Raw genomic sequence first — 55,680 nt, forward strand, 5'->3', positions numbered from 1 at the left:
TCGACCGCAGCCTCCCCGCAGCCGCTGAAATCGGTGAAGCTGGATTTGAAAAGTCTCTACCGAAACTCGCCGGTATCCTGCGTCGGCATATTGCTCATCGGCATCGCCAATGGCGCGTACGGCACGCTCGGAGCGGTGTTCGGCGCCCGCGCGGGCATGAGCGGTGGAACAATCGCGGTCATGCTGAGCCTCACCATCTTTGCCGGGGCCATAATGCAGTTCCCCGCAGGCCGGTTCTCGGATGCCATCGACAGGCGCTACGTGCTTGCCGCCCTGTCCTCCATAGCCGCGCTCGCCGCCGTTCTGCTGGTGGTGTTGCAGCCAGAGGCCACGCCCCTGGTCATCGCCCTCGTCGTGCTCTACGGCGCCGCGGCCAATGCGCTCTATCCAATCGCGGTTGCCCATGCCAATGACTTTGCCACCGCCGACGATTTCGTCAAAGTGTCGGGTGGACTGCTGCTTCTCTTCGGTATCGGCACGATTATAGGCCCGACCGTTGGCGGACCTGTGATGACGGCGCTCGGACCTCACGCACTATTTGCAGTGACCGCACTGGCCCATATCGCGCTGACGGCATACGCTCTGCGGCGCACCAGGATCCGGGCGGCCATACCGGCGGGTCACCGCGGCAATGTACCAAGCATTCCCGTGGCAGGATCGCCCGTCAGCACGCCGGAAAGCCTGAGGCTTGATCCCCGGGCGGCGCCGCTTCGCGGCCAACCCGGCGAAAACGAAACGCCAGACAGCACCACGTAAAGGATCGTCCCATGAGCTTTTTCGACGAAGACAAGCCCAAGAAGCCAGCGACTCACGAACTGGGTAGCGACCTCACATTCCTCTCCGCCGATGAACTCCAGGCGCGAATCACTTTGCTAAAATACGAGATCGAACGTCTTCAGGCAGAGGTGGAGCGCAAAAATTCCGGTCGCCAGGCCGCGGAAAACATGTTCCGCTCGAAAATGTGAACAGCGAAATATGGCGATGTATATCCGCCGGCGTTCCAAAAATGTTCTTTTGTGAAACGAATAACGACTGATTTTTTCTGTTTCATTAACCAGCTATTAAGCTACTGAGAGGATTATAAAAGTATCCAGAGCTTCTGGATTCAGGCAGTTTCACCGCACGGCGAATAGGTCTGATTTTTCTCCCTGTTTTACCTTGAGAGCCGCTTTTGCGGCTCTTTTTTTGTTTTTAAGGGTCTATTGAGCAAAACTGTGGGAATTAACCCTTCTTTAAGAATCGGCTTGCGGTTTCGGTATATTGGTAGCATCGTGCAAGCATAAAGATTGACGGCGCGGCTCCTCTCTGGAACCTTCACGCCGCAACTTCGTTCAAGTCATGCGTAATACAGGGAAACGAAACGATGTCGGAAGTGGGATTGAACACAATCAGTTTTGCCGGCCGCGCCGCCGCCTCCGCGCAGTTCAAGGCAACCTATGCCGAGGGGATGGGTCTGGTTGAAGAAACCGCGGCTTATCTCGATGGCCCCGGTCGTGCCGCCGCCAAGGTCCTGCCGCGCATGGCGTCCGTGCTCTACGCGGCCGAGTCGATGCGCCTCACCACCCGGTTGATGCAGATGGCATCGTGGCTGCTGCTGCAGCGGGCCGTCAACAACGGCGAAATGAGCCGCGACCAGGTTCTCTCTGAAAAGAGCAAGGTCCGTCTCGACGGCTTCAACGTCGACCGCGGCGCCCCCGGCTGGAACGATCTGCCGGAAGCCTTCCGCGACCTCGTCGAACGTTCGCTGCGCCTGCAGAACCGTATCGCCCTGCTGGATCGCGAAATCTATCGGCCGAACGATGCCGCCATCGTTCCCGACAATGAAAACAGCGTGCAGGCGCAGTTGAACCTGCTGCGGACCGCTTTCAGCACCAATTAACAGCTTGCCACCCTACGCATGACAAAACCGGCCGGCGCCATCGCGCCGCCGGTTTTTTTGACGCCTCGTTCTGAAATATTCCCTCCCAGCGAGCGCATCGGCCATTTACAATTTTAGAGATTAAACAGATCCTGTCTTCACCGAGAGGGGGAGGACATGATGAGCAGGTTCATTTTATCCATTGACGGCGGCGGTATCCGCGGCATCATTCCAGCGACAATCCTGGCTGTGCTGGAAGGCAAGCTTCAAGCGCGCGGGAAGACCTTGCCGCTGCATCGTTATTTTCACCTGATCGCCGGCACATCCACCGGAGCCATCATTGCCGCTGGCTTGACTTGCCCACAGCCAAGGCATCCGAAGGAGCCTGCAGCGGATGCAAAGACGCTGGTGGAACTCTACCGTCGCCGAGGCAAGGAAATCTTCGACCAAAGCGTGTTTCGCAAGCTTGCCAACATAGGCGGCTTGCTGGATGAGCACTACGATGCAGCAGCGCTGGAAAAGATCCTGATCGAAATGCTGGGCAAGACCACCGAAATCCGCGACGCGCTGACCAAGGTGCTGATCACCGGCTATGACATCCATGCGCGCCGCGCCGTTTTCCTCACCAATGCCGACCCGGAAAATGAACGTTTTTACTTCTGGCAAGCGGTGCGCGGGTCCTCGGCCGCCCCGACCTATTTCGAGCCGGCGCTGGTCGATAACCTCGCCGCCCGCAACCGCGGAGAAACCCCGACATTCCCGATGATCGATGGCGGCGTTTTCGCCAATGATCCCGCGATGGCGGCTTATGTCGAAGGTGACAAGATGGGATGGCGCGACAATGGCGACACCATCATCCTGCTTTCTCTCGGCACTGGGTCTGCCAGCCGCAAGATCCCGTACCAGCAGGCCAAGAATTGGGGCGCTGGCGGCTGGATCAACCCCGGCAACGACACGCCCCTCATCTCCGTTTTCATGCAGGGCCAGGCCAGCACGGCATCCTATCAGTTGAACAAACTTCTGAACCGCGATCCTCCGGCCTTTTCCGATGGCGCCACTGTTGTCACGACGGAAAATCGCAGCAAGCTCAAATACTTCAGGCTCGACGCCCCGCTCGCCGGCGTCAACGACGCGCTGGATGACACCAGCGAGGGCAACATCGCCGGGCTGATCGAGTTCGGCAAGACGCTGGCGGCGAAGCATGACCTCGCGCTGGAAGAGATGGCGGATCGTCTGACCGCCATCTGATCCGCATAAAAAAGCCCCGGATCACTCGATCCAGGGCTTCAGCAATGCGAGGCTGATGTTGTTACATCGGCCTTATTTTATGTCTGACTTCGCCGCTCAGATGAGCTTGCCAAGCGCGACCGAGGTGTCGGCCATGCGGTTGGAGAAGCCCCACTCGTTGTCGTACCAGGTCAGGATGCGCACGAAATCGCCTTCGAGGACCTTGGTCTGGTCGAGGGCGAAGATCGACGAATGGCTGTCGTGGTTGAAGTCGCGGCTGACGAGCGGCTCATCGGTGTAGCCCAGAATGCCCTTGAGCGCGCCGTTCGAAGCAGCCTTGATCGCTTCGTTGACTTCGGCGACCGTGGTGTTCTTCTTGGCGACGAACTTGAAGTCGACAACCGAAACGTTCGGCGTGGGAACGCGGATCGAGGTGCCGTCCAGCTTGCCCTTGAGGTGCGGCAGCACGAGGCCAACGGCCTTGGCAGCGCCCGTGGAGGTCGGGATCATCGACAACGCAGCAGCACGGGCGCGGTAGAGGTCCTTGTGCATGGTGTCGAGCGTCGGCTGGTCACCCGTGTAGGAGTGGATCGTGGTCATGAAGCCATGATCGATGCCGATCGCATCGTCCAGAACCTTGACCACCGGCACCAGGCAATTGGTGGTGCAGGAGGCGTTGGAGATGACCAGGTGGTCCTTGGTCAGCTTGTCGTGGTTGACGCCGAAGACGACGGTCAGGTCAGCGCCATCAGCCGGAGCCGAGACGATGACGCGCTTGGCGCCGGCGGTCAGGTGTGCAGCGGCCTTGTCGCGTGCGGTGAAGATGCCGGTGCATTCCAGCGCGATATCGACACCAAGCTCACCATGCGGCAGCGTTGCCGGGTCCTTGATGGCCGTGACCTTGATCGGCTTGCCACCGGCGACGGTGATCGTGTCGCCATCGACCTTCACATCGGCAGGGAACTTGCCGTGGATCGAATCGTAACGCAGCAGGTGGGCATTGGTCTCGACCGGGCCGAGGTCGTTGATGGCGACAACCTCGATATCGGTGCGGCCGGACTCGACGATGGCGCGCAAGACGTTGCGGCCGATACGGCCGAAGCCGTTGATGGCAACTTTCACAGTCATGGAAGAACTCCCGCTTGAAAAACTGTTTGTAAGACTACCGGGCCGATGGGCGTTTTGAAACGCCCATGCGGCAATTTGACTTTAGCCGAGCTTGGCCTCGGCGGCCGCAACGACTGCTTCCGCCGTGATGCCGAAATGCTTGTAGAGCTCCTTGGCCGGCGCGGATGCACCGAAGGACTTCATGCCGATAAAGGCGCCATCCGAGCCGATGAAGCTGTCCCAGCCCTGGCGAATGCCGGCTTCGACGGCGATCTTCACCGGCGCCTTGCCGATGATCGCGGTCTGGTAGTCGGCGGACTGCTCGAAGAACAGTTCGAAGCAGGGAACGGAAACGACGCGGGCAGAAATGCCCTTGGCAGCGAGCGTCGCCTGCGCCTTGACCGCAATCTCGACTTCCGAACCCGAGGCAAAGATCGAGACCTTCGCATCGCTGGCAGAGATCAGCTCATAGGCACCATGGGCGCACAGGTTCTTCTCTTCGTATTCGGTTCGTGCCGGCTGCAGGTTCTGACGGGTCAGCGCCAGGCCGGAGGGGCGATGCTTTTCCTTCAGCGCCAACTGCCAGCACTCCGCGGTCTCGGTCTCGTCAGCCGGACGGAACAACAGCAGATTGGGAATGGCACGCAGGGCGGCGAAATGCTCGACCGGCTGGTGGGTCGGTCCATCCTCGCCAACGCCGATGGAATCATGGGTCCAGACGTGAACGACGCGAATGCCCATCAGCGCCGCCAGACGCACTGACGGACGGCAATAATCCGAGAAGATCAGGAAGCCGCCGGAATAGGGAATCAGGCCGCCATGCAGCGCGATGCCGTTCATGGCGGCAGCGGTTGCATGCTCGCGAATGCCGTAATGCAGGTAGCGACCGGAGAAATCGGTCGGCGTGATCGACTTCATCTGGCTGGTCTTGGTATTGTTCGACGGCGTCAGGTCAGCCGAGCCGCCCAGCATTTCCGGCAACAGGCCGTTGATGACTTCAAGCGCATCTTCCGATGCCTTGCGGGTCGCAACAGTCGAGTTGTTTGCCGCAATCTTCTTCTTGAAATTGTCGATTGCCGTGTCGAAACCGCCCGGCAGGTCGCCGGCAAAACGACGGTTGAACTCGGCGCGCTTCTCGGCGTCTGCCGCCGTGAGCCGTGCTTCCCATTCCTTGCGAGCCTTGGTCGAGCGAAGGCCGGCCAGACGCCAGGTGTCGAGCACATCGGCCGGCACGGTGAAGGCTTCGGCCTCCCAGTTCAGCGACTTGCGTGCCGCGGCGATTTCATCGGCACCGAGAGGCGACCCATGGACCTTGTGAGTGCCCTGCTTGTTAGGCGCGCCGAAACCGATGATGGTCTTGCAGGCGATGAATGTCGGACGGTCGGACTTCTGCGCCTGCTCGATCGCGGCAGCGATGGCCGCCTGGTCGTGACCATCGACCTCGATGGTATTCCAGTTGGCAGCCTTCAGGCGGGCGATCTGGTCGGTCGAGTCGGACAGCGAGACGGCACCGTCGATGGTGATCTTGTTATCGTCCCAGAAGACGATCAGCTTGTTAAGCTTCAGGTGGCCCGCCATGGCGATGGCTTCCTGGCTGATGCCTTCCATCAGGCAGCCGTCGCCAACCAGCACATAGGTAAAGTGGTCCTGCAACTCCTTGCCGAATTCCTGTGCGAGCTTGCGCTCAGCGATCGCCATGCCAACGGCATTGGCAATGCCCTGGCCCAGCGGACCGGTCGTGGTTTCAATGCCCGAGGCGTGGCCATACTCCGGATGGCCGGCGGTCTTGGCGTGGAGCTGGCGGAATTGCTTGAGGTCCTCCGCCGTCATGTCTTCGTAGCCGGTCAGATAGAGCAGCGCATAGAGCAGCATCGAGCCGTGGCCGGCCGACAGAACGAAGCGATCGCGGTCCGGCCAGAGCGGGTTCTTGGGATCAAACTTCAGGTAGCGGCTGAACAGAACGGTGGCGATGTCGGCGGCGCCCATCGGCAGGCCGGGGTGACCGGAATTGGCCTTTTCCACGGCGTCCATGGCAAGGAAACGGATCGCATTTGCCATCCGGGTATGTTTTTCGGGAGAAATCATAGCTGTTCCGCTCGTTCCGGGTCACAAGGGACGGTCGCTTATCGCGGCGGACCGTCTTAAGGCCGGTGATCCATAGCAGGTGGATCGCGCAAGTCAATAAATCCGCCCGGGCTTGGCACAAAGCTGGGCAGCTTTCGGTTTCCCTGCCCATTTTGCATGCACCGGCGGGGATCTTGAGGATATCGACAAACGCCCGGACCGTCCACAATTAGGCACGCTGCCGCACCCGTCGTTTTGTTGACGTGCGGCGATTTCGCTTAGTACTGTCGCGCTTTGACATTAAGAGCATGCCGTATCGATTCGATGACCTTTTTTGGCAAGTCAGGACCTATTGATGGCTAGGGAAAACAAGGTTGATGCCGCGCTCGGCGCCTTGCGCAAGGCCATCGACGGGCTGGAAAACGCCATCGACATGCGGATTGAGTTGCAGCGGGAAAACCGCGACGTCGAGGGCGAGGTGCGGCGCGTGCATGCCGACAGGGCACGCCTGGCACAGGAACTCGACCAGTCGGAATTTCGCGCCAATCGTCTCGAGGAGGTCAATCGTGAAGTGTCCCGTCGCCTGGTCACCGCCATGGAAACCATAAGGGCCGTCCTCGACCGCTAGACAGATCGCATGCTCCCGGCGCTCCCTCCAACAGCGCCAGCCTCGAGAAATACACTGCTGCTGCATAATTTCGCCGCATGGCGATGGCGTCTAGGGTAGAACGCGCAGTACACGAACATTCGGGATGGCCTATGGCTCAGGTTACGGTAACGATCGATGGCAAGGCCTACCGCATGGCCTGTGACGAGGGCCAGGAAGACCACCTGGTGGAACTCGCCACGCAATTCGATCGATATGTGAGCCACCTGAAACGTCAGTTCGGCGAGATCGGCGACCTTCGCATCACCGTGATGGCGGGCATCATGGTGATGGACGAAATGGCCGAGATGAACCGCCGCATCCAGGCGCTGGAGGCGGAGGTGGGCGAACTGCGCCAGGGCAGCCATGGCATTCTGGCAGCCGCCGCCCAGCAGGAAGACGCGGTGACGGATGCGCTGGGTGAACTGGCCGAGCGGCTGAACGCCATATCGCGCAAGCTGAACGGTCGCCCGGCGCCGGCCACGGCGGAAAACTAGCAAACAAACCGCCCGCCCACTGGCGCGGGGCACCAAAGCACCTTATATCTTAGATGCGGTCTGCGCCTCTCGACAGGAACCACAATCCCTGGGGCCATACTCGATCCAAAGGGAGCTGTCCCTGACCAGGCCCGTGGGCTTGGTCATATGGCGCCCACCTACGTTTGTAGGCACCCAGGATCGTAAATCTCCATCGGTTGCCGTGGATCGCACCTCTTTCCGGAACGTAGCCGATGTACCAGCCGCCGCATTTTCGCGAAACCCGCCTTGATGTGATGCAGGCGCTGATCCGGTCCCATCCCCTGGGCTTGCTGATATCGGCAGGCCATGGCGGGCTCCAGGCCAATCCCATCCCCTTCGAGATCGACGCGACCCGCGGGGAGATGGGTGTGCTGAAGGCCCATCTCTCCAAGGCCAATCCGCAATGGCGGGCGCTGGCCGAGGGCGCGGAGACCCTGGTCGTGTTCCAGGGCGCCCAGAGCTATATCACGCCCTCCTGGTACGAAACGAAGCGGGAGACCGGCAAGGTCGTGCCCACCTGGAATTACGCCATCGTGCAGGCGCGCGGCACCCCGCGTGTCATTGATGACGAGGCCTGGCTCCACACCCAAATTCGCGCCCTGACCGATCGGCACGAGGGCGAGCGATCGACGCCTTGGGCGGTCGACGACGCACCGGCTGACTTTCTCAAAGCCCAGGTCAAAGGCATTGTCGGCCTGGAGATCGAGATTTCGGCGATCGAAGGCAAGTGGAAGGTCAGTCAGAACCGCCCGGAGGCGGATCGGGCCGGCGTCGCCGAAGGGCTTGCCGGCGAAGCATCACCGTCGGCGGCGGACATGCGCGCCCTGGTTCGCGTCTATGGCGGGCTGGAATAGAGCATGTCGCGCAAAAGTGTGCCGCGGTTTTGCGATAACGACATGCTCAAAAAACAAAGGGCTAAAGCGTGGAAAGCGAATCTGAAAGATCGCGACACGCTTTAGGACAGCCTTTCAGATCGCCAGCCCAAGCTCCTTCTCCCGCTCGATATAGAGACGCTGCTTGTCGGTGGCGTAGTCGCGCACGATCGGCACCGCATCGCGCTTGCGCGACAGCTGCAGGTGGAACACCATCTGGCTGCCGGCACGGAAGGTTATCTCGCAGCTGATCAGGTAAAACTCCCACATCCGCGCAAACCGCTCGTCATACATGGCGACGACCTTGTCCCGATTGGCCTGAAAACGCCGCTCCCAATGGGCGAGCGTGGTGGCGTAATGCAGGCGCAGGACCTCGATATCCGTCACCCATAGACTGTTCTGCTCGGTGACGGCCAGCACCTCCGACAGCGCCGGCGAATAGCCGCCCGGGAAGATATATTTCCGGATCCAGGGGCTGGTCATGCCGGGCGGGCTCATATGCCCTATGGAATGGATGAGAGCCACGCCGTCATCGGGCATCAGCGCATTGAGCTGCTTGAAGAACTCGTCATAGTGCTGGACGCCGACATGTTCGAACATGCCGACCGAGACGATGCGGTCGAATTTTTCCGTAACGTCGCGGTAGTCCTTGAGCTCAAAGCGAACCCGATTGGAAAGACCGGCCTCCGCCGCGCGCTTGGTGGCCAGCGCATGCTGCTCGGTGGACAGCGTCACGCCAACCACCTCGACATTTTCCAGTTGCGCCAGATAGAGAGCCAGGTCGCCCCAGCCGCAGCCGATATCCAACACCTTCATGCCGGGCTTCAGGTCGAGCTTGGCGGCCAAGAGCCTCAGCTTGTTGCGCTGCGCCTGCTCCAGCGTCTCGTTTTCATCGCGGAAATAGGCGCAGGAATAAAGCATGTTGTCGTCGAGGAAGAGCCGGTAGAACTCATTGCCCAGATCGTAGTGGTGGGCGACGTTCTGTTTCGACTCGTCCTTCTTGTTGGACTGCAGCCGTTTGCGGAACTTCATCTTGATGGCGCGCAGCACCTTCTGGATCGGATATTTACCGAGGGACAGGCGGTTGACCGAGAAAAGCATCAGGAAGTCGCGCAGGTCAGAACCTTCCTCGAAGCGCATGGTGCCGTCCATATAGGCCTCGCCGGCGACGGTCTCGGCCTTGAAAACAAGCGAATTGTAGAGCTTGGGATCGGTGAGCCGCATGGTGACGACAGGGCCACCCGGCGCACCGCCGAACACATGCCGCTTGCCCTCGGCATCGATGACCGTCAACTGGCCCTTCTTGATGAAGGATTTCAGCATATGGGAAAGCAGAAACATGCGCACCTCGCCTCGGGGACCGATCATCTTGTGCGGCATGCTAGCGATATTTGCCTCGCTCTCAATCCCCTAAGCAGCCCTCCCGACAAAGCACGCAAAAAAGGCTGCCGGCAATCAAGCCAGGCAGCCTTTCGATTTGCGGGAGATCGGCTCAGAACTCTTCCCAGTTTTCGGCGGATTTCTGCGTGGCGGGCGCACCACCCGAAAATGCCTTGGCCAGGGAATTCACCATGCTGCGCGCAGGCGACGGCACCGGTTTAGAGGCCTTTGCCTCCGAGATCCGTGGCTTGGTGGCAGGGCTGCGCACGGGCGTCGGCTGATAGCTCTGGGCTGCGGAGCGCTGATGTGCGAAGCCCGTATCGTCCAGGCTGAACTGACTGATGAGGCCAGCGAGAGACGACGCGCTTTCGGCAAGCCGATGCGTGACGGCCGTCGTCTCTTCCACCATGGCGGCGTTCTTCTGGGTGAACTGGTCCATCCTGTTCACCGATCCATTGATCTCCTGCAGACCCGTGGACTGCTCCCGCGCGGAGGTCGCGATGGAGGCGATATGATCGGTGATGCGGGCGACCTGGTCGGAGATCGTGCCAAGCGCCTGGCCCGTGGCCTGCACGAGGCGCACGCCATCGGCAACCTCCTCGCCCGACTTGGTGATTAGCGCCTTGATATCCTTGGCCGCATTGGCCGACCGCTGGGCCAGTTCACGGACCTCCTGCGCGACGACCGCGAAGCCCTTGCCGGCCTCACCCGCGCGGGCAGCCTCGACGCCGGCATTCAGCGCCAAGAGGTTCGTCTGGAACGCGATCTCATCGATCACATTGATGATTTTGGAAATCTCGTTCGAGGCGCCTTCGATGCGCCCCATGGCGTCCACGGCGTCGGAGACGACCTTGCTGGAGGCCTCCGTGCTCTTGCGCGTCTTGCTGGCCATGTCGGATGCCTCATCGGCGCGGCTGGACGCACTGCGCACGATCGAGGTGATCTCTTCGAGCGCAGCGGAGGTTTCCTCCAGCGAGGCGGCCTGCTGCTCGGTGCGTTTCGACAGGTCGGATGCAGCAGAGCGCATCTCCGAAGCACTCGCCTCGACCGACATGGTTTCATTGCGGAGATGCGCCAGAGTCGAACTCAGTTTTTCTACGGAATTGTTGAAGTCGATCCGCAGCCTGTCCAGTCCATCGGCAAAGGGCCGGTCCAACCGGATCCGCAGATCGCCTTCGCTCAGGCGATGCAAGGCGTCGCCGAGAGTGTCGACAGCAAATTGCGTTTGCCGAGTCTCGTCCGCCTTCGCCGCTTCGCGCGCCTGCCGTTCCTGTTCGCTCAGGGACCGATTGGCGGCAGCGTCCCGCTCCATCTCGGCCTTCGCCAGGGCGTTTTCGCGGAAGATGTCGAGAGCACGGGCCAATGCGCCGACCTCGTTGCGAAGATCGCGATGCGGCACATCGATATCCAGGCGCCCCTCCGACAAGGAAGCCGCCACGCCGGTCAGCCGCGGCACCGGCCCCATGATCTTGCGGGCGACGAAGATCATCAATCCAACCGCGCCGACCATCACCACGGCAGCCGAAATGCCGATGGTCCAGGCCATCTGGGTGGCGATCACATTGATATCCGCAGTGCGGACACCGGCATAGACCATGCCGATCACGCTGCCGGCCGGCGAGAAGATCGGCTGGTAGATCGTGTAGTAAGGCGTTCCGAGAATGACCGCCTCGCCGCGATAGGTCTGGCCCTTGGTGACGACAGGATACACGGCACCGGTCTGGCCGAGCTGCGTTCCAACCGCGCGGTTGCCGTCAGGCTTGACGATATTGGTGGTGCGGCGCCAGAAATCCTTGTTCGAGTCATCCCAACCGAAGATGGTCGCGGTCTGGCCGGTCATCCGGCCGATGGAATCGATCATGGTATGGGACGTGAATTCCCGCGGCACCTCGTTCATCACGATGCGCTCGACATTCCCATCCTTGGCCCAGGTGATCGCGGTTCCCGGCACATCGCGCTCGATGATCGTGGCGGCGATCCGAAGGCTCGTGTTCTGATCCTCAAGCGCCTGGCTGGCAATCCGTTTTGAAATGCTGCCCGATATGGCCCACGCCACAACTGACAGGGCGATCAGTAGGATCACCGCCGTCGTTGCGGTCACGGTCCCCACCAGACCAAATCTTGAGAACAACTTCACCGTCCACTCCATTTGATGACTTATGTCAATTTAGATTAAACTCACGAAGTTAACGGGCCGTTGCAAGAAACCACCTTTCCCCAGCGTGCCAAAGCGCTTACGGGAGCTCTTTTTAGTTGTTGTTGCGGTTCCGATGCCTTTAAATGTCGCTCAAAGGTTAAAATGACGGCAGCAGTAATGAATTCGAAAAAAATGAAGGCGGACATCCGCAAGCAATGCCTGGCACGGCGAGATGCGATCCATGTCGAGCAGCGGCTGGAAAAGAGCCTGGCGATATCGACCTATGCGGGCCAGGCGCTGACCTTCTCGCCGGGAACGATCCTCTCCGGCTTTTTCCCAATTCGCTCCGAACCCGATATCCGACCGCTAATGTCTAATATGAAGGCCCACGGCGCGCGTCTTTGCCTGCCTGTCGTCATGGACAAGGAAACCATCGTTTTCCGGGAACTGGTTCTGGGCGCGGAACTGGTCAATACCGGCTTCGGTACGCGTGGCCCTGGACCGGATGCGACCGAACTCGACCCGGAAATCATGCTGGTTCCGCTCGCCGCCTTCGACGACAAGGGCAATCGCATCGGCTATGGTGCGGGCCATTATGACAGGGCAATCGCGCGTCTGCGTCGAAAGAGCCGTCCGCCGCGATTGATCGGCATTGCCTTTGACTGCCAGGAAGTGCCACAAGTGCCCTTCGAGCCCCATGACGTTGCCCTGGATGCCATCGTGACGGAGAGCGGCTTGCGGCAATTCAGGTAGCGACAGGACAAGGCATGCGACTGCTGTTTTTGGGTGACATGGTGGGCAAGACCGGACGGACGGCGGTTTGGGAAAAACTTCCCGGACTGATATCGGATCTGAAGCTCGACTTCGTCATCGTCAACGGCGAGAACGCGGCCGGCGGCTTCGGCATCACCGAGGATATCTATCTCGAAACCATCAATGCCGGCGCCGACGTGGTCACCACCGGCAACCATGTCTGGGACCAGAAGGAGGCTGTTTCCTTCTGCCAGCGCCACGAACAATTCCTCCGACCCGCCAATTATCCCGCCGGCACGCCCGGCCGCGGCTCGGGGCTCTACTATGCCCGCAACGGCGCCCGCGTGCTGGTGGCCAACATCATGGGCCGGGTCTTCATGCATCCGGAACTCGACGACCCCTTCAAGTCAGCAGAAGCGATCCTAGCCGCCTGCCCGCTGAAGGAACAGGCCGACGCCATCATCTTCGACTTCCATGCCGAGGCCACCAGCGAGAAACAGTGCTTCGGACATTTCGTCGATGGCCGCGCGAGCTTCGTCGTTGGTACCCATACCCATGTGCCGACCGCCGATGCCCAGATCCTCAATGGCGGAACTGCCTATATGTCGGACGCCGGCATGTGCGGCGACTATGATTCCTCGCTCGGCATGGAGAAGGAAGAGCCGCTCAACCGCTTCATTTCCAAGATGCCGAAGGGCCGCTTCGAGGCCGCCCATGGCCCCGCCACCATCTGCGGCGTCGGCGTCGAGATCTCCGATAGCACCGGGCTTGCCGAAAAGATCGCACCGCTCAGGCTCGGTCCACGGCTGGCGGAAACGATCCCCGATTTCTGGAGATAGGGCTTTTTTCTACCCGCTTGAGATAACGCAATTGTGAGTCCGGATTGCATCGCCGCGGGTGGAAGACCACGCCGTCCTGCGGCATGATCTCCCGGACTTGACGGTGCGGGAGCGGCATGATGCTGCAGAGACTAGCCTATGGTTTCCTGGGTTCAATGATCCTCGCTGGCCTTGCGCAGGCGCAGGAGGCCCGCCCGCCCGTCAGTCAATGCCAGCTCGTGGCTGAAGCGCTGCCATCGGTACAGTTTGCCCGATTGGACACCCCTGAGCTTCCGGTTCACAAAGCTGCGCTGGCGGAAGATGTGACCATCACCTTTCTCGGCCATTCGACCTTCCAGATAACCACCCCGAGCGGGGTCGAGATCGCGACGGATTATAATGGCTGGCTGCGATCGGCGCGGCTGCCTGACGTTGTGACCATGAACAAGGCGCATTCCAGCCACTATACCCTGACCCCTGATCCGGGCATCGCCAATGTTCTGCATGGTTGGAGCGATGTGCCGGGCGAAGGGGCCAAGCATAATATCCTCGTCGGCGATACCTATATCCGCAATGTGGTGAGCGATATCAGAAGCTGGGGCGGCGAGGTCGAGCCGAATGCCAATTCCATCTTCATCTTCGAGGTGGCAGGCCTCTGCATCGGCCATCTCGGCCATCTGCATTACGAGCTGAACGAAACGCAATATGCGGAAATCGGCCGGCTTGATGTGGTGATGGTGCCTGTCGATGGCGGGCTGACCATGGGTGCGCAGAGCATGAGCCAGGTCATCCAGCGCCTGCGCTCTGCGCTGATCCTGCCGATGCACCGCCGCGGACCGCCGGTCGATAGCTTCATCGCCATGTTTGACGAACGCTACGACTGGTCCATGTCGGAACATTCCAGCGTGACGGTATCGATGCGCAACCTGCCGAAGAAGCCGCTCATCCTGGTTCTAAAAGGTGTCTAGGGCGCCGAAGCAACAGCCACGACGCCCATGAAAAACTGACTGATGTTAGTCGATTACTGCTTAGCGAGTGTAGGCGTGAACGCCAGATGCTGATGAACGCCAACGTCAGGCATCTTTTCGTCGCTCATATTGGCCTTGGCGATTTCCCAGCCGAAGCGCAGGGAATTGCCCGTCGAAGCCCAGATCTCGCCATCGTCAACGCGCAGCGCAAGCATGGTCAGCGTCGGGTCCGACTTGCCGCCATGATACCATGCCGCAACGATCGAGCTCCAATATTCATCGATCTTGGCCGGGTCGCGGGTTTCCGTAATCGTGCCGCTCAGGCAGGCATGGTAATCGTGGTTCTTGCCGACGACGCAGAAATGCGCCCGGGAGCCAGGGCGGATGCGCTGAACCAGGTCAGCATCGGTCTTGGAGTAGAACCAGATGGTGTTCGTCTCACGGTCCACGAAGGGCGCCATCGGCTGCATATGCATGTGTTCGCCCTGAAGGCCAAGCATACCGGCATGGATTTCGTCGATCTCGTCCCAAAGCTGAATAACCGGGGTTTCGCGGGCTTCCGTCAGGCTGACCATCACCATCTCCTTATGTTCGTGTCGTCAGGAGCTTGGTGAACGACGGCCTCTGCGAATTGTTCCGCCAGCACCGGGAGCAGTCGCGGGGGTCAGTCCCGAAGCCATACCTGCAAAAGCTGCCCCTGCCCTTGAACCTCAGGCGCTTCGCACATATAAGGCTGCATTCCACAAAATAGACGTGATCAGGGGTGCCATGGCTGGCCATTCACAGTTCAAAAACATCATGCACCGCAAGGGCAAGCAGGACGGTATCCGTTCGAAGATGTTCTCCAAGCTTGCGCGCGAAATCACCGTCGCGGCGAAATCGGGCTTGCCCGACCCAACCATGAACGCCGCCCTTCGCCTGGCCGTGCAGAACGCCAAGGCGCAGTCGATGCCGAAAGACAATATCGACCGCGCGATCAAGAAGGCATCCGGTGCAGACGCCGAAAGCTATGATGCGATCCGCTATGAAGGCTACGGCCCCGGTGGCGTCGCGATCATTGTCGAGGCACTGACCGACAACCGTAACCGCACGGCGTCGAGCGTTCGCTCCACCTTCACCAAGGCCGGCGGCGCGTTGGGTGAAACCGGCTCGGTCTCCTTCTCCTTCGACCATGTCGGTGAAATCACCTACAAGGCCTCGGTCGGCGACGCCGACAAGGTGATGGAAGCGGCCATCGAAGCCGGCGCGGAAGACGTCGTCAGCGATTACGACGGCCACACCATCTATTGCAGCTTCGAAGACATGAACGAAGTTTCCAAGGCGCTGGAAGCGGTGCTCGGAGAAGCCGACTCGGTTAAAGCGATCTGGAAGCCGCAGAACACCGTTCCGGTGGACGAGGAAAAGGCTCAGTCGCTGATGAAGCTGATCGACACGCTGGAAGACGATGACGACGTGCAGAACGTCTACTCGAACTTCGAAGTGTCGGACGAGGTCATGGCCAAGCTGTCGGCGTAACCAGTCTGGCTCAACGATTGACAAGCCCGGTCGTGCCAAACGACCGGGTTTTTCTATGCCGGCAATCGAGCCGCACAGGTCATCCAAACGACAAAAAGCCCGGACAAGCCGGGCTTTCGAAGAACACAATCAAAAATTCGATTAGAGGCCGAGGCCGCCGAAGCGCTTGTTGAACTTCGACAGGCGACCGCCGCGGTCCATCAGCTGCTGGTTGCCGCCGGTCCATGCCGGATGCGACTTCGGGTCGATTTCGAGGTTCATGACAGCGCCTTCCGAACCCCAGGTCGAGCGGGTTTCATATTCGGTGCCGTCGGTCATGACCACCTTAATCAGGTGGTAGTCGGGATGAATCTTGTCCTTCATAGCGGTCTTCCTGCTTGGCCGGCGGGTCCATCTGTCGCAATTGCGTCAGCGGAGCGTATTGAAATAAATGAAGCCGCAAACCAGTCCGGCTACGGCTTCCCAATTCGATGCCGTGCCTATACATGAAGGGCGCGAAGATAACAAGTGCCTTGGCAGGAACCGCTGGTGCAGCGGTGGAGAATGCAATCGTGACCGAAATCCCCGATCAACAGGCCCGCAAGACCCGCTCGCTCAGGCCGCTTTCAGGCCTTCTTCCCTATCTCGCCCGGTACAAGGGCATGGCGGCAGCGGCCCTGTTTTTCCTGTCGCTTGCCGCTGCGACGACGCTTGCCTTGCCCTTAGCCGTCCGTCGCATGCTCGATCACGGCTTCAACGCCGCCGACAGCGGTTTCATCAACAACTATTTCGCGATGATGATCATCATGGCGGTGGTGTTGGCGCTCGCCAGCGCCTTTCGCTATTACTTCGTCATCACCATCGGCGAGCGCATCGTCGCCGATGTCAGGCGCGACGTTTTCGCCCATGTTACCCGGCTCTCGCCGGACTTTTTCGACGTCAACCAATCCGGCGAAATCGTCTCCCGGCTGACGGCCGATACCACGCAGATCAAATCCGCGGTCGGCGCGACAGCCTCGCTGGCACTGCGCAACACGATCCTCTGTCTCGGCGCGATGGCCATGATGATCTATACCAGCCCGCGGCTTTCGGTGCTGGTGCTGGCAGCCATCCCGGTCATCGTCTTTCCCCTGGTGGCCTTTGGCCGCTCGGTGCGCAAGCGCTCCCGCGAGGCCCAGGACAAGCTGGCCGCCGCTTCGGCCTATGCCGGCGAAACCATCGCCGCCGTCCGCACCGTCCAGGCCTTCAATGGCGAACAGGCGGCAACGGACCGCTACGCATCCGCCGTCGAATTTGCCTATGATGCCGCCCGCGCGGCCGTGCGGACACGGGCCGTCCTCACCGGCGTCGCCATCACGCTCATCTTCGGCAGCATCGTCGCGATCCTGTGGTATGGCGCGCAGGGCGTCCTGTCAGGCACGTTGAGTGCCGGAACACTCGGACAGTTCCTCATTTATTCGGTGATCGCAGCCGGCTCGATGGGCTCGCTGAGCGAAGTCTGGAGCGAATTGTCCCAGGCCGGCGGCGCAGCGGAACGCCTGACGGAACTGCTGCAGCAGGATCCAACCATCAAGGCGCCAACCTCGCCGCAAAGCCTGCCGAAGCCTGCCCGGGGTCGGGTCGAATTCAACGACCTGCGATTCGCATACCCTTCCCATATCTCGCGCGTGGCGCTGAACGGCCTGACATTCACGGTGGAACCCGGCGAAACCGTTGCCATCGTCGGCCCATCAGGGGCTGGCAAAAGCACGGTCTTCGCCCTGCTGCTTCGCTACTACGACCCGACCTCCGGCAGCATCAACCTGGATGGCCTCGACATCCGCACGGTATCGCCGCACGACCTGCGCAGCCGGCTGGCAATCGTCCCGCAGGACGTCACCATCTTCGCCGCCTCCATTCACGACAACATCGCCTTCGGAACGCCGGGTGCGACCCGCGAACAGGTTCGCGCCGCAGCCCAGGCCGCCCAGGCCGACGAGTTCATCGCGCGGCTGGAGCATGGCTACGACACTGACGTCGGCGAGCGCGGGGTGACGCTGTCAGGCGGCCAGCGCCAGCGCATCGCCATTGCCCGTGCCATCCTGCGCGATGCCCCGGTGCTGTTGCTCGACGAGGCGACCTCCGCGCTGGATGCCGAAAGCGAAACGCTGGTGCAGAAGGCGCTCGACGGCCTGATGCAGAACCGCACCACGATCGTGATCGCCCACCGCCTGGCCACAGTGCTGAAGGCAGATCGAATCCTTGTCATGGATGAGGGTCGAATCGCCGAGATGGGTACGCATCAAAGCCTCATCCAGCAGGATGGGCTCTATGCCAAGCTCGCGCGCCTGCAGTTTGAAAGCGGCGCAAGGGATTTCCTGGCGGTCAAGTAAGACCCGTCAGGCTCAGCCGCCGACCGAGCGGCCCGCAACGCGCCCGGAGAACAGGCAGCCGCCCAGAAACGTGCCTTCCAGCGCGTTGTAGCCATGCATGCCGCCACCGCCGAAGCCGGCCGCCTCCCCGGCAGCGTAAAGGCCTGATACCGGTTGGCCCTCCGCATCCAGCACCCGGCCGGAGAGGTCGGTGTGGATGCCACCAAGGGTCTTGCGGGTCAGGATATGCAGCCTCACCCCGATCAGCGGTCCCGCGGCAGGATCCAGAAGGCGATGCGGTTTGGCGGTGCGCATCAGCTTGTCGCCGAGATAGCCGCGCGCGCCGCGGATGGCCGTCACCTGCGCGTCCTTGCTGAACTTGTTGTCGATCTCCCGGTCCCTCGCCTCGATCTGACGGCGCAGATGATGCAGGCTGAGCCGATGCTCGCCGCTGATCTCGTTCATGCCCTGGACCAGGTCTTCCAGCGTATCCCGGACGACGAAGTCCTCGCCCTTGTCCATGAAGGCCTGGACCGGGCCGGGCGGGTTCTTGCCGAGCCGCTTGAGCAGAAGCGGAATGTCCTTGTTGGTCAGGTCGGGATTCTGCTCAGACCCCGACAGTGCAAATTCCTTCTTGATGATGGCCTTGTTGAGGATGAACCAGCTATAATCATGGCCGCGCGAGCAGATCGCCTTCAAGGTCGCCAGGGTGTCGAAACCCGGCATGGCAGGCGCCTCGAAGCGGTTGCCATCGGCATCGCACCAGAAGGAGGAAGGCCCCGGCAGGATGCGGATGCCATGGCCGGGCCAGATCGGATCCCAGTTCTTCAGGCCTTCGGTATAGTGCCACATACGGTCTTCATTGATGAGGCTTCCGCCCGCCAATCGCGTGACCTCCAGCATGCGCCCATCGACATGCTGCGGCACGCCGTAAACCATGGTCTTTGGCGGCGCGCCCAGGCGCTGCACCGGCCACTGCTTGCGCACCAGATCGTGGTTGCCGCCAATGCCGCCGGAGGCGACGATGGTCGCGGCGGAACGGATGGCGAAGCTGCCGACAGCCTCGCGGGAACTCGCCTGCCCGCGGGCGACCGAATCGGCTTTGAGCACCGTGCCCTCCGCGCCGGTCACGACACCATTGGTAACGACAAGACGATCGACCTGATGGCGAAACAGCAGGGTAAGCTTGCCGTCCTGCTCCAACTGTCGCGCCTTGGCGACAAACGGCGCGAGGACACCGGGTCCCGTGCCCCAGGTGACATGAAAGCGCGGCACCGAATTTCCATGGCCATGGGCGAGGCTCCCTCCCCGCTCCGCCCAGCCGACAACCGGAAACCAGCGCATACCCATGGCATGCAGCCAGCGGCGCTTCTCGCCACCGGCAAAATCGAGATAGCTTTCGGCCCATTGGCGCGGCCAGTGGTCCTCGGGGCGATCAAAGGCAGCAGAACCCAGCCAGTCCTGCCGCGCCAGGTCCATGCTGTCGCGAATGCCAAGGCGGCGCTGCTCCGGACTATCGATGAAAAACAATCCGCCCAGCGACCAGAAGGCCTGGCCGCCGAAATTCTGCTCTCCCTCCTGGTCGAGAATACAGACTTTCAGGCCGCGAGCGGCAGCCTCCGTCGCGGCAACCAGACCGGCAAGGCCCGCGCCGATCACCATCACGTCGTAGTCCATGCACCCACCTCCCGGACAATCTCCTTGGGGGTGAACTTACGCGCACGTAAACGTCAGTGCAATATCAGGGATGTTAGCGCTCGGTCAGTTTCAGCTCGATGCGACGGTTTTGTGATCGGGCTTCTGGGGTGTCCCCTTCGGCGATCGGCTGGAACTCGCCAAAGCCTGCAGCGACAAGCCGATCGGCAGGCACGCCCTTGGAAATCAGGAACTTGACGACCGAAATCGCGCGGGCCGACGACAATTCCCAGTTATCCGCGTAGCGGCCGGCACCGGACAACGCCACGTTGTCGGTGTGACCATCGACGCGCAGGACCCAGTTGATCTCGGCGGGAATTTCCTTGGCAAGATCGAGGATGGCATTTGCGAGCTTTTCCATCTCCACCTGCCCCGCCGGGTTCAACTCGTTACCCCCTGAGGGAAACAGCACTTCGGACTGGAAGACGAAGCGGTCACCGACAATGCGGATATTCTCCCGATCCGACAGGATTTCGCGCAGGCGCCCGAAGAAGTCAGAGCGGTAGCGATTGAGTTCCTGGACACGCTGGGCCAGGGCGACATTAAGACGCCGCCCGAGATCGGCAATCTTGGTCTGCGAGGCCTGGTCCTTGGCCTCGGATACCTGCAGCGCTTCTTCCACCGCCGCGATCTGCGCACGAAGAGCGGCGATCTGCTGGTTCAGAAGGTCGATCTGGCTCATCGCCCGGGTGCTGACCTGCATTTCATTGTCCAGACGAGCCGTCAGTTCGCCGATGCGCGCGGTTGCCGCCGCGGATGTGCCGGTGCCGGCGGCCAGCAATTGCTGCAGCCGAGAGCGCTCGGTTTCCGACGACGCAAGCGACGACTGCAAGGTCGCCAGCGTATCCTCCAGATCCTGCTTGCCGCTTTTCTCCAGCGCCAGGAGCTGGGTGAGTTCGGCAATCTGGCTGTTCAACCGGTTCAGAACCTCGTCCTTGCCGGAAATTTCCCGGCTTAGGATGAACTGCGCCAGCACGAAGACCGTGAGCAGGAACATGATGGCAAGCAGCAGCGTCGACAATGCGTCGACGAAACCGGGCCAGTAATCGATGTGGCGCTGAGCGCGACGATTTCGCCCGAGAGCCATGCGTTACTTGCTCCCGCCAATCTTCTCGTTAAGTCGGTCCAGCGTCTTGCGCATGGCACGCGCATCCTCCTGCTGGGCCTCGATCCAGTCGCGCAGCATCTGTTGCTCGTTGCGCATGTTCTTCACCAGACCCTGGATGCCCTCGGCCAATCCTGCCATGGCATTGACCGACCGGTCATTGCCGCCGGCCGGTTGCTGCTCGGCAATCTTGCCGAGCTTTTCAATCAGCTCGCGGATTTCCTCCGAGGACACACCGCCCGACGCATCCGAAGCGACAACAGCGCCGGAAATGCCGTCGGAGCCCAGGTCGGTCACGGACGAGAGCCAGTTTTCAAGCTCGGTATAAAACCTGTTCTGTGCGCGGCCCGCTTGCAGATCGAGGAAACCGAGAATGAGCGAGCCGGAAAGACCGAGCAGCGAAGACGAAAACGCCGTGCCCATGCCTTGCAACGGGCCGGACAGGCCATTCTTCAGCGCCTGCAGCACGTCGCCGCTGTCGCCCGAGGCCGGGTCGAGAGACTGGATCACGGAACTGATCGAGGCGATCGTTCCGAGCAGACCCCAGAAGGTGCCGAGCAGGCCGAGAAAGACCAGAAGCCCGATCAGGTAGCGCGAGGTATCCCGCGACTCGTCAAGACGCGTGGCGATCGAATCGAGGATAGACCGAAGCGTCGTCGTGGAGATGGTAACGGAGGAACTGCGATTGCCGATCAGTGCGCGCATCGGCGCCAGCAGCTTGGGATCACGCCCGACCTTGTCGGCACTGCCGGCAGCCCGGAAAGAATTGAACCAGCGCACCTCAGGCCGCAGCGCCAGCACGTGGTTGAACACCAGGATGATGCCGACGGCCAGGACGCCGAGAATCAGACCATTGAGCCCGGGATTGGTGACGAAGGCCGCATGGGCCTGCCGGTAGAGGATTGCCGTGATGAACCCGACGATCACCAGGAACAGCAGCATGGTGGAGAAATATGGCATCGGGCTCGAAAGCTTGCGGCCATTTTCGCCGCTGCCGATTTCGGCGCCCTCCAAATCCTCCAGCTTCACTTTCGCCATGTTGCCCTCAGCCTCCGGGAATGTTGCCGCCGGAGGCTAGTAGAAAATTGAGACGAATTGAAGGGAAAAGCCGTGTTGCCCCAAAACCTTCCGGGGAAAGCTTATCAGGCTTTCGGAACCGGCCGGTTGACGACTTCAACCAGCGCCTTCTGGATATACTCGTTGCCCGCAACCACCGAGCGGCTTTCGAAAATGTCCTGACCGCCCTTCATGTCGCTGGAAAAGCCACCCGCTTCGCGAATCAGCAACAGGCCGGCAGCCACGTCCCAGGGCGCAAGATCGGTTTCCCAGAAGCCATCCATTCGACCGGCAGCCACATAGGCGAGATCGAGCGAGGCGGCGCCCAGACGGCGCAGGCCCGCCGTTTCGCCCATCACATGGCGCAGTTCCACCAGGAACTTGCCGTGATGACCGCGACCGAGATGCGGAACCCCGCAGCCGATCACGCAATCGGACAGGACCTTTCGAGCCGCGACCCGCAGGCGGCGGTCGTTGAGGAAGGCTCCGCCGCCGCGCTCGGCCGTGTAGAGTTCATCCGTTGCCGGGTTGAACACGACACCGGCGACGATCTCGCCATTGCGCTCCAGCGCGATCGAAACGGCAAACTGCGGAATGCCGTGCAGGAAGTTCGTGGTGCCATCAAGCGGATCGACGATCCAGCGATGTGCGCCATCGGTCCCGGTGATCTCCTCGCTTTCCTCGCCGAGGAAACCATAGGTGGGGCGCGCCTTCAGCAACTCGTCCTTGACGATCTTTTCAGCCTTTAGGTCCGCCTGGGAGACGAAATCGCTCGGCCCCTTCACCGAGACCTGCAGGTTCTGCACTTCGCCGAAATCACGTGACAGCGACTTGCCCGCCTTGAGCGCGGCCTGGACCATGACATTGAGAAGAGCTGAACGAGCCATGTGGTGTTTCCTGATGGGCGTATGGCGCCCGAATTTTTAGCGAAAGTGGCCGGGACGCAGGATTTTAAGGTCGCGGCATGGGGTTGGCGGGTTCAAGACCACAAAAACGGCCGCAATTCAAGGGCTGCAGGCATAATCGGCCATAGGCGCGGACGGCCAAGCGTCAATCATGGTGAACGAGCATGCGCCGGCAAAGTCGCTTATGCCGGGTCGACGGATCAAGCCAGGGCCTCAGCTGCGGCGAAACTTGTTGGCCGCGTCGATCGCCTGTTTCTGCTGCTCGTCATTTATGCCCAGATAGAAGTCCTCAAGTGCGGGATCCTTGAGGCCGGCGCGGCGCGACAGCACATACCACTTGGCCGCCTGGATCGGATCCGGCTTGGTGCCCAAGGCATTGACATAGAGATGGGCCAACCGGTTCTGCGCGACCACATTGCCTCTGTTGGCGGCGACATTCAGCCAGTTGAACCCGCCGTCATAGTCCTTCTCGCCGGCGATGCCATTGACCAGCCAGATCCCCATGTCGAGCTGCGCCGTGTCGAAGCCCGCTTTGGCGGCACGCTCCAGCCAGTAGCGGGCCTTTGCCTTCTTTTCCGGTTCGATGTCGTTCAGGGTCTTGTAGATCTGCGCAACGGCATATTGCGAGTCGGCAATGCCCTGTTCGGCGGACTTCTCGTAATAAGGCAGCGCCAGCTTGAGGCCCTTTTCGCTGGGATTGTCGGCAACCAGCGTCTGCGCCCAATTGAACTGCGCCGACCCATCGCCCGCATCGGCGGCCTTCTTCATGAACTCGTCGGCCTTGGCCTTGTCACGCGTCACGTCCTTGCCGTCCATCAGCAGCAGGGCGTATTTGAACATGGCAGGCGGATCGCCGCCCTCGGCTGCCTTTCCATACCAGAAGGCCGCCGCCTTCGCGTCGCGCTTGACGCCGAGCCCGCGGGAGATCAGCTCCGCCACCAGGGTCTGGGCCGCAGCGTCTCCCAGTTGCGCGCGCGGCAAGGCCTTGGAGAGTGCAGTGACATAGAGGCCCTGCTGGTAGGCGCCGTAAACTTCATCCACCTTGCCGGTGAAGGCCTTTTCCGGCGGAAGCGGCGGGAGCGGCATGCCCATGCGCTGAAGCAGCGTAATACCCTGAGACGGATTGGCCCCTTTGTCTTCTTCGCCGGGGATTTCCACGATGCCGGGGGTCGGCACCCGATCCCCACTTGCCGCCCGCCCCGTCCGCTGCAGCGTCAGAGCCTCGGCCTCTGTCGGTGCGGCCGGCGGCGCCTTTGGCTGCTCCATGTCCTGCGCCCATGCGATGGATCCCTCCGCGGAAAGCAGAAGGACAGCGGCGATCAGAAAACGGAGGCGAGTGAGCGTCATAATTGGCTTCAATCGTCAAACCGTGGCGCTTTTTCGTCAAGCAGCGCATTTATCTCGGCAACGATGGCAGGTGCTCGCTCCGGCTCGGCAAACACCGCCTTGGACATGGCCACGAATTCGGCTCCGCTTTCCGCTACAACGAGTGCGCCGGCAGGATCCGTGCCGCCCATCACGATGCAGGGAATCGCGACCATGGAGGCCCACCATTCTCCGAGCGCAACGTTCTTTGAATGCGGCTCCGGCTTGATGTCGCCATCAAGCTTGCCGAAGAAGATGTAGTCGGGATTGACCTCCCCCATCTCCAGCGCCGTATGCCGTTCCATGGCATTGCCGCCGCCCACGATCATCTTCGGCACATGCGCCTCGACGGCCTCGGCCAGCGCATCCACCTTGCCGGTGATATGCAGGCCATCGGCCTTGACGCGGCCGGCAACGCGGCTGTTATCCACGACAAGAGCCGCCGCCCCTGACGCCTGGATGACCGGCACCAGGGATTCGGCCAGCTTCTGGAAGGCGGTATCGTCAAGACCATATTGCGGGATGATCACAGAGGCGACGTCGCCACCCCGCAGGGCATCGCCCAAGATCTTCGCGGCATCTTCGTCAGGCGCGAAATCCGGGACGATAAGGACCAGGCGGCAACGATCTTCGGGAGCGGTCATGTCAGCGTTTCCATTCGGCGCGAGGCAGGCCCGCTTGCCAAAGGCCCGGGCGTTTTCTATGCATTGCAATCCGATAGACCGGTCCGACAAAAGGATCAACCACTCCCGATGATCCCCGATATTGAGTTTTTCTATGCTGCCATACCGGCAGTCATACTCGTCGGCCTGTCCAAGGGTGGCCTCGGAGGCGCATTTTCGCTGCTCGGCGTGCCGCTTCTCGCCATGGTGGTCCCGCCTGTCCAGGCGGCGGCGATCTTTCTGCCGATCCTCCTTGTCATGGACTGCGTGGCTCTATGGGCCTGGCGGCACTATGGCGACCGGCGAACCCTGATCATTCTTCTGCCCGGCGCCGTGATTGGCACCGCAATCGGATGGGCAACCTCGGCTTACGTTTCCGCCGACGATATGCGCATCGTGCTGGGCCTGGTCACGGGCGCTTTTGTGCTGCGCTACGTGGTGGAAACCTACGGCCCGAAGCGCCATGTGGAGGTACCACCAGCACCGCACAGGCCCTTTTTCGGGAGCATAATGGGCCTTTTCGCCGGCTATGGCAGCTTCGTTGCCCATGCCGGCGGCCCACCATTCCAGATCTATGCCCTGCCGCTCAAGCTCGACCCCCGTGTCTACACCGGCTCCAGCACGCGCTTCTTTGCCATCCTCAACGCCATCAAGGTGGTGCCGTATTTCGCGCTGGGCGAACTGGACGCACGAAACGTCACCCTTGCCGGATTCCTGCTGCCGGTCGCGCTGGTATCGACCATGGCCGGCGCCTATGTGGTGAAGCGCATGAAGCCCTCGGTCTTCTATCCGCTGATGTATGCCATGGCATTTATCGCCGCGGCGAAACTGTTGTGGGACGGCTTCGGCTTTAGTGGCTAAACCGACTGTATTGCAGGCGAAATAGCTACGCTGCGACGCACAAATTTACTTGCTGCCTCACAGCATTTGACGTAACTTCAAGCCCATGTCGCACATGGACCCCTTCGCAGCTATCGCAGACCCGAACCGGCGTCACCTGCTGGAGGAATTGCGGCGTGCCCCGAGGACGGTCAACGACCTTGCCAAGGGCCTCCCGATCAGCCGCCCGGCGGTGTCCCAGCACCTCAAGGCGCTGCTGGACAGCAACCTCGTCAGCGTGACGGCCGAAGGCACCAAGCGCATCTATGCAGTCAACACCCAGGGCTTTGACCGCATGAACCTCTGGCTGGACCAGTTCTGGTCCTGAGAGGACCATCAATCCCCTACCCCATACCCCAAATAAAAACCCCGAAAACCGCTTTGGTTTCCGGGGTACAAACTGGCGTTACAGTCTGGGGTCGAGGATCTTCTCTCACCCTGCCACTGGCGGTCAAAGCTGCGGCAAGGCCGCGAGCAATCCGCCGACGAAAGACTAGTGGCGGGTCGAAGACCTCAGGCGCTCCATCTCATCTTTGATACGCAACTTGAGACGCTTGATTTCACTGATTTCACGGTCGTCTACCGAGGGGGACGCGAGAGCCGAATGGAGCTTCTCCTCAAGAGCGCCATGCTTCTTTTCGAGCGATGCAAGATGAGCCTGTATGGTCATTTGTCACTTTCCTTCCTCTTGCCTACCTCCAGCAATCCACCGCTGGAGTTTCAGGCATTGCGAAAGTAATGTGACACGAGATTTGTGGTTTGTCGAAGGCGAAAAGGGGGAATTCTCGGCCCAATTTCGCCAAGAAGGATAACTTCCCGTTACCGGTATTTGATGATAGGAGCTTGCGCGAATCTTCCACGCGACCGACAACGGACGTGGCAGCGAAAATGGGGATGAAACATGCCGGATCAGGATCAAGCGGATGCAAGACTCACTCTGGCGCGCCTGCGCCAGGAGCATGAGGACTATGACGCTGCGATAAATGCCATGGTCCAGACCGGATGCGACGCGCTGCGCATCCAGCGCATGAAAAAGAAGAAGCTCGCCATCAAGGACAAGCTGAGCAAGCTTGAGGACCAGATCATTCCCGACATCATCGCGTAACGGCAGGAAGGCACAGGAATGAACGACACGCGTCCGCCCGTCGCCATCATCATGGGAAGCCAGTCAGACTGGGAAACCATGAAAAACGCCGCCGACACACTCGACATCCTCGGCATCGACTACGAGGCACGAATCGTTTCGGCACACCGGACGCCGGACCGCATGGTTGCCTTCGCCAAGTCCGCTCGCGACGAAGGCTTCAAGGTCATCATCGCCGGCGCAGGCGGAGCGGCCCATCTGCCCGGCATGACAGCAGCCTTCACCTCGCTTCCCGTTTTCGGCGTCCCGGTGCAATCCAAGACCATGTCCGGCCAGGACAGCCTGCTGTCGATCGTGCAGATGCCCGCCGGCATTCCCGTCGGCACGCTGGCCATCGGCCGCGCCGGCGCCGTCAACGCCGCGCTTCTCGCCGCCTCCGTGCTTTCGATCAGCGACGATGATCTGGCCGAACGGCTGGACGAGTATCGCGAGCGCCAGACCGCAAGCGTTGCAGAGTACCCCCTGGACGAAACTCCATGAGCACCAAAACCATCGGCATCATCGGCGGCGGCCAGCTGGGGCGCATGCTCGCCATGGCCGCGGCCAGGCTGAGCTACAAGACCCTGATCCTGGAGCCGCAGGCCGACTGCCCGGCCGCCCAGGTCGCCAATGGCCAGATCGTCGCGGCCTATGACGATCCAACAGCCCTGGCGGAGCTCGCTGCCCGCTCAGACGTCGTGACATACGAATTCGAAAATGTCCCGGTGCACGCGGCGGAAACCATCGCCCGCTCCGTGCCGGTCTATCCGCCGCCGAAAGCGCTGGAGGCGGCCCAGGATCGCCTGGTGGAAAAGCGCTTCCTCAATGACTGCGGCATCAAGACCGCCGATTTTCGTGCCGTCGACAGCCAGAAGGACCTGGAACTGGCGCTTGGCGAATTCGGCGGCAAAGGCGTCTTGAAGACCCGGCGCCTCGGCTATGATGGCAAGGGCCAGCGCGTCTATCGCGGCAGCCAAGACAACACGGACGGCGGTTTCGCCGCCCTTGGCTCGGTGCCGCTGATTCTCGAGAGCTTCGTCTCCTTCGCACGCGAAATCTCCGTGATCGCCGCCCGCGGCATCGACGGGACGATCGCCTGCTACGATCCGGCCGAGAACGTCCACCGGGACGGCATCCTTCATACCTCTACCCTCCCGGCCGCGATCTCGGCCGAGACAGCGACAGCAGCCATCGAGGCTGCGAGCAAGCTGCTGGATGGACTCGGCTATGTCGGTGTTGTCGGCATGGAGTTCTTTGTTCTTCCCGATGGCAGCCTGGTGGCCAACGAGATTGCCCCCCGGGTTCACAATTCAGGTCACTGGACCGAAGCGGCCTGCGTGATCTCGCAATTCGAGCAGCATATCCGCGCCGTAGCGGGACTTCCCCTAGGCGATCCGATTCGCCATTCGGACTGCGTGATGACCAACCTGATCGGCGATGACATCCTGCAACTCGACACATGGCTGGCGCGTCCGCAGACCCTGGTCCATCTCTATGGCAAGGCCGAAGCGCGCCCCGGCCGCAAGATGGGCCATGTGACCGAGCTTGTGCAATCGAACTGAAAATGCGGTAAAATCCACTCTGCCTGGGCGAAAACAGGCAGAGGTGGTTGACATACGGGGCTAGGACGGGCTATTGGCCTGCAACCCTGAAAGAGCGCGCCACGCGGCGCGCTTTTGATTGTTAAGAACATTCCCGGGCGACGAACACTCGCCGGCAAACTGCGGATCAGAACAATGAAGATCAAGAACTCGCTGAAAGCGCTCAAGGCCCGCCATCGCGACAACCGTTTGGTTCGCCGCAAGGGTCGCGTCTACATCATCAACAAGGCAAACCCGCGCTTCAAGGCCCGCCAGGGCTGATCTTGAGGGCCTGACATCAGGCCCTTGAAGCGCATGCACGATAAGGCAAGCCTCAGGGCGTTTCTCGTGCGGATGATGCCAGAAAATTGAATTTGAATTGGAGCGCGTGCGAGCTACATTAGCTGCATGCGCTTTATTTGTTTTCGCCGATTCGCCGCTGGTGCCGTGGGCGCCACCATGATCCTGCCAACGGTGGCTCTTGCCGCCGAGCCAGCCGTCGAGGTTCGCCAATCGACCGATCCGATCCATGCGGCGGTAGCGACCGACAACAGCATCGACAAGCTGCTCTCCGATCTCAAGCGTGAGCGCAAGCCTGAGGGCGCCAACACCATCGCAAACCGGGTGATGGCCCGTTGGAGCGATTCCGGTAGCGCCACAGTCAATCTGCTGCTGAAATGGGCCGAAGACGCGGCCAAGGAAAAGAAGAACGCCGCGGCACTCGATTTTCTCGATCAGGCGATCGTACTAGCCCCTGATTCCGTGGCTGCCTGGAACCGTCGCGCCACCCTGCACTACACGATGGGCCAGTATCGCAAATCGATGGCTGACATTAACCACGTGCTGAAGCTGGAGCCGCGGCATTTCGGTGCCCTAGCGGGCATGGCGGCGATCCTGAGCGAATCGGGACGCGACGCCATGGCGCTTGCCGCCTGGGAGCGCTATCTCGATATCTATCCGGCAGACCGGCAGGCCCAGGACGTGGTGTCGAAGCTGTCGGAAAAGCTCGCAGGCAGCCGGACCTGAGCCTTGGCCGTCAGGTCGTCACGGAGTCGTCCAATCCTCCCCCTATGGTCTCGCCTGATGCTGATTAGTTTGTTCGTGGTTCTGGTTCTTGGCACGGGACTGGCACTGTTCTCTGCGTGGAAAAGCCGCGAGATCGAGGCCACCTATCCCAATCTCGGCAAGCGTTATGACATCGGTGGAATACAGATGAATGCGCTTCACCTGCCGGCCGGCCCACAGGCCGATCTGCCGCCTGTTGTCTTCATCCATGGCGCCAGCGGTAACCTCAGGGATCAGGTCTTCGCCTTCCGGCAGGCGCTGGAGGGGCGCGGCGAGTTGCTGTTCGTCGACCGCCCGGGACACGGCTATTCCGATCGCGGCGGCCCGGAAAACGACCGTCCCGATGGCCAGGCGCATGCGATTGCCCGGTTGATGGACAAGCTCGGGATCAAGAGTGCGATCATTGTGGGGCATTCCTTCGGCGGAGCCATCGCCTCCAGCTTTGCCGTGCTGCATCCGGAAAAGACGGCCGGACTGGTTCTTTTGGCGGCTGCGACGCATCCATGGCCCGGAGGCGTGGACTGGTACTATCATGTGGCAAAGCTGCCTGTCGTCGGTCCGCTCTTCTGCCGCATCGTGGTGATGCCGGTTGGCCTCGGCGCGATCCCTGTTGCTACGAAGAAGGTGTTTTCGCCCAATTCCCCGCCCCTCACCTATGTCAGGGATACCGGCCCCGAACTGGTGCTTCGGCCGGCCGCCTTCCGCGCCAATGCTACGGACGTTGCCGGACTGAATGACTATGTTGCCACCATGTCCGCCCGCTACCGGGAGATTACGACACCTACGGTCATCGTCAGCGGCGATACCGATGCCATCGTCGCCGAGGAGATCCATTCAAAGGGGCTTGCCCGCGATATCCCCGGCTCGGAATTGCTGTGGGTCCACGGGTTGGGTCACAAGCCGGACTATATCGCCAATGATCTCGTCGTGGCCGCGCTGGAGAAGATATCCGGACAGCCCAGGGACCTGCAGGCCATGGCCCGCGACCTGGAGCGGCAGCTAGAGCCTTTCAGGGCTAAATAGAAGCGTTCTGCTGGCTCAAACGGAGTCGGATGGTCGACCGACCGGCGCGCGTCGTAGCCGGGCTCTACGGCCAAGCCGGTCGGTCGACCAGGCGGCCCGTTTCAGCCAGCCCGAAGGGCCGGGCATCTTTCCGCCAGGATCAGAGGCGATCGGCTAGGACGTACCCAGGGTATGCCCGTCGCCAATCGCCTCTGCCCTGACGAAAACCTGCTCCGGCAGAACGCTTCTAATTAACCCTGAAAGGCTCTAGCAACGCAGATGAAGACCGCCCGTTGAGAGCCGCGCTCGCAGGCAGGCCCGGGCAAGCTTCCCATGGCAGGGTGGCAGTAAGCGCCAACTGCCGGGAAGCTCGCCATGCAGGTCAACCTGTCCTCGTCATCCATGTTTGCCCTGAGCCGCCTTTTGGGGGAACGCCTTCAGTCGGCCACGCAAAGCCAGGATCCGAGTGCTGCGGACGCGACGAGCAGCCTGAAACAGGCATTCCTTGCCATGAACGAGGTGCTGGAAGAAGGCGCGGAAGAGCAGAAGGCGCGCGCACGCCAGAAGCTTGAGGATGCGAAGGCCCAGTTGGAGTTCCTGCGTCGCTGGCATTTTGACCCGGCCGTCGTCACCCAACAGGCAGCGGCGCTCGGGCAGACGGTCAATGCGGCTGCCAGGGAATTCATGGACGCTCTGGGTATCGACGCCACCGGTGACGCGACCACGGTAGCGACAGCCGACAACAGCGATACGCAAACGCAGCAGGACACCGACGAGCCGGAGGCTGGATCGAACATCGCCGCGCGTGCCTATCAGGAGACCATGGACGATGATCAGGGAAAGATCAGCAGCCAGGATCAGAAGACGCTTGAGGAATTCAAGGCGATTGCCCAGGAATTGAAGCGCCTGCTGGAGGAAGCCAAGCGCAAGCTGAGCGAGCAGTCATCGGCTGACAAGGGATCCGTAGCGGAGAGCCAGACTGCTATAGACGGCCTTGGCAAGACCATCGCCAGCCTTGAGCAAACCCTCAGCGCCTCAGTGGTGGTCGCACCTCAGATCAGCCTCACGCTGTAACAGCAGCCGACCGATACTGTTTGTTGGACGAAAAGGCGCGGACCAGCCGCGCCTTTTGTCATTCTGTTGATCAGATGCCGCTCTGGCCGTCTGCGCCGATATAGGCGATGCGCAGCATGTTGGTGGCGCCAGGTGTTCCCAAGGGAACGCCGGCCGAAATGATGATCCGGTCGCCGGGCTTGCCGAACTCTTCGGTCACGACGATGCGGCAGGCGCGATTGACCATGTCGTCCAGGTCAGTCGGCTCCTCGGATACGACGCAATGCAGCCCCCAGACCACCGAGAGACGACGCGCCGTCTGGATGACCGGAGACAGGGCGATAACAGGCACTTCAGGACGCTCGCGGGAGGCGCGCAGGCCGGTATTGCCCGACGACGTGTAGCAGACGATGGCCTGCAATCGCAGGGTCTCGGCAATCTGGCGGGCGGCGAGCGAAATGGCATCGGCGCCCGTTGCTTCCGGCTGGGCCCGCTGCGCATAGATGATGCCGGGGTAATGCGGCTCACGCTCCACGGTCGATGCAATCGACGCCATGGTGGCGACGGCCTCCACTGGATACTGGCCCGAGGCCGATTCGGCCGACAGCATGATCGCATCGGCGCCTTCGAACACCGCGGTCGCGACGTCGGAAACTTCCGCACGGGTCGGCACCGGCGCCGAAATCATCGATTCCAGCATCTGGGTGGCGACGACCACGGGCTTGCCCTCGCGGCGACAGGCGCGGATCAACTGCTTCTGGATACCGGGAACGCGCTCCAGCGGCATTTCGACGCCGAGGTCACCGCGGGCCACCATCAAGGCGTCCGACAGGGCGATGATCTCGTCGATCCGTTCGATTGCCTGCGGCTTCTCGATCTTCGACATCAGGCCAACCCGGCCCTTGGCGATCTTGCGCACCTCGGCCAGGTCTTCCGGACGCTGGATGAAAGACAGCGCGACCCAGTCAACGTCATTCGTTGCCAGCACGGCATCGAGGTCGGCGCGGTCCTTGTCGGTCAGTACGCCAGTCGCGAGGATCGTATCCGGCAGGCTCACGCCTTTGCGGTCGGAAATCTTGGTACCGGAAACGACCTTGGTGACGATGCTCTTGCCATCGCATTTCACCGCTTCCAGATGCAGCTTGCCGTCATCGATCAGCAGCCGGTCGCCAGCGCGTACCGATTCCAGGATTTCCGGATGCGGCAGGAACACACGGTTCTTGTCGCCGGGCACATCCTTGTTGTCGAGCGTGAAGGTCTGGCCGGGGGTCAGTTCCACCGTGGTTTCGGCGAACTTGCCGACGCGCAGCTTCGGACCCTGCAAGTCGGCGAGGATGCCGATCGGCCGGCCGCAGGCCGCTTCCACGGACCGGATCTTGGCAATCAGTCCCCGCATCACATCATGGCTTGCATGGCTCATATTGATGCGGAACAGGTCGGCACCGGCTTCATGCAGCTTGCGGATCATCGCCTCGTCGGAGGAAGCCGGCCCCAGCGTTGCGAGTATCTTTACTTTGCGATTGCGCTTCATCAGTTCTGGCTTTCCTGCATTCCCGGCGTGTCTGAGAGCTGGACCATCCAGCTGCCCTGGCGACCCGTGTCGTATTCCTTGAATCCCATCTGCTGGTAACCGCGGGCGAAGCAGTCCTCCACGCCGACGATCTTGAATTCGTTTTCGGCCACGCACATGTTGATGTCGCCGGTCCAGCGGCCGCCGCGCGCCGCGTCCTCGGCATAGAGATAATAGTAGCGCGACTGCAACTCGCCTTCGATCAGCGTGGCGCAGGTCGTGGCAGGAACCTGCCACCACCCCTCGGTGATCCAGCCTTCCGCCGCGCGGTAGCCGATGGCCACGCCGACGAGGTTCTGGGTGCCGTTGCAGACCCTGAACTCGGCGCGGGCAGCATCCGCGCCCATGAAGGAACCTAGAAACAGGGCAGCGCCCGCGATCGCGAGACGAAAGCTGACTGAACTGAGGACGAAACTTGATGGATTGCGATTCGGCACGGTTTCCGACGGAACTCCATGGTTATTCGTTGACTGCCTTCTTGCGACGATGCCGCGGGAAAGTCAACGCAGGTCTAATCGATTATAATTCCTACGGAACTCTCAAGCCTGATCTTGACACAAACCATACCGCGGCGAAAGCTTGCGCCACCATTCTCCCCATGCAATCAAGTCCGGCACTTCCAGGCTGATACGGGCGAAGCGATGCAAGATTTTCATTCCCACGAGATCATAGCAGGACATTATGACAGGGGCCTTGTGCTTCTGGCCGATCATGCGATGAACCGTTTGCCGCCGGCCTATGGCGACCTGGGGCTTCCCCCGGATGCCTTCACGCGCCACATCGCCTATGACATTGGCATCGAAGGGCTGACGCGCTCGCTTGCCCGGATGCTGGGCGTCCCGGCCGTGCTGAGCTGCTTCTCACGTCTGCTCATCGATCCCAACCGGGGAGAGGACGACCCGACGCTGATCATGCGGATTTCCGACGGCGCGATCATTCCGGGCAATCACCCGATCACGGCGGAAGAATGGAACCATCGGCTGAACACCTATCATCGTCCCTATCATCGCGCGGTGGCCGAGACGATCGCAATGACAGCGCATGAAAGCGGCAAGGCCCCGCTGGTGCTGTCGCTGCATTCCTACACGCCGGCCTGGAAAGGCGTGCCGCGGCCCTGGCATGCAGCCGTTCTCTGGGACACCGACCACCGGGCGGTGACACCGCTGCTGCAGGGCTTGCGCGCTTCCGGCGATCTGGTGATTGGCGACAACGAACCCTATGACGGCGCCTTGCGAGGCGATACCATGTATCGTCACTGCATGACCGCCGGCATTCCACACGCCTTGCTGGAAGTTCGCCAGGACCTGATCGGCGATCCCGACGGTATCGCCGAATGGGCGGAGCGGCTGGCGCCGATCTTCACGAAGATGAACGCCGATCCCGCCCTGCACGAATACGAGATCTTTGCCTCGCGCACCGGGCCTTACCAGCCCTGACGAAAGGAACGTGACCATGACTGAACTTACCAAGGAACAGCAGACCGAATTCGAGGCGGCCGCCTTCAGAAGGCTTGTCGCGCATCTGCGGGAGCGCAGCGATGTCCAGAACATCGACCTGATGAACCTGGCCGGCTTCTGCCGAAACTGCCTATCGAACTGGTACCGGGATGCGGCGAATGAGGCCGGCGTGGAGGTCAGCAAGGACGCCTCCCGCGAGCATGTCTATGGCATGCCCTACGAAGACTGGAAGAAGCTGCACCAGGCCGAAGCCTCCGATGCTCAAAAAGCCGCATTCGAAATCAACAAACCGGCGCACTGACAAGAACGAGGGACTTGACGCGACCAGCGCTTCACGGCAGGTCACAGCCCCAAGATCGAATTGAACGAAAAACTGACAGGAGCCACTGCATGTCTGATGCCCACGGCGTCGCCCGCGACCAACTTCGCGCCTTTGTCGAACGGATCGAACGGCTGGAAGAAGAAAAGAAGACCATCGCCGACGACATCAAGGATGTCTATGGCGAAGCCAAGGCCATGGGATTCGACACCAAGATCCTCAAGAAGGTCGTTGCCCTGCGCAAGAAGGACGAGCAGGAGCGGATAGAAGAGGACCTGATCCTCGACACCTACCTGCACGCCCTCGGCATGATCGACAGCCCGCCGGAAGGCGCCTGAGCCGCAGCTCAACGATACGACAGAGACGAAAAAACCCGGCATCGCCGGGTTTTTTTATGGGTCAATTTCATCCGCCTCAGGGCTTGGCCGGCTGGCCGAAGCGACCGGGATCGACCTGCGGGGGCGGATTGCTCTTGAAGCCGACTGCGTAGACACCGCCGGCATCGGTCGCAAAGGACCGCGCACCCAGACGCGGAGCCTTGGCAGCCTTCGGCGCGGCGTCCGAACGCTCGCGGTTCAGCGCCCAGGTCGAGAGCATGTTGGTGGTCAGCACGGGAGCACCGATGACGGCGCGATGCGCGGTCTCGGCATCCGTCTTGCTGGGACGCTTGCCCTTTTCCGGCATACCGGTTTCGATGCCCTTGTCGGCTTCCTTCGGCGCGTCAAACGCATCGCCAAAATCGACGGGCCGCATGACAGGCTTCGGAGCCGAGAGCATGGCAACCTGCGAATGAGGCGGCGTGTTCGCCGTCACGACAGGCTTTTGCGGCGGGGTCGGCACGGCGGCAACCGTGGTGGTCGCCGGAGCAGGCGCGACGTTGCTTGCCATCGGTGCGGCCGGCTGGGGTGCAGCGGCCGGGACCGGCACGGCAGCAACCTGGGTCGCAGCAGCATCGGCAGCGCCGCTCTGCTCAAGCGCTTCGGCAGCCTCAGGCGACAAAATGGCCTGTTCTACCTCGTCAGTTTCGGCTTCCATGTCCGCATCCGCAGCCGCCAGCAGGGCCTCCGCCACGGCCGGACGCGCCACAGGCACGGGCACATGCAGTTCGCTGCCATCGCCCGTCAGGGCCGATACGGGACCAACGGAAGCCGTCAGTATTTCCTTCTCCGCATCGCCGCGCATGTTGCGCGCGCCAAGCAAGGTCGGGACCGGGGCATTGACGGCCTGGAGATCGGTAAATCCTTCCGGTGCGGCGTTCGGAGCACCCGACGCCACCTGCGTCAAGGCATCCTCGGCAGCGCTACGCGCCGGCGAATAGAGCGCGACCGCAAGGCTCGTATCCGGGGTCGCACGGACAGACGGACGGGCGAGCGGGACCGGCGCGTTCTCGGCAACCGCCACCATTTCCGCCGGCGGCGTTGTCGCGCCAAATACGGGCTGGCGCTGGATCGGAGCTGCAGCGGTCAAGATCTGCTGTTGCTGCGGCGCGGGCTGCTGCCTTGGCGGCGGTTCTGCCACCGGAGCCGACGGCGCGACTTGCGGCCGTTCGGCCGGCACGCCGATATCTTCTTCTTCGTCCTCGTCACCACCGCCAAACAGCATGGCCAGCAGGTTTTTGGGACGACTGGGCGCCGACTTGCCGTCAGCCATCATGATCGGACCACCAGAGGCCAGGCGGCGCTTATATTCCGCCATTGCCTGCTGATATCCCGGCAAGGGCTTGCCGTCGGAGGGCAGATGCACGGTCTTGCCATCGGGAAACAGGCGAACCAGTTCCTGGCGTGTCATGCGAGGCCAGGCGCGAACGCTGGCGACGTCGAGATGCACGAAGGGCGAACCGGAACGGGGATAATAGCCGACACCGCCGGCCTGCAGCTTTATCGCGATCTCGCGGATGCGCGCGAGCGGAACACCGGGGATGTAGAAGTCCATCGCCGTGCCCTGCATATGCTGGCTTTCCTTGGCGACGCCCTTGGAGCGCGACCGCAGCATGGCATTGGTCGCAGGCGAGCGATAGCCGGAGACCGCCGTGATATAACCGGATGCGCCGGCGCGGCGATAGACCTCCCAGACCAGGTCGAACAGGCGCGGATCCATCTTGGTGGGCTCGTTGCGACGCCAGTCGCGCAGAATCATGTTGAGCTGCCGCAGCCCCTGCGGGTCATATTTGCCATTACGCTTGAAGGTGATGGAGGCTTTTTCGCCGGTATGGACGAAATGGATCTTGAGCGTGCGGGTCTCGGCGGAAGCGCGGGAGGCCGAACCAAAAAGAAACGGCATGCTGGCAAGAACTAGGAGAAGCATCGCACACGCCACTCTTGCGGTACGAAGCACAGACGCTGACCATGGGCCTCGCCTTTTGCCACCAAAAGGCGCTGTCATCACATGCGGTTTATGCAAATCAATCCCCGTCCGAAAGATAACGTCCCACGCGTCACCCCAGATGCATTTCAAATGCGGTAACACCATGGCAATTGTGCCACAGATGTCGCACGAACTCTTACATAGTGAATGGATAACTAACAAGAGATTTACAAAGGGTAAGCGGACATCTTTACCCCAGGGTTAACATCTCTCGCTTGCCCCACGCTGTCACGCTGCGCGCTGCTCGGGGTTTTCAGGATCGATGCCGTAATCCTTGAGTTTACGGTAGAGGGTGGAGCGTCCAATGCCCAATTTTCGGGCCACCTGGCTCATCTGGCCGCGATAGAATTTCAGCGCAAACCGGATCAGTTCTTCCTCGATATCGGCGATCGTCCGGACATTGCCAGACTTGTCGGTGCTGATGATGAAGTTGTCCGGAAGCGTGTTCGCGCCACCGCCTCGGTAAGCCTGGTCTGCCATACGGTCTCCCTCCGCATCGGGCAGACCCGCGGCCAGCAGCGCTGAGCTTTCGTACAGCCCCGCAATCGCCTCGTTGGCGCCGGCCATGTCGGCATAGGGGTTGCGGCGATCCGAAGCGCCCTGGAGCTGTGCCGAGATCTGTGGGAAATCGTGCTCGGCCAGTTCATGACCTTCCGACAGAACGACGGCGCGGAAGATTGCCGTTTCGAGTTGCCGGGTATTGCCCGGCCAGTCATAGGACGTCAGCAAGGCAAGCGCGCCGCTGCCGAATACGAGCGGCCTCGCAAGACGCTGCTCGGCCGAGAATCGCTCGGCAAAGGCCCGCGCCAGATAGGGAATGTCTTCCTTGCGGCGACGCAGCGCCGGGATGATGATCGGGAACACGTTCAGCCGATAATACAAATCCTCGCGGAAGCGGCCTGCCTTGACCTCCTCGATCAGATCCTTGTTGGTGGCGGAGATCAACCGGACATTGACCTTCTGCCGCCGGATCGAACCAACCGTGGCGATTTCGCCGTCTTGCACTGCGTCAAGAAGACGCTCCTGCACATCGAGCGGCAAGGCGCCAACCTCTCGCAGAAACAGCGTTCCGCCATCAGCTTCCTGGTACTTGCCGGGCACCGCCTGGTCGCCAAAAATAATGGCTTCAAGCTCATCGACAGGCAGTGCCGCGCAATTGACCGATACGAATGGCCGGCCGGAGCGGTCGCTGCCGGCATGGATGGCGCGGGCGATCATTTCCTTGCCGACACCGGTTTCCCCCTCGAGGATGACCGGAATGGTGGAATGGGCCGCACGGCGGGCGAGCTCGACCACCCGCACCATGGCGGGGCTGGTGCAGACAATATCGTCGAAGGTGATCGTGCGGGATCTGGCGCGCCGCATCGGCCTGGGGTTGGATAGCGTCTGATCGAGCCGCAACACGGCACCAAGTGCCGTTGCGATCCGCTCGACCGAGACAGGCTTGACCACGAAATCGAAGGCGCCCGCCCGCAGGGCCTCCACCGCATGCTCGATATTGCCTTCGCCGGTCTGGACGATGACGGGAATGGCGAGCTTCATGTCCGACAGCGCGGCGAGGAAGCCCGGACCCGTCATGTCGGCCATGGACAGATCCAGCAGGATTGCCCTGATATCGTCCCGATGGGCCGCGATGCGGGAGAGAGCGATATTGCCGCTTTCAGCGAGGTGAACGATGTGTCCGTGACTGGCGATCGCATCCTTCAACAGACGGCGCTGCACTGGATCACCATCGACGACGAGAATATGCGCGGTCAATTTAGGCTCCCGGGTATCATTATGACGCACGAAGCTCCTCATGAACTTCAATCCGGGACACTGTCAGAAAGGCTTGAATGCAGGGTTTTAAGATTTGCTCGCATTTTAACAGAGTATGAAGATTGAACATTCTGATCGCGCAGCAAGACCGCCCGCGCTTGCCGGGACTGATATCACTGACTACATCTGACCCAGCAAATGCGGGACCTACGGAAGGAAGAGACCATGCGCCACGCCATCGTGCCAGAACGGAACCACGCGGCTGAACCCGCACAGGCGGCATCAGCGAAACCGGAATTGGGCGAGCTTCCGCGCTGGCGGCTGGAAGATCTCTACCCTGCCCAGGCTTCCGCCGAGTTCCAGGCAGATATGAAACGTGCCGACGCCGACAGCCTTGCCTTCGAGGCGAAATGGAAGGGCAAGCTGGCGCAGGCCGCGACCGAAAATGGCGACAAGGGGCTTGGCGGCGCGCTGGCCGAATACGAGGCGCTTGACGATCTGCTGGGCCGCATCTCGTCTTATGCGGGGCTCACCTATTATTCCGATATGACGGATGCGAAGAACGGCAAGTTCTTCGGCGACGTGCAGGCAAAACTCACCGATCTCTCGGCCCACCTGTTGTTCTTTCCGCTGGAACTGAACCGGCTTGACGATGCCGTTGTCGACGCCGCCGTGGCGCGCGATCCGGCAACCGCGCACTACCAGCCCTGGCTGGTCGACCTGCGCAAGGACAAGCCGCACCAGCTCGAGGACAAGCTGGAACAACTGTTTCTGGAAAAGTCGATGACGGGGGCGGCGGCCTTCAACCGGCTGTTTGACGAAACGCTGGCCAGCCTCCGCTTTTCAGTCAATGGCGCAGAGCAGCCGCTCGAACCCACGCTGAACATGCTGCAGGATGCGGATCCTGACATTCGCAAGGCCGCCGCAGCGGCCCTGACCAAGACCTTCTCGGAAAACCTGCGCATCTTCACGCTGGTGACCAATACGCTCGCCAAGGACAAGGACATTTCCGATCGCTGGCGCGGCTTCGAGGATATCGCCGACAGCCGCAACCTCTCAAACCGCGTCGAGCGGCCGGTCGTGGATGCGCTGGCGAGCGCCGTCAAGAATGCCTATCCCCGTCTCTCCCATCGCTATTACAAGATGAAGGCGAAGTGGCTCGGCATGGAGCAGATGAATTACTGGGACCGCAACGCGCCGCTGCCCGAAACATCCAACCGCCTGATTCCATGGAACGAGGCGCAAGACACGGTGCTGGCGGCCTATCGCGGCTTCGCGCCTGAGATGGCCGATATTGCAGGACGCTTCTTCAACGAGGGATGGATCGATGCGCCGGCGCGGCCCGGCAAGGCGCCGGGTGCCTTCGCCCATCCGACCGTGCCGTCGGCGCATCCCTATGTGCTCGTCAACTATCTCGGCAAGCCGCGCGATGTCATGACGCTCGCCCATGAACTGGGCCACGGCGTGCATCAGGTTCTGGCGGCAACCCAAGGACCGCTGATGTGCCAGACGCCGCTGACGCTTGCCGAAACGGCTTCCGTGTTTGGCGAAATGCTGACCTTCCGCGCTTTGCTCGACGGAGCCAGGGACAAGCGCGAGCGCAAGGCCATGCTCGCCCAGAAGGTCGAGGACATGATCAACACGGTCGTGCGCCAGATTGCCTTCTACGATTTCGAGCGCAAGCTGCATACCGCGCGCAAGGAGGGCGAACTGACGGCCGAAGCCATCGGCGAATTGTGGCTGTCCGTGCAGTCGGAGAGCCTAGGGCCCGCCATTCGCATATCCGAGGGCTATTCGAACTGGTGGACCTATATCCCACACTTCATCCATTCGCCGTTCTACGTCTATGCCTATGCCTTCGGCGATTGCCTCGTGAACTCGCTCTACGCAGTCTACCAGAATGCCGAAGACGGCTTCCAACAGAAGTATTTCGAGCTTCTGAAGGCCGGCGGCACCAAGCACCATTCCGAACTGCTCGCGCCTTTCGGCCTGGACGCCACCGATCCCGCCTTCTGGGACAAGGGCCTGTCGATGATCGAGGGCCTGATCGACGAGTTGGAGGCCCTGGAGGCCTGACATCGGGATAACTGGACCGACACCCTGGTACAGCCTGTGAAGCCACTCTTCACAGGCTGTTTTTGGTTGGTTTGCTGTGCTGGGCGTTGAACCTCGCTCCGAGCGCAGCCGTGCGGATGGTCGCGATCCGTACCCTGTGCAGGATTATGTTTTTCTTCACATCTTTGATTAAAAATTGCGGCAAATTCGTCATCTCCCATTTTCCAAAACAAAGTTTCCGGACGCCCATGAAGAGCTCCAGCATCAGGTTCATCTCTGTTCTTGTGGCGGCCGCCCTGTTTGCCGCAATCGGATTGTGGAACGAGGTCAACACCTGGAACCGGCTGCTGACGAGCTCCAACAACCGGCTCGTGGAAACGGCCCGTGTGATCGGACTGCACACCGATGACGTGCTTGCCCTCGCCGAACAGCCTCTGGCGGACCTGACCCTCAAGGCCCAGGCAGCGACCGGCTACACCTCTGCGAGGCGCCATGTGCTGGATGAGATGGTCAGATGGAAGCAAACATCCCAGGTCGTCAGAAGCATCGATTATGTGGGACCGGACGGCCGCTTGCTGGGATCAACCCAAGCCTCAAGCACCGTGGGGTCCGATCGCTCCTCCTGGGAAAACCTGCGCTTCCACCGCCAGAATGCTTCTGAGGAAACCTATATCGGCACTGCCATCAGGGATGGCAGCGACGATGAATGGTTCCTGCCGATCTCCCGCCGGATCTCAGCGGCCGATGGCAGTTTCGCCGGCGTGATGATTGCCACAGTCGATCTTGACCGCTTCTTCCGCTTCATCGAAAGCTTCAATCCAGGCGGAGACAGCGCCTATTTCCTGATGCGTGGGGATGGCCAGGTGCTCATGCGCTATCCGCTCCGCCCGCAGGGCATGAAGGCCGGTCTCGCCGATATCGATTTCTTTGCCAGCCAGGCCAAGAGCGGAACAGAGGGCAACCATCAATATGACGCCCCCGGCGGCCGCGGGCCGCGGATGAGCGGCTACGTGTCGAGCGAGCAGACGGGTGTGACGGCGATTGCGACGCGCTCGCGCTCGGCCCTGTTTCACAGCTTGCTCGTGCGGTCGAAATACCCATGGATGACCATGATCGCCGCCTACATCCTCGGCCTTGCCATCACCTTCCGCTGGCTTCGGCAGATCCGCCTGCGGGAGATCGGCGACCAGAAGATTGCCGCCCGCGAAGCCGAATTCCGGTTGATCGCGGACGCCTCCCGGGATGTCATCGAGAAGATCACGATTGATGGCAGACGGGACTATGTCTCGACGGCCGCAACCCGGATCTTCGAGCAGGCACCAGAAGCCCTTGTCGGCACGAATGTGCTTGATGTTGCCGATCAACAGGCAAGGGACGATTGGCAGGCGGCGTTGGACCGGCTGAAAGCCGGATCGTCTAGCGAATCCATCCTGATGACGCGGACGCGGTCGGACGGCTCGAAAATGTGGCTGGAAAGCGTGCTCTCACGCGTCAACGGAGAGACGAACGACAGCCCCTGCAGCATCGTCGTCGTGACCCGCGATGCCACCCGTCAGCAACTGGCGAAGCAGGAGTTGGATGCCCTGGCAATCACGGATGAACTGACCGGCCTGTTCAACAAGCGCCACTTCAACCAGCAGCTTGGCCAGATGGTGATGCGAAATGCGCCGATGTCGCTGCTGTTGTTCGACCTCGATCGGTTCAAGCTGTTCAACGACACCTATGGCCATCTGGCCGGGGACGGCTGCCTGCGCGACGTGGCGCGCGCCATTCGCGAAACGCTTCAAGGTACCGACGCCGTTGCGGCGCGCTACGGCGGCGAAGAGCTGGCCGTCCTGCTGCCCGGATATGACGAGCCGATGGGCCTGCAGGTCGCGGAAAACCTGCGGCTGCGGATCAGGTCGCTTCAGATCGCCCATGTGAACAACCAGCCACACGGTGTGGTCACCGCCAGCCTCGGCCTGGCCGCGCTGGACCCGAAACATCCCATGTCAGCAGAGGCCCTGATTTCAGCAGCGGACGAAGCCTTGTATCGGGCGAAGAACATGGGCCGCAATCAGGTGGTATCGGCAACGGCAGATCTGGCCAGGCCGCTCGCCGCCGCGAGCGCCTAGAGGGTAATCCATAGTCCAGACATTGCGGGTGAGCCGGCGGCATTCTGCGCCATTGCCGCAGCCTTGCGGCTGTGCAAAACAGGCTGCCATGCAGCAGACCGACATCACCACTGAGCCATACGTCCTTTTCCGAGATGATCGCGAGGATAGCTGTCTCGTCTTCGACCAGCCGCACGAGATCATCCGATGCGATGATCCCGAGGATTTCCCCGCCGCTTTAACGAGGCTGGAGGATGTGCGCCGCTCGGGCAAGTGGCTGGCTGGTTTCATGTCCTATGAGGCAGGCTACCTGTTCGAGGACAAGCTGAAACCGCTATTGCCGGCCAAGCGCCGCATGCCGCTTTTGTGTTTCGGGGCATTCGATGCGCCTGATGGCAACGACCATCCACTGTCACGCCCGGTGACATCAGGCAGCAATGAAGAGTTCCTGACCGACCCCAAAGCCGCATGGAACCTTGAGCAATACCGCGCGCGTTTCGACCGACTGCACCAGCATCTTGCGCTCGGCGACTGCTACCAGGCAAACCTGACGATGCCCTTTGAGGCCACGTGGAAAGGCGATGCCCGAGCCGGTTTCTGGTCGCTCATCGAACGACAGCCGGTGCGCTACGGCGCCCTGATCGAGCTTGGCCATCCCCCGATCGTGTCGCGGTCGCCGGAACTGTTCTTCCGGGTGGATGAGGACGGCTTCATCGAGACCCATCCGATGAAGGGCACCGCCCCGCGCGGCGCGACGGCTGACGAAGACGACGCGATCAAGGCGGCCATGCTGGCCGACGAAAAGACGCTGGCGGAAAACCGCATGATCGTCGATCTCCTGCGCAATGATATCTCCCGCATCACCGAAGTCGGCACACTGCACACGCCGAAGCTGTTCGAGATCGAGACCTATCCGACCGTGCACCAGATGGTGAGCCATGTCCGGGCCAAGCTGCTGCCGGATGTCATCATCGGTGACATCTTCGCCGCGCTCTTCCCCTGCGGCTCGATTACGGGCGCGCCGAAGATGCGGGCCATGGAGATCCTGCGCGATCTGGAAGAAGAGGCCCGAGACATCTATTGTGGCGCGATCGGCTATGTCGATCCCGCTGGGCCCATGCGATTTTCGGTGGCAATCCGCACTGCCACACTTTTCGCGCAAGGTTCGGCTGTATTCAATGCAGGCGGCGGAATCGTTTTTGATTCGACTGCCGACGCCGAATATGACGAATGCCTTTTGAAAGCGCGCTTTGCGGTGGGGGATCAATGGATTTCTCGTTGATAGAAACGATGCGTTGGGAGCCGGCGACAGGGTTTCTCCGGCTGGACCAGCATATGCGCCGCCTGTCCCGCTCGGCGGATGCGCTCGGCTTTCGCCAGCCCATGGGCGCACCGGAAGCCCTCAAAGAGGCCGCCAAAGGCGACGAGCCGCTGCGGGTGCGCCTGGTTATGAACTTCCGTGGACGTGTTGAAGTGACCGCGACACCGTTTCAACCGGTGGCCAAGGATGCCGTCTGGCGGGTCCAGGTCGCGCAAAAGACGCGGCTGAAATCCGAGGACACGCTCTACCGCCACAAGACGACGCGCCGCGAGCCCTATGAGGCCGCACGCGCGGAATTTCCGGCCGACAGCGTCGACGAAGTGTTGCTGCTCAATGAGCGCGGCGAACTCTGCGAAGGCACCTTCACCAACATCTTCATCGAGGGGCCTGACGGTATGCTGCTGACCCCGCCCCTGTCGAGCGGCCTGCTGCCGGGCATCCTGCGCGCCGACCTGATCCGCGAACGCCGCGCCCGCAACGAGGTGCTTAAGCCGAGGGACCTCGCCAACCGCGCGCTGTTCGTCGGCAATTCCCTGCGCGGCCTGATCCGCGCCGAACTCGTTCCGGAATATGCGTGATGGGATGGGGCGCGGCGTATGAGCCCGCCAATGCGGTCAACAAGGAAATGGATCAGCGCACATCGCCTGGTTTTCCGCCAAGGAACCTGACGCTAAGGCTTTGAATCGCCTCGCGCAGGGGCCTTGAACACGTCAGGTTCAGGAGGCGGCAACTCGTTCTCGGTACCCCAGCTTTTCAACCAGCGCGTCATCGCTTCATGAGATATGAAGCGCCCTTCATCGGCCGACAGCAACGCTTCTTCAACGCTATCGAACTCCCAATTCAGCCGCTCGACATAATTCGCCGCGGCCTCCTCAACCAAGGTGGAAACGTCCTGACCAAGGTTTTCAGACAAGCGGCATAAGTCTTCTGCGAGAGTCCCTGTTATCGTCACCGAAACAGTCTTGCTGGACACGCCAATCTCCCAAAACGCGAGTTGCCAGAACGTTACCAAATCGGCACTCTCCCGACAATGACCAACCCCACCTACACCCCTTACGACGGCAGCGCCCGTCCCTTCACAATCGGTCTTTCGCCACTCGACCCAAACCGCTGGATCGAGCCCGATGCCGATCTGTCCCGCTATCTCGATGAAAAGTCCCAGCTTGAACCGGACCACTTCGCCGACATCTTTCGCGCAGCATCCGATACGGCGGAAGCTCAGCAGGAGGTGCTGGGCATGCTGGTTGAGCATCTGACGCGGCAGCATCCGGACCTCTACCTCCGCAAGGGTGACATCATCCAGGTCGCCGGCCGCACCATCGACCTGAAGAATCCAAGCCGCCCGCCCCTGCTGATCGCGGGCTCGCTGATCCAGGATGATCTGGTTCTGATGCGCCGGCGCGAGCGGGGCTGGTCGATTGCGGCGGCCCATCTCGCCTTCCCGTCCTCCTGGTCGCTTGCGGAGAAATTCGACAGGCCGATGGATGAGGTGCATGCTGATGTTCCGGGATTTGCGGGCGGCACGCGCAATGCTGCCCTCATCAACCGCATCTTCGACAATCTCCTGGTGGAGCAACCGGTCAAGCGGCTGAACTGGTCAATCAACTGGACCTATGCGCTCTATCATCCCCGCCCGTCCAAGATGCCGGTGGACCCTGCCTCTACCGGCATAGCGGCGGCCAATTCGTTCATCCGGGTGGAGCGTCAGACGCTGCGGCGGTTGCCTATCTCCGGCGACATCCTCTTCACCATCCGCATCTATCTCGATCCCATGGCGACGCTGACGCGCCATGAGGAGCACCGACCCCTTGCGCTCGCCATGGCCGAGCAGTTGGAAGCCCTGAGCCCAGACCAAGTCGCTTACAAGGGACTTGCCGAGAAGCGCGATGCGCTGGTGGCCTATTTACGCGCGAAGTGACGGCAAAATAGCGCCAAACCCGCGCCACGCCTCCAGATCGATACTTTATTATGTCAACATTTTATGCTCTAGAGCCGTCCGAAGATGGGGCGTCGCTGATGCCCCCGCAACAATTCAAGTCGTGCGGATAGCAACCGCCGCTCTCAAGGAGACCTCGATGACCACTCCAGACTATCCGGTATATGGCGAGATCACCGGCCCGATCGTCATGATCGGCTTCGGCTCCATCGGCCGTGGAACGTTGCCCCTGATCGAACGCCACTTCAAGTTCGACAAGAGCCGGATGGTGGTCATCGATCCGCGCGAGGAGCCCTCCGACATGGAGATCCTCAAGAAACATGGCGTGCGCCACATCAAGGAATACGTCACCAAGGAAAACTACAAGAAGCTGCTGAAGCCGCTGCTGACCGAAGGCAAGGGCCAGGGCTTCTGCGTCAACCTCTCGGTCGATACCGGCTCGCTTGACCTGATGAAGCTGTGCCGCAAGCTTGACGTGCTTTACATCGACACCGTCGTCGAGCCCTGGCTCGGCTTCTACTTCGACAAGAACCTGAAGAATTCGGACCGCACCAATTATGCGCTGCGCGAAACCGTTCGTCAGGAAAAGGAAAAGAACCCGGGCGGCGCAACGGCCGTCTCCACCTGCGGCGCCAATCCGGGCATGGTCTCGTGGTTCGTCAAGCAGGCCTTGGTCAATCTGGCCAAGGATACCGGCCTGAAGTTCGAAGAGCCGGATCAGCACGACCGCGAAGGCTGGGCCAAGCTGATGAAGAAGTTGGGCGTCAAGGGCGTGCACATCGCCGAGCGCGACACGCAGCTGACAAAGCAGCCGAAGCCGCTCAACGTGTTCTGGAACACCTGGTCGGTCGAGGGCTTCATCTCCGAAGGCCTGCAGCCGGCCGAACTCGGCTGGGGCACCCATGAGAAGTGGATGCCGAAGAACGCCAAGAAGCACAAGAAGGGCTGCAAGGCAGCAATTTACCTGGAGCAGCCGGGTGCCAATACCCGCGTGCGCACCTGGTGCCCGACGCCCGGCCCGCAATACGGCTTCCTGGTCACCCACAACGAGTCCATCTCGATCGCCGACTACTTCACGGTGCGCGACAAGGATGGGGAAGTGACCTTCCGCCCGACCTGCCACTACGCCTACCATCCGGCAAATGATGCCGTGTTGTCGCTGCACGAGATGTTCGGCAATGGCGGCAATTCCCAGCCGGTGCACCATGTTCTGGACGAGCATGAGTTGGTCGAGGGCGTGGACGAACTCGGCGTGCTGCTCTATGGCCACGAAAAGAACGCCTACTGGTATGGCTCGCGTCTGTCGCTGGAAGAAACCCGCCGCATCGCGCCTTATCAGAACGCCACCGGCCTGCAGGTGACCTCTGCTGTGCTGGCCGGCATGGTCTGGGCCATCGAGAACCCCAAGGCCGGCATCGTCGAAGCTGACGAAATCGACTACAAGCGCTGCCTGGAAGTACAGTCGCCCTATCTCGGACCGGTCGAGGGCCATTACACCGACTGGACGCCGCTGACCGGCCGCCCGGGCCTGTTCCCGGAAGACATCGACACCTCAGATCCCTGGCAGTTCAAGAACGTTCTCGTTCGCTGATTCGCCCACAATTCGATCGTCAGACGCCCGCCGCACCGTTCGGCGGGCGTTTTTCTTGACGCAAGCCAGACGGCTCAGCGCAATCTTGGGAAAAACCAGAAGGTTCATGGCGATAGCCTTGCTTTCGACAAGCGATGGCGGCATGGTTCGCCCATCCAGTCGATGCCGGCCCGGCGCCGCTTTCAGCATTTGATGCGGGAGAGACCATGAAAACCAAGACCATTCTCACCATCAGCCTCGGCGCCAGCCTGCTTGCGGGATGCTACTCTTCCGGCCCTCGCCCCCTGCCGCCGGTGTCGCAGCCCCAGATCCCCACCGTTGACGGCGCCTGGGTTGATCCCAACGGCATTGTTTCGACCTTCCAGGCCGGCAGCTTCTCGACCCGCACGACGGATACCAACCAGTTGCTGGCACAGGGAACCTATACCAACATCTCCGACAAGCTGGTCGAGATCAACATGACCTCCCTGGTGCGCAACACACAATCCCGCGTCAATTGCGCCGTCGTGACGCCGAACCAGCTGAACTGCACGTCGGATAGCGGCGCACAGTTCACACTTGCCCGCCGTATCTGATTGAGAATGCGGTCATGCGCTCCTGCTTGGCAAGAGCGCTGCCGCCGTCCACGGAACCACCAGTTTTTTACACTTGCAGTTCGTCCCCCTTGGTGAAAACATCCCGGGGTGCGCGTCTGCGTCATACGATTGATAGGAACGCGATGCAGGCTTGCGCCGCGCGTCCGGCAAAACAGGAGAAAAGCGATGTTAAGACACCTGCGGTTTGGCTTCTTGAGCGCGTCTGTGCTCGCTCTGTCGGCGGGCGCCGCCTTTGCCGATTTCGAGCTGAACATCCTGCATATCAACGACCTGCACTCGCGCATCGAAGCGATCAACAAGAGCGACTCCACCTGCTCGGCTGAAGAGGCCGGCAAGAACGAGTGCTTCGGCGGCATTGCCCGCGTGAAGACCGCCATCGACACGCGGCGCGCCGAACTGCAAGGCAAGAACGTGCTGGTGCTCGATGCCGGTGACCAGTTCCAGGGCTCGCTGTTCTACACCACATACAAGAGCGCCCCGATTGCCGACTTCATGAACGGCATCGGCTTTGACGCCATGGCCATCGGCAACCATGAATTCGATGACGGCCCGGAAGAACTGGCGAAGTTCATCGACGCACTGAAGTTCCCGATGATCTCCGGCAACACGCTTGCCAGCCTGAGCTCGCCGGTTGCCGACAAGTTCAAGCCCTATATCATCAAGGAATTCGGCACCGAGAAGGTTGCCATCGTATCGGTTCTCGCCACGGACACCGACGAAACATCCTCCCCCGGCAACACCATCCTCTTCGCCGACGAAATTTCCTACCTCAAGGATGCGGTGAAGGAGATCGAGGCTACGGGCGTCAACAAGATCGTGCTTCTCTCCCATGTCGGCTACCCCAAGGACAAGGAGATCGCCGGTGCAGTCGACGGGATTGATGTGATCGTAGGCGGCCACAGCCATACCTATCTTTCCAGCACCGACGACAAGGCGTCCGGTCCCTACCCGACCATCGTGAAGGCGCCCAACGGCAAGGACGTTCCGATTGTCCAGGCCTATGCCTACTCGAAATATCTCGGCGACCTGAAGGTGGTGTTTGACGATGCTGGCGTCGTGAAGTCCGCTGAAGGCGCGCCCAAACTGCTCGACGCCTCCGTGACACCGGATGCCGGTTTCGTTGCCAAGGTTGCCGAACTCGGCGCGCCGATCGAGGAAATCAAGAAGAAGGAAATCGGCGAAACGGCCGAAGCCATCGACGGCGACCGCAAGACCTGCCGTGCCAAGGAATGCACCATGGGCAACCTCGTTGCCGACGCCATGGTCGACCGCGTCAAGGACCAGGGCGTGACCATCGCAATCCAGAATGGCGGCGGCCTACGTGCATCGATCGATGCCGGCGTGGTCACCATGGGTGAAGTCATCACCGTCCTGCCGTTCCAGAACACGCTCGCCACCTTCCAGCTGAAGGGCAGCGATATCGTCGCGGCACTGGAAAACGGCGTCAGCCAGGTGGATGATGGCGCCGGCCGCTTCCCGCAGGTTTCCGGCTTGAAATACACCTTTGACCGCTCCAAGCCGGCCGGCAGCCGCGTATCCGGCGTCGAGGTCAAGGATGGCGACAGCTTCAAGCCGATCGACCCGGCGAAGGTCTATGGCGTCGCCACCAACAACTATATGCGCGGCGGTGGTGACGGCTACAAGATCTTCTCGACCGGCGGCACCAAGGCCTATGACTACGGTCCGGGCCTCGAAAACGTCGTCGCCGATTACATCGCCAAGAACGGTGCCTACAAGCCCTATCTCGATGGTCGCATTACCGATGCCACCCCGGCTGGCTATGTTCCGCCGGCAAAGCCCGCTGCACCTGCGGCTGCCCCCGCAGCAGCTCCGGCCGCAGCCCCTGCAGCAGCAGCGCCCGCTGCAGCCGCACCCGCCGCTTCTGCACCGGCACCGGCAGCCACCGCAGACCCCGTGGTCAAGACGCCGGAACTGCCGGCAGCTTCGGCTTCGCTCACCACCACCGCTCCGGTGGTTGATACGGTCAAGAAATATATCGTTGAGAAGGGTGACAATCTCTGGAAGATTGCTGTTGCCACCTATGGCGACGGCCAGCTCTGGACGAAGATTGCCGAAAAGAACGCGTTGAAGAACCCCAACGTGATCGGAATTGGCGCTGAACTCGAGCTACCGGCCAAGTAAGGACGATTTGTCCCGGTTCATCGGTGGCGGCCTGGGCTTTTCCAGGCCGCCTTTTGTTTTTATGACATTGATCTGGAGCTTGCAGCACCACGTATTGTGCGCAGCACAAGTGAAATCAGGAAATATTCATGACAGCGGCGTCCTCGCATTTGCCATCCGATCATCCACCCGTCCGCTTCGGCAAGGTCGGCGTGCTTCTCGTCAACCTTGGCACCCCCGACGGCACGGACTACTGGTCGATGCGGCGCTATCTCGCCGAATTCCTGTCAGATCGCCGCGTCATCGAATGGTCGCCGCTTTACTGGTATCCGATCCTTTACGGCATCGTCCTGAACAAGCGGCCGCAGAAGGTCGGCAAGGCCTATGAGGAAATCTGGAACAAGGACCTGAACGAGAGCTATCTCAGAACCTATACCCGCAACCAGGGTGAGCTTCTGGGCAAGGCCCTCACCGATCTGCCGAATGTGAAGGTCGATTGGGCCATGCGCTACGGCAATCCGTCGATCGCCTCGAAGATGCAGGAACTGCAGAAGGACGGTTGCGAGAAGATTTTGGTCTTCCCGCTCTATCCGCAATATGCGGCCGCAACGACCGCGACCGTCAACGACGAAGCCTTCAAGGCACTCCTGAAAATGCGCTGGCAGCCGGCGCTGCGCACGGTGCCCCAGTATAGCGACGATGCCGTGTATATCGACGCGCTGGCCAACTCCATCACCAGCCACCTGGCGACGCTGGACTGGGAGCCGGAAGTGGTTCTCACCTCGTTCCACGGCATCCCCATGTCGTATTTCAAGCAGGGCGACCCCTATCACTGCCAGTGCATGAAGACGGCCCGGCTCCTGCGGGAGCGGCTGGGCTGGACCAAGGAAAAGCTGCGGGTAACCTTCCAGTCACGCTTCGGACCGGAGGAATGGCTTCAGCCCTACACGGACAAGACAGTCGAAAAGCTGGCGCAGGATGGCGTCAAGCGCATCGCAGTCATCAATCCGGGCTTTGTGTCGGACTGCCTGGAGACATTGGAAGAAATCGCGGGAGAGGCCGGCGAACTCTTCCACCACAATGGCGGTGAAAAATTCACCCACATTCCGTGCCTAAATGACACGCCCGACGGCATGCGGGTGCTGGAGCACATCGTCAGGCGAGAGCTGCAGGGCTGGATTTGATCAACGCCCAGGGGTGGACAGCCTGTCCCTTGCCCAGACGCCGACGGCCATGATGCCGTCGGCGCGAAACAACCGAAAATGGAAGTCACGTTTTTCGGCCGAAAGGTTGCCCGCGGCCGAACCCTGGCTAAATACGCGCCAGAGGCCAAAAATAGCGCATTTTTGACGAATGTCTAAAATTAACATCTAATATAACTAATTTCAGGGTTGTAGTCTTCACACAAGACTGACGTATACTTAACAACTTAAACCACTGATTTTGTATATGTTTCAGAACGACACATTGATAGCGATTTTCGTATATTAATAATAAATTAAATACTCATTGGTATATTTCATACATAAAGGAGTATATCATGTTCAAGTTCAAAATGGTCGCCGCTTCTGCCGCATTTGCTCTGCCGCTCGCCCTGGGACAGGCCCAGGCACAGACCCCGGAGCCGGACATCAAGCAACTCGTCACGCCACAAGTCCTGGAAGAGATGTACAAGATCGTCTCTTCGGACATCGTACGCATTTCCGTGAACGCGCAGAACGACAAACTGCACACCCTGCCCCAGGCCGAAATCGATACGCTCGACAAGCAGTGGGTCGCAGAGCGCAAGAGCGACGACAAGCCGCTGATCGCCGCAACCCTGTCCAACCCCCTGTCGGTCTACCTCGCTCGCGTCCAGGGCAAGTCGCTCGGCCTCTATGCTGAAATCTTCATCATGGACCAGAACGGCCTGAATGTCGGCCAGAGTTCGGTCACCAGCGACTTCTGGCAGGGCGACGAAGACAAGTTCCAGAAGACGTTCATGGCGCAGGACAAGGGCCTGTTCATCGATGCCGCCGAATGGGACGACGAAGCCAAGATCTGGCGCGGCCAGGTCAGCTTCCCGCTTTTTGAAGGCCCCGACAACAAGAAGATCGGTGCAGTCACTGTAGAATTGAATCTGACCGAACTGGAACGCCGCGCCGGTGCGGGCTCTTAACGCATAAACAAGACTTCGGCGGCATCATCGGCATGAAAATCAAATCTCGAATCATGCCGACGATGCTTCGCCGCAATAAGATGACATGGGGCCGGAAATGCTGAAGAATACATCCGTCAGCGCCAAGGGTTTTGCCGCATTCGGCATCTTGGCCGTTATTGCAATCGGCGCATCGGGGCTGATCTACTGGCGAGCGGGTACCGCCAATACACTTGTGGAGCACGACCTGAAACTGGTCCAGATGTTGGACGAGACAGACAAACTGCAAAGCAAGATGACGTCGACGACGCTCGCCTTCAAGAACTTCCTCCTGACAGGCAATCGCGACTTCGCGAAGTCGTATGAGACGCTGAACGGAGAACTCAGCAACCAGGTCAAGGTGGTCGAGGGCATCTACACACAGAACGCGCCCCAGCACTTGCAGCCTTTGAAAGACGCGACATCCATCCTCACGCAATGGCGCACTGACGTGATCGACCGCCAGATGACGCTGATGCGAGATCCGATGACCGTGGAAACGGCCCGCGCCATCGAGACAACAGGCGAAGGCACCAAGCTGGTCGATGCCTTCGAAGACAAGATCGAAGGCATTGCCAAGCAGATCCAAAGCGAGTCCGATGCGACGCTGGCGGAAGAACGTGGCGCCCTCGGCGCGGTTCAATCGATCACCTTGCTTGTATCCGCCCTGATCGCCGTCGCCGCCTTGCTGATGGGCTACCTGAACTACACCCTCGTCTCCCGCCCGCTTGGCCGATTGGCCAAGGCCACCGCGCGCCTTGCCAGCGGCGATCTTGATGTCGCGATCGAAAAGGGCGGCAAGGACGAGATCGGCAAGATGGCAGAGAGCATGCAGGTCTTCCGCGAGGCGGCCATCGCCAACCATCGCCTGCAGGCAGAGGCCGAAGAGGCCCGTCGCCAGGCCGAAGCCGACCGCATTGCAAACCAGGAGCGCGCCGAAGCGGAAGCCGCCGAGCGCCTGCGGATTGCGACGTCCGGTCTTGCAGCCGGTCTGAAGCGTCTGGCCGCCGGTGAACTGGACTTCCAGCTTAACGAACCTTTCGCCTCGGATTTCGAGGCCCTGCGGGCCGACTTCAACCAGTCCATCCGCCAGTTGAACCAGACCTTGTCGGCGATCACCAACAGCGTCGCCACCATGGAAACCGGGACGCAGGAAATCGCTTCTGGCACCGACCATCTCTCCAAGCGCACCGAGCAGCAGGCTGCGGCGCTGGAAGAGACAGCGGCTGCCGTGGAGCAGATCACCGCCAATGTGATGAACTCGACGAAGCGCACCGAGGAAGCCCGCGCGGTTGCCGCCCAGGCCAACACCTCCGCCAACCAGTCTTCGGATGTGGTCGGCCGGGCCGAAGAGGCCATGCGCAAGATCGAGGAGAGCTCCAGCCAGATCTCCAACATCATCGGCGTCATCGACGAGATCGCCTTCCAGACAAACCTTCTGGCACTCAATGCCGGTGTCGAGGCGGCGCGTGCTGGTGAAGCCGGCAAGGGCTTTGCGGTCGTCGCCCAGGAAGTTCGCGAACTGGCGCAGCGCTCTGCAAATGCCGCCAAGGAAATCAAGGCGCTGATCCACAACTCCACGACCGAAGTCTCCAGCGGCGTGGACCTGGTGCGCAAGGCCAGCGAGGCTCTCCGCACCATCGGTGGCTTCATCACCGAGATGAACACCCATATGGACGCTATCGCCATCTCGGCGAAGGAACAGTCCACCGGGCTTTCCGAGGTGAACCAGGCGGTCAACGCCATGGACCAGACGACGCAGCAGAACGCCGCGATGGTGGAAGAATCCAACGCCGCCTCGGCAGCGCTCGCCAGCGAGGCCGCCAAGCTCCGCGAACTGATCTCGCACTTCACGATCGACGGCAGTGCGACCATGCAGGCGAACAGCCTGCGCAACACGGCACGCACCATGGCCCAGCCGGCCCGGTCCGCGGCACGCCCCGCAGCACCGATGCGCGCGGCGGCCCCGGCACCCCGCAGCCACGGCAATGCCGCGGTGGCCAAGGACAATTGGGAAGAGTTCTAAGCCGCGCCCAACTCCTGCAACTGACGAATGAAGCGCCACGCAAGCCCCTTGCGTGGCGCTTCCCCGTTTGGGGTAGGTCACAGTCCAGCCATGCAAGTTGTTGGCGGAAATTCGATTTTCCTGTCGATCCCGACCCGTTCGATGCTACATCTTGATGCAGAGGAGGCCGTGCCTCCGCCGGTTCAGCCCAAGCCGAACCGCGAGCAAAAGGGAGACATCGATGCTACTGGAAGCAGCCGATTACGTGGTCATAGGCCTGGTATTGCTGGTCGTCCTGGTCCTTTATGCCGGTATCAAGACCGTGCCGCAGGGGTATCGCTACACCATCGAGCGTTTCGGCCGCTATACGCGGACACTGGAGCCCGGACTGAATTTCATCATCCCCTTCTTTGAACGGATCGGGGCGCGGATGAATGTCATGGAGCAGGTGCTCGACGTTCCAACCCAGGAGGTCATCACCAAGGACAATGCCAGCGTCTCCGCCGATGCCGTCGCCTTCTATCAGGTTCTGAATGCCGCGCAGGCCGCCTATCAGGTGGCCAATCTGGAAAACGCGATCCTGAACCTGACCATGACCAATATCCGCTCTGTCATGGGTTCCATGGATCTCGACG

55 protein-coding genes and 1 other RNA gene (2 of these 56 running past the window's edge) are annotated in these 55,680 nt (G+C 61.1%); 37 read left to right on the plus strand and 19 right to left on the minus strand.

Annotated elements, in window-relative coordinates; genetic code table 11:
* From B9A97_RS00875 to B9A97_RS00890, 4 genes are all read left to right on the plus strand, one after another.
* Positions 1–756 carry the 3' portion of an MFS transporter gene (locus B9A97_RS00875; RefSeq protein ID WP_084363089.1) on the plus strand. 531 nt of this gene lie to the left of the window's left edge, so the window shows 756 of its 1,287 coding nt (coding positions 532–1,287); its start codon lies off the left edge, out of view; it ends in the stop codon at positions 754–756.
* An 11-nt stretch (positions 757–767) separates the two neighbouring features.
* Positions 768–965, plus strand: a complete 198-nt coding sequence (locus tag B9A97_RS00880; RefSeq protein ID WP_084363090.1) for a DUF1192 domain-containing protein — start codon at positions 768–770, stop codon at positions 963–965.
* 398 nt (positions 966–1,363) lie between these two features.
* A complete protein-coding gene (locus B9A97_RS00885; RefSeq protein ID WP_084363091.1) occupies positions 1,364–1,879 on the plus strand; it encodes a protease adaptor protein RcdA in 516 nt (171 codons plus the stop codon).
* Between the two features lie 156 nt (positions 1,880–2,035).
* Complete coding sequence (locus tag B9A97_RS00890; protein ID WP_244564073.1) at positions 2,036–3,106, plus strand: patatin-like phospholipase family protein; 1,071 nt, start codon at positions 2,036–2,038, stop codon at positions 3,104–3,106.
* 96 nt (positions 3,107–3,202) lie between these two features.
* Here B9A97_RS00890 and gap read toward each other — a convergent pair whose 3' ends face one another.
* Positions 3,203–4,213: a type I glyceraldehyde-3-phosphate dehydrogenase gene (gene gap / locus B9A97_RS00895; protein ID WP_084363093.1), complete on the minus strand. Its 1,011-nt coding sequence runs from the start codon at positions 4,211–4,213 to the stop codon at positions 3,203–3,205.
* Positions 4,214–4,294: 81 nt separating this feature from the next.
* Positions 4,295–6,277 (minus strand): transketolase, encoded by a 1,983-nt coding sequence (gene tkt / locus B9A97_RS00900; RefSeq protein WP_084363094.1) that lies wholly within the window; start codon positions 6,275–6,277, stop codon positions 4,295–4,297.
* A 334-nt stretch (positions 6,278–6,611) separates the two neighbouring features.
* On the opposite strand from tkt, the gene B9A97_RS00905 reads away from it, so the two are divergent.
* The 4 genes from B9A97_RS00905 (at position 6,612) to B9A97_RS00920 (ending at position 8,274) form a co-directional block, all read left to right on the plus strand.
* Positions 6,612–6,884: a DUF4164 domain-containing protein gene (locus B9A97_RS00905; RefSeq protein WP_084363095.1), complete on the plus strand. Its 273-nt coding sequence runs from the start codon at positions 6,612–6,614 to the stop codon at positions 6,882–6,884.
* Between the two features lie 131 nt (positions 6,885–7,015).
* On the plus strand, positions 7,016–7,399 hold the full coding sequence (locus B9A97_RS00910; protein WP_084363096.1) for a cell division protein ZapA: 384 nt from the start codon (positions 7,016–7,018) through the stop codon (positions 7,397–7,399).
* Between the two features lie 54 nt (positions 7,400–7,453).
* Positions 7,454–7,612: non-coding RNA, 6S RNA (gene ssrS / locus B9A97_RS00915), on the plus strand.
* A gap of 20 nt (positions 7,613–7,632) precedes the next feature.
* Positions 7,633–8,274 (plus strand): FMN-binding negative transcriptional regulator, encoded by a 642-nt coding sequence (locus B9A97_RS00920; protein WP_084363097.1) that lies wholly within the window; start codon positions 7,633–7,635, stop codon positions 8,272–8,274.
* 114 nt (positions 8,275–8,388) lie between these two features.
* Here B9A97_RS00920 and B9A97_RS00925 read toward each other — a convergent pair whose 3' ends face one another.
* Together B9A97_RS00925 and B9A97_RS00930 are read right to left on the minus strand one after the other, a co-directional pair.
* Entirely contained in the window at positions 8,389–9,633 is a 1,245-nt protein-coding gene (locus B9A97_RS00925; protein ID WP_084363469.1) for an SAM-dependent methyltransferase, read from the minus strand.
* 151 nt (positions 9,634–9,784) lie between these two features.
* Complete coding sequence (locus B9A97_RS00930; RefSeq protein ID WP_244564074.1) at positions 9,785–11,773, minus strand: methyl-accepting chemotaxis protein; 1,989 nt, start codon at positions 11,771–11,773, stop codon at positions 9,785–9,787.
* A 213-nt stretch (positions 11,774–11,986) separates the two neighbouring features.
* On the opposite strand from B9A97_RS00930, the gene B9A97_RS00935 reads away from it, so the two are divergent.
* The 3 genes from B9A97_RS00935 to B9A97_RS00945 all read left to right on the plus strand — a co-directional run bounded on the left by B9A97_RS00935 (position 11,987) and on the right by B9A97_RS00945 (position 14,348).
* Positions 11,987–12,562 carry a 5-formyltetrahydrofolate cyclo-ligase gene (locus B9A97_RS00935; RefSeq protein WP_084363099.1) on the plus strand — a complete coding sequence of 192 codons (576 nt, stop codon included), beginning with the start codon at positions 11,987–11,989 and terminating at the stop codon, positions 12,560–12,562.
* Between the two features lie 14 nt (positions 12,563–12,576).
* Positions 12,577–13,401, plus strand: a complete 825-nt coding sequence (locus B9A97_RS00940; protein ID WP_084363100.1) for a TIGR00282 family metallophosphoesterase — start codon at positions 12,577–12,579, stop codon at positions 13,399–13,401.
* A 116-nt stretch (positions 13,402–13,517) separates the two neighbouring features.
* Complete coding sequence (locus tag B9A97_RS00945; protein WP_084363101.1) at positions 13,518–14,348, plus strand: MBL fold metallo-hydrolase; 831 nt, start codon at positions 13,518–13,520, stop codon at positions 14,346–14,348.
* Positions 14,349–14,401: 53 nt separating this feature from the next.
* On the opposite strand, the gene B9A97_RS00950 is transcribed toward B9A97_RS00945, so the two are convergent.
* Complete coding sequence (locus tag B9A97_RS00950) at positions 14,402–14,923, minus strand: pyridoxamine 5'-phosphate oxidase family protein (RefSeq protein ID WP_084363102.1); 522 nt, start codon at positions 14,921–14,923, stop codon at positions 14,402–14,404.
* 193 nt (positions 14,924–15,116) lie between these two features.
* On the opposite strand from B9A97_RS00950, the gene B9A97_RS00955 reads away from it, so the two are divergent.
* Positions 15,117–15,863 (plus strand): YebC/PmpR family DNA-binding transcriptional regulator, encoded by a 747-nt coding sequence (locus B9A97_RS00955; RefSeq protein WP_084363103.1) that lies wholly within the window; start codon positions 15,117–15,119, stop codon positions 15,861–15,863.
* A 141-nt stretch (positions 15,864–16,004) separates the two neighbouring features.
* Here B9A97_RS00955 and rpmE read toward each other — a convergent pair whose 3' ends face one another.
* Positions 16,005–16,226 (minus strand): 50S ribosomal protein L31, encoded by a 222-nt coding sequence (gene rpmE, locus B9A97_RS00960; RefSeq protein ID WP_084363104.1) that lies wholly within the window; start codon positions 16,224–16,226, stop codon positions 16,005–16,007.
* 197 nt (positions 16,227–16,423) lie between these two features.
* On the opposite strand from rpmE, the gene B9A97_RS00965 reads away from it, so the two are divergent.
* Complete coding sequence (locus tag B9A97_RS00965) at positions 16,424–18,214, plus strand: ABC transporter transmembrane domain-containing protein (RefSeq protein ID WP_244564100.1); 1,791 nt, start codon at positions 16,424–16,426, stop codon at positions 18,212–18,214.
* Positions 18,215–18,226: 12 nt separating this feature from the next.
* Here B9A97_RS00965 and B9A97_RS00970 read toward each other — a convergent pair whose 3' ends face one another.
* The 6 genes from B9A97_RS00970 to B9A97_RS00995 form a co-directional block, all read right to left on the minus strand.
* A complete protein-coding gene (locus B9A97_RS00970) occupies positions 18,227–19,870 on the minus strand; it encodes an FAD-binding dehydrogenase (protein WP_084363106.1) in 1,644 nt (547 codons plus the stop codon).
* 73 nt (positions 19,871–19,943) lie between these two features.
* Entirely contained in the window at positions 19,944–20,975 is a 1,032-nt protein-coding gene (locus tag B9A97_RS00975; protein WP_084363107.1) for a peptidoglycan -binding protein, read from the minus strand.
* A gap of 3 nt (positions 20,976–20,978) precedes the next feature.
* Complete coding sequence (locus tag B9A97_RS00980; RefSeq protein WP_143530284.1) at positions 20,979–22,031, minus strand: flagellar motor protein MotA; 1,053 nt, start codon at positions 22,029–22,031, stop codon at positions 20,979–20,981.
* 104 nt (positions 22,032–22,135) lie between these two features.
* Positions 22,136–22,936 (minus strand): inositol monophosphatase family protein, encoded by an 801-nt coding sequence (locus tag B9A97_RS00985; protein ID WP_084363108.1) that lies wholly within the window; start codon positions 22,934–22,936, stop codon positions 22,136–22,138.
* Between the two features lie 231 nt (positions 22,937–23,167).
* Positions 23,168–24,301: a tetratricopeptide repeat protein gene (locus tag B9A97_RS00990; protein ID WP_084363109.1), complete on the minus strand. Its 1,134-nt coding sequence runs from the start codon at positions 24,299–24,301 to the stop codon at positions 23,168–23,170.
* Positions 24,302–24,309: 8 nt separating this feature from the next.
* Positions 24,310–24,963, minus strand: coding sequence for a thiamine phosphate synthase (locus B9A97_RS00995; RefSeq protein WP_084363110.1), 654 nt, complete (start codon positions 24,961–24,963; stop codon positions 24,310–24,312).
* A 108-nt stretch (positions 24,964–25,071) separates the two neighbouring features.
* Here B9A97_RS00995 and B9A97_RS01000 point away from each other — a divergent pair, with 108 nt between their 5' ends.
* Together B9A97_RS01000 and B9A97_RS01005 are read left to right on the plus strand one after the other, a co-directional pair.
* A complete protein-coding gene (locus B9A97_RS01000; RefSeq protein ID WP_084363111.1) occupies positions 25,072–25,842 on the plus strand; it encodes a sulfite exporter TauE/SafE family protein in 771 nt (256 codons plus the stop codon).
* A gap of 85 nt (positions 25,843–25,927) precedes the next feature.
* Entirely contained in the window at positions 25,928–26,188 is a 261-nt protein-coding gene (locus B9A97_RS01005) for an ArsR/SmtB family transcription factor (RefSeq protein WP_084363112.1), read from the plus strand.
* Between the two features lie 165 nt (positions 26,189–26,353).
* Here B9A97_RS01005 and B9A97_RS01010 read toward each other — a convergent pair whose 3' ends face one another.
* Positions 26,354–26,530 carry a YdcH family protein gene (locus tag B9A97_RS01010; RefSeq protein WP_084363113.1) on the minus strand — a complete coding sequence of 59 codons (177 nt, stop codon included), beginning with the start codon at positions 26,528–26,530 and terminating at the stop codon, positions 26,354–26,356.
* A gap of 231 nt (positions 26,531–26,761) precedes the next feature.
* Here B9A97_RS01010 and B9A97_RS01015 point away from each other — a divergent pair, with 231 nt between their 5' ends.
* The 7 genes from B9A97_RS01015 (at position 26,762) to B9A97_RS01055 (ending at position 31,704) form a co-directional block, all read left to right on the plus strand.
* Positions 26,762–26,965: a YdcH family protein gene (locus B9A97_RS01015; RefSeq protein ID WP_084363114.1), complete on the plus strand. Its 204-nt coding sequence runs from the start codon at positions 26,762–26,764 to the stop codon at positions 26,963–26,965.
* A gap of 18 nt (positions 26,966–26,983) precedes the next feature.
* The gene (gene purE, locus B9A97_RS01020; protein WP_084363115.1) at positions 26,984–27,484 is read left to right on the plus strand and encodes a 5-(carboxyamino)imidazole ribonucleotide mutase; all 501 of its coding nucleotides are present in this window, start codon (positions 26,984–26,986) and stop codon (positions 27,482–27,484) included.
* Complete coding sequence (locus B9A97_RS01025) at positions 27,481–28,545, plus strand: 5-(carboxyamino)imidazole ribonucleotide synthase (protein ID WP_084363116.1); 1,065 nt, start codon at positions 27,481–27,483, stop codon at positions 28,543–28,545. The genes purE and B9A97_RS01025 overlap by 4 nt, the downstream gene beginning before the upstream one ends.
* A gap of 174 nt (positions 28,546–28,719) precedes the next feature.
* A complete protein-coding gene (ykgO, locus tag B9A97_RS01030; RefSeq protein ID WP_062279996.1) occupies positions 28,720–28,845 on the plus strand; it encodes a type B 50S ribosomal protein L36 in 126 nt (41 codons plus the stop codon).
* A 177-nt stretch (positions 28,846–29,022) separates the two neighbouring features.
* A complete protein-coding gene (locus tag B9A97_RS01035) occupies positions 29,023–29,589 on the plus strand; it encodes a hypothetical protein (protein ID WP_244564075.1) in 567 nt (188 codons plus the stop codon).
* 57 nt (positions 29,590–29,646) lie between these two features.
* Positions 29,647–30,651, plus strand: coding sequence for an alpha/beta fold hydrolase (locus B9A97_RS01040; RefSeq protein ID WP_084363118.1), 1,005 nt, complete (start codon positions 29,647–29,649; stop codon positions 30,649–30,651).
* Positions 30,652–31,005: 354 nt separating this feature from the next.
* The gene (locus tag B9A97_RS01055) at positions 31,006–31,704 is read left to right on the plus strand and encodes a hypothetical protein (protein ID WP_084363119.1); all 699 of its coding nucleotides are present in this window, start codon (positions 31,006–31,008) and stop codon (positions 31,702–31,704) included.
* Between the two features lie 70 nt (positions 31,705–31,774).
* Here the strand turns inward: B9A97_RS01055 and pyk are convergent, their stop codons facing one another.
* Together pyk and B9A97_RS01065 are read right to left on the minus strand one after the other, a co-directional pair.
* The gene (gene pyk / locus B9A97_RS01060) at positions 31,775–33,214 is read right to left on the minus strand and encodes a pyruvate kinase (protein ID WP_084363120.1); all 1,440 of its coding nucleotides are present in this window, start codon (positions 33,212–33,214) and stop codon (positions 31,775–31,777) included.
* Positions 33,214–33,633, minus strand: coding sequence for a DUF1036 domain-containing protein (locus B9A97_RS01065; protein WP_084363471.1), 420 nt, complete (start codon positions 33,631–33,633; stop codon positions 33,214–33,216). Before B9A97_RS01065 ends, pyk begins: the two co-directional genes overlap by 1 nt.
* 261 nt (positions 33,634–33,894) lie before the next feature.
* On the opposite strand from B9A97_RS01065, the gene B9A97_RS01070 reads away from it, so the two are divergent.
* The 3 genes from B9A97_RS01070 to B9A97_RS01080 all read left to right on the plus strand — a co-directional run bounded on the left by B9A97_RS01070 (position 33,895) and on the right by B9A97_RS01080 (position 35,367).
* Complete coding sequence (locus B9A97_RS01070) at positions 33,895–34,689, plus strand: N-formylglutamate amidohydrolase (RefSeq protein WP_084363121.1); 795 nt, start codon at positions 33,895–33,897, stop codon at positions 34,687–34,689.
* Between the two features lie 16 nt (positions 34,690–34,705).
* On the plus strand, positions 34,706–35,011 hold the full coding sequence (locus B9A97_RS01075) for a DUF1244 domain-containing protein (RefSeq protein WP_084363122.1): 306 nt from the start codon (positions 34,706–34,708) through the stop codon (positions 35,009–35,011).
* Positions 35,012–35,100: 89 nt separating this feature from the next.
* A complete protein-coding gene (locus B9A97_RS01080) occupies positions 35,101–35,367 on the plus strand; it encodes a DUF2312 domain-containing protein (RefSeq protein WP_084363123.1) in 267 nt (88 codons plus the stop codon).
* Positions 35,368–35,443: 76 nt separating this feature from the next.
* On the opposite strand, the gene B9A97_RS01085 is transcribed toward B9A97_RS01080, so the two are convergent.
* Together B9A97_RS01085 and B9A97_RS01090 are read right to left on the minus strand one after the other, a co-directional pair.
* Positions 35,444–37,333 (minus strand): peptidoglycan L,D-endopeptidase MepK, encoded by a 1,890-nt coding sequence (locus tag B9A97_RS01085; protein WP_244564076.1) that lies wholly within the window; start codon positions 37,331–37,333, stop codon positions 35,444–35,446.
* Positions 37,334–37,621: 288 nt separating this feature from the next.
* The gene (locus B9A97_RS01090; RefSeq protein ID WP_143530285.1) at positions 37,622–39,151 is read right to left on the minus strand and encodes a sigma-54-dependent transcriptional regulator; all 1,530 of its coding nucleotides are present in this window, start codon (positions 39,149–39,151) and stop codon (positions 37,622–37,624) included.
* Between the two features lie 225 nt (positions 39,152–39,376).
* On the opposite strand from B9A97_RS01090, the gene B9A97_RS01095 reads away from it, so the two are divergent.
* Entirely contained in the window at positions 39,377–41,227 is a 1,851-nt protein-coding gene (locus B9A97_RS01095) for a M3 family oligoendopeptidase (RefSeq protein WP_084363126.1), read from the plus strand.
* Positions 41,228–41,276: 49 nt separating this feature from the next.
* Here B9A97_RS01095 and B9A97_RS29680 read toward each other — a convergent pair whose 3' ends face one another.
* Complete coding sequence (locus B9A97_RS29680) at positions 41,277–41,471, minus strand: hypothetical protein (RefSeq protein WP_179145186.1); 195 nt, start codon at positions 41,469–41,471, stop codon at positions 41,277–41,279.
* Between B9A97_RS29680 and B9A97_RS01100 the strand changes: the two genes are divergently transcribed.
* The 3 genes from B9A97_RS01100 to B9A97_RS01110 all read left to right on the plus strand — a co-directional run bounded on the left by B9A97_RS01100 (position 41,455) and on the right by B9A97_RS01110 (position 45,198).
* Complete coding sequence (locus B9A97_RS01100; RefSeq protein ID WP_179145187.1) at positions 41,455–43,320, plus strand: sensor domain-containing diguanylate cyclase; 1,866 nt, start codon at positions 41,455–41,457, stop codon at positions 43,318–43,320. The genes B9A97_RS29680 and B9A97_RS01100 overlap by 17 nt on opposite strands.
* A gap of 88 nt (positions 43,321–43,408) precedes the next feature.
* Complete coding sequence (locus tag B9A97_RS01105; protein WP_084363128.1) at positions 43,409–44,581, plus strand: aminodeoxychorismate synthase component I; 1,173 nt, start codon at positions 43,409–43,411, stop codon at positions 44,579–44,581.
* Complete coding sequence (locus B9A97_RS01110) at positions 44,566–45,198, plus strand: aminotransferase class IV family protein (RefSeq protein WP_084363129.1); 633 nt, start codon at positions 44,566–44,568, stop codon at positions 45,196–45,198. Before B9A97_RS01105 ends, B9A97_RS01110 begins: the two co-directional genes overlap by 16 nt.
* Positions 45,199–45,290: 92 nt before the next feature.
* Here B9A97_RS01110 and B9A97_RS01115 read toward each other — a convergent pair whose 3' ends face one another.
* Positions 45,291–45,593 carry a CopG family ribbon-helix-helix protein gene (locus B9A97_RS01115; RefSeq protein ID WP_143530286.1) on the minus strand — a complete coding sequence of 101 codons (303 nt, stop codon included), beginning with the start codon at positions 45,591–45,593 and terminating at the stop codon, positions 45,291–45,293.
* A 57-nt stretch (positions 45,594–45,650) separates the two neighbouring features.
* Between B9A97_RS01115 and B9A97_RS01120 the strand changes: the two genes are divergently transcribed.
* From B9A97_RS01120 to B9A97_RS01160, 8 genes are all read left to right on the plus strand, one after another.
* The gene (locus tag B9A97_RS01120; RefSeq protein WP_084363130.1) at positions 45,651–46,538 is read left to right on the plus strand and encodes a heme-dependent oxidative N-demethylase family protein; all 888 of its coding nucleotides are present in this window, start codon (positions 45,651–45,653) and stop codon (positions 46,536–46,538) included.
* Between the two features lie 157 nt (positions 46,539–46,695).
* Positions 46,696–48,147 (plus strand): homospermidine synthase, encoded by a 1,452-nt coding sequence (locus B9A97_RS01125; protein ID WP_084363131.1) that lies wholly within the window; start codon positions 46,696–46,698, stop codon positions 48,145–48,147.
* 206 nt (positions 48,148–48,353) lie between these two features.
* Positions 48,354–48,722 (plus strand): outer membrane lipoprotein Omp10, encoded by a 369-nt coding sequence (gene omp10, locus B9A97_RS01130; RefSeq protein ID WP_084363473.1) that lies wholly within the window; start codon positions 48,354–48,356, stop codon positions 48,720–48,722.
* A gap of 186 nt (positions 48,723–48,908) precedes the next feature.
* Positions 48,909–50,885: a 5'-nucleotidase C-terminal domain-containing protein gene (locus B9A97_RS01135; RefSeq protein WP_084363132.1), complete on the plus strand. Its 1,977-nt coding sequence runs from the start codon at positions 48,909–48,911 to the stop codon at positions 50,883–50,885.
* Between the two features lie 128 nt (positions 50,886–51,013).
* A complete protein-coding gene (gene hemH / locus B9A97_RS01140; protein ID WP_084363133.1) occupies positions 51,014–52,048 on the plus strand; it encodes a ferrochelatase in 1,035 nt (344 codons plus the stop codon).
* A 356-nt stretch (positions 52,049–52,404) separates the two neighbouring features.
* On the plus strand, positions 52,405–53,022 hold the full coding sequence (locus B9A97_RS01150; protein WP_244564077.1) for a hypothetical protein: 618 nt from the start codon (positions 52,405–52,407) through the stop codon (positions 53,020–53,022).
* A gap of 97 nt (positions 53,023–53,119) precedes the next feature.
* A complete protein-coding gene (locus tag B9A97_RS01155; RefSeq protein WP_084363475.1) occupies positions 53,120–55,066 on the plus strand; it encodes a methyl-accepting chemotaxis protein in 1,947 nt (648 codons plus the stop codon).
* 220 nt (positions 55,067–55,286) lie between these two features.
* Positions 55,287–55,680 carry the start of an SPFH domain-containing protein gene (locus B9A97_RS01160; protein ID WP_084363135.1) on the plus strand. Its footprint extends 629 nt past the window's final position, so the window shows 394 of its 1,023 coding nt (coding positions 1–394); it begins with the start codon at positions 55,287–55,289; its stop codon lies off the right edge, out of view.

The sequence above is a fragment of the Rhizobium sp. RU36D genome (genome assembly GCF_900176345.1).
In the GTDB taxonomy this organism is placed as follows: Bacteria; Pseudomonadota; Alphaproteobacteria; order Rhizobiales; family Rhizobiaceae; genus Allorhizobium.

What these genes read in the sequence shown, in the direction of transcription:
- B9A97_RS00880 (WP_084363090.1), top strand. Translation starts at nt 768, where the DNA reads ATGAGCTTTTTCGACGAAGACAAGCCCAAGAAGCCAGCGACTCACGAA.
- B9A97_RS00885 (WP_084363091.1), top strand. Translation starts at nt 1,364, where the DNA reads ATGTCGGAAGTGGGATTGAACACAATCAGTTTTGCCGGCCGCGCCGCC.
- B9A97_RS00890 (WP_244564073.1), top strand. Translation starts at nt 2,036, where the DNA reads ATGATGAGCAGGTTCATTTTATCCATTGACGGCGGCGGTATCCGCGGC.
- gap (WP_084363093.1), bottom strand. Translation starts at nt 4,213, where the DNA reads ATGACTGTGAAAGTTGCCATCAACGGCTTCGGCCGTATCGGCCGCAAC.
- tkt (WP_084363094.1), bottom strand. Translation starts at nt 6,277, where the DNA reads ATGATTTCTCCCGAAAAACATACCCGGATGGCAAATGCGATCCGTTTC.
- B9A97_RS00905 (WP_084363095.1), top strand. Translation starts at nt 6,612, where the DNA reads ATGGCTAGGGAAAACAAGGTTGATGCCGCGCTCGGCGCCTTGCGCAAG.
- B9A97_RS00910 (WP_084363096.1), top strand. Translation starts at nt 7,016, where the DNA reads ATGGCTCAGGTTACGGTAACGATCGATGGCAAGGCCTACCGCATGGCC.
- B9A97_RS00920 (WP_084363097.1), top strand. Translation starts at nt 7,633, where the DNA reads ATGTACCAGCCGCCGCATTTTCGCGAAACCCGCCTTGATGTGATGCAG.
- B9A97_RS00925 (WP_084363469.1), bottom strand. Translation starts at nt 9,633, where the DNA reads ATGTTTCTGCTTTCCCATATGCTGAAATCCTTCATCAAGAAGGGCCAG.
- B9A97_RS00935 (WP_084363099.1), top strand. Translation starts at nt 11,987, where the DNA reads ATGAATTCGAAAAAAATGAAGGCGGACATCCGCAAGCAATGCCTGGCA.
- B9A97_RS00940 (WP_084363100.1), top strand. Translation starts at nt 12,577, where the DNA reads ATGCGACTGCTGTTTTTGGGTGACATGGTGGGCAAGACCGGACGGACG.
- B9A97_RS00945 (WP_084363101.1), top strand. Translation starts at nt 13,518, where the DNA reads ATGATGCTGCAGAGACTAGCCTATGGTTTCCTGGGTTCAATGATCCTC.
- B9A97_RS00950 (WP_084363102.1), bottom strand. Translation starts at nt 14,923, where the DNA reads ATGGTCAGCCTGACGGAAGCCCGCGAAACCCCGGTTATTCAGCTTTGG.
- B9A97_RS00955 (WP_084363103.1), top strand. Translation starts at nt 15,117, where the DNA reads ATGGCTGGCCATTCACAGTTCAAAAACATCATGCACCGCAAGGGCAAG.
- rpmE (WP_084363104.1), bottom strand. Translation starts at nt 16,226, where the DNA reads ATGAAGGACAAGATTCATCCCGACTACCACCTGATTAAGGTGGTCATG.
- B9A97_RS00970 (WP_084363106.1), bottom strand. Translation starts at nt 19,870, where the DNA reads ATGGACTACGACGTGATGGTGATCGGCGCGGGCCTTGCCGGTCTGGTT.
- B9A97_RS00975 (WP_084363107.1), bottom strand. Translation starts at nt 20,975, where the DNA reads ATGGCTCTCGGGCGAAATCGTCGCGCTCAGCGCCACATCGATTACTGG.
- B9A97_RS00980 (WP_143530284.1), bottom strand. Translation starts at nt 22,031, where the DNA reads ATGGCGAAAGTGAAGCTGGAGGATTTGGAGGGCGCCGAAATCGGCAGC.
- B9A97_RS00985 (WP_084363108.1), bottom strand. Translation starts at nt 22,936, where the DNA reads ATGGCTCGTTCAGCTCTTCTCAATGTCATGGTCCAGGCCGCGCTCAAG.
- B9A97_RS00990 (WP_084363109.1), bottom strand. Translation starts at nt 24,301, where the DNA reads ATGACGCTCACTCGCCTCCGTTTTCTGATCGCCGCTGTCCTTCTGCTT.
- B9A97_RS00995 (WP_084363110.1), bottom strand. Translation starts at nt 24,963, where the DNA reads ATGACCGCTCCCGAAGATCGTTGCCGCCTGGTCCTTATCGTCCCGGAT.
- B9A97_RS01000 (WP_084363111.1), top strand. Translation starts at nt 25,072, where the DNA reads ATGATCCCCGATATTGAGTTTTTCTATGCTGCCATACCGGCAGTCATA.
- B9A97_RS01005 (WP_084363112.1), top strand. Translation starts at nt 25,928, where the DNA reads ATGTCGCACATGGACCCCTTCGCAGCTATCGCAGACCCGAACCGGCGT.
- B9A97_RS01010 (WP_084363113.1), bottom strand. Translation starts at nt 26,530, where the DNA reads ATGACCATACAGGCTCATCTTGCATCGCTCGAAAAGAAGCATGGCGCT.
- B9A97_RS01015 (WP_084363114.1), top strand. Translation starts at nt 26,762, where the DNA reads ATGCCGGATCAGGATCAAGCGGATGCAAGACTCACTCTGGCGCGCCTG.
- purE (WP_084363115.1), top strand. Translation starts at nt 26,984, where the DNA reads ATGAACGACACGCGTCCGCCCGTCGCCATCATCATGGGAAGCCAGTCA.
- B9A97_RS01025 (WP_084363116.1), top strand. Translation starts at nt 27,481, where the DNA reads ATGAGCACCAAAACCATCGGCATCATCGGCGGCGGCCAGCTGGGGCGC.
- ykgO (WP_062279996.1), top strand. Translation starts at nt 28,720, where the DNA reads ATGAAGATCAAGAACTCGCTGAAAGCGCTCAAGGCCCGCCATCGCGAC.
- B9A97_RS01035 (WP_244564075.1), top strand. Translation starts at nt 29,023, where the DNA reads ATGATCCTGCCAACGGTGGCTCTTGCCGCCGAGCCAGCCGTCGAGGTT.
- B9A97_RS01040 (WP_084363118.1), top strand. Translation starts at nt 29,647, where the DNA reads ATGCTGATTAGTTTGTTCGTGGTTCTGGTTCTTGGCACGGGACTGGCA.
- B9A97_RS01055 (WP_084363119.1), top strand. Translation starts at nt 31,006, where the DNA reads ATGCAGGTCAACCTGTCCTCGTCATCCATGTTTGCCCTGAGCCGCCTT.
- pyk (WP_084363120.1), bottom strand. Translation starts at nt 33,214, where the DNA reads ATGAAGCGCAATCGCAAAGTAAAGATACTCGCAACGCTGGGGCCGGCT.
- B9A97_RS01070 (WP_084363121.1), top strand. Translation starts at nt 33,895, where the DNA reads ATGCAAGATTTTCATTCCCACGAGATCATAGCAGGACATTATGACAGG.
- B9A97_RS01075 (WP_084363122.1), top strand. Translation starts at nt 34,706, where the DNA reads ATGACTGAACTTACCAAGGAACAGCAGACCGAATTCGAGGCGGCCGCC.
- B9A97_RS01080 (WP_084363123.1), top strand. Translation starts at nt 35,101, where the DNA reads ATGTCTGATGCCCACGGCGTCGCCCGCGACCAACTTCGCGCCTTTGTC.
- B9A97_RS01085 (WP_244564076.1), bottom strand. Translation starts at nt 37,333, where the DNA reads ATGCTTCTCCTAGTTCTTGCCAGCATGCCGTTTCTTTTTGGTTCGGCC.
- B9A97_RS01095 (WP_084363126.1), top strand. Translation starts at nt 39,377, where the DNA reads ATGCGCCACGCCATCGTGCCAGAACGGAACCACGCGGCTGAACCCGCA.
- B9A97_RS01100 (WP_179145187.1), top strand. Translation starts at nt 41,455, where the DNA reads ATGAAGAGCTCCAGCATCAGGTTCATCTCTGTTCTTGTGGCGGCCGCC.
- B9A97_RS29680 (WP_179145186.1), bottom strand. Translation starts at nt 41,471, where the DNA reads ATGCTGGAGCTCTTCATGGGCGTCCGGAAACTTTGTTTTGGAAAATGG.
- B9A97_RS01105 (WP_084363128.1), top strand. Translation starts at nt 43,409, where the DNA reads ATGCAGCAGACCGACATCACCACTGAGCCATACGTCCTTTTCCGAGAT.
- B9A97_RS01110 (WP_084363129.1), top strand. Translation starts at nt 44,566, where the DNA reads ATGGATTTCTCGTTGATAGAAACGATGCGTTGGGAGCCGGCGACAGGG.
- B9A97_RS01120 (WP_084363130.1), top strand. Translation starts at nt 45,651, where the DNA reads ATGACCAACCCCACCTACACCCCTTACGACGGCAGCGCCCGTCCCTTC.
- B9A97_RS01125 (WP_084363131.1), top strand. Translation starts at nt 46,696, where the DNA reads ATGACCACTCCAGACTATCCGGTATATGGCGAGATCACCGGCCCGATC.
- omp10 (WP_084363473.1), top strand. Translation starts at nt 48,354, where the DNA reads ATGAAAACCAAGACCATTCTCACCATCAGCCTCGGCGCCAGCCTGCTT.
- B9A97_RS01135 (WP_084363132.1), top strand. Translation starts at nt 48,909, where the DNA reads ATGTTAAGACACCTGCGGTTTGGCTTCTTGAGCGCGTCTGTGCTCGCT.
- hemH (WP_084363133.1), top strand. Translation starts at nt 51,014, where the DNA reads ATGACAGCGGCGTCCTCGCATTTGCCATCCGATCATCCACCCGTCCGC.
- B9A97_RS01150 (WP_244564077.1), top strand. Translation starts at nt 52,405, where the DNA reads ATGTTCAAGTTCAAAATGGTCGCCGCTTCTGCCGCATTTGCTCTGCCG.
- B9A97_RS01155 (WP_084363475.1), top strand. Translation starts at nt 53,120, where the DNA reads ATGCTGAAGAATACATCCGTCAGCGCCAAGGGTTTTGCCGCATTCGGC.